Raw genomic sequence first — 56,147 nt, forward strand, 5'->3', positions numbered from 1 at the left:
CTCGGGGGCCTGTAGACGACAGCGGGCGATGAAAGTCTGGGCATGGTCGGCGCCGCTAACGCTGACCACGTCGTATTCCGGGCGCGGCAGGCCGCGGGCCTGGAGCCATTCCTGTAGCTGGGTCTTGGCGTCCTTCAGGCTGGCGGCACTGGGCAGATCACTCAGCCGATCGGCATAGAGCGACAGGATCACGTTCTTGGTGGCCTCAAAGCCGGCATCACAGTAGACCGCGCCCAGCACCGCCTCCACCGCGTCGGCGCCGATCGAGGCACGCCGCCGGCTACCGGTCTGTTGCTCGCCCGGGCCCATCACCAAAAGATCCGACAGATTCAGCTCTTCGGCGATCGCGGCCAGCGTCTTTTCGCGCACGAGCGCGGCCCGAAGACGCGACAGATCCCCCTCCGGGGCCTGCGGCTGGGCCTCGAACAAGGCCGCGGCGATCACGAAATTCAGGATGCCGTCGCCCAGAAATTCCAGGCGCTCGTTGTGATTGGCGGCCGCGCTGCGATGGGTGAGCGCTCGGGCCAGCAGGCTGCGATCGGTAAACTGATGATTGATACGATCTTCGAAAGCGGCACGAACCGCGGCACGTTGGGCAGGGTCGACGTCAGGCATCAATGCAACAGCGTGCCGATTCGCGAAAACCGGATATCGAAGTCTGAAACATTCACACTCAGCCAGATCATGAACGCCCGGCCGACCAGGTTGTCCTCCGGCACGAAACCCCAGACGCGTGAATCCGCGCTGTTGTCGCGGTTATCGCCCATGGCGAAGTACTTGCCTTCGGGCACGGTCACGCTGACCTCTGGCCCGGCGCGACCAACCACGTGCAGCATCTCGTGATCCGGGCCATCGGGTAGATGTTCGATAAACAGCCGCATGTCGTCATAGACATCGGCATCCGCGCCCGTATACAGCCCCTTGTCGTCACGCGGCACGGCGTTGCCGTTGATATACAGCTGCTCGCCGCGATAGGTGATCGTGTCGCCCGGCAGGCCCACAATGCGCTTGATATAGTCCACCGACGGATTCTTGGGGTATCGAAAGACCACGACATCACCGCGCTCGGGCTCGCCCGTGGGCACGATCTTCGTGTGGGTGACCGGCAGGCGCAGGCCATAGGAAAATTTGGAGACCAATACGAAATCGCCCACCAGCAGCGTGGGCACCATCGACTTCGAAGGGATCCGGAACGGCTCGAACACGAAGGCACGCAATACCAGCACCGCGATCAATACCGGAAAGAACGAGTGTGCGAACTCGATCGCCCAGTTGCCGTTCTCGTTCTTCTCGCGGCGTTTGGACCAGACGAGCTTGTCGCCGATCCAGACCGCGCCGGTCACGAAACAGGCCAGCGTCAACCAGGCTTCAAAATCCATGCGCTAGAAACCCCTTGCCAGACCGGCCCGAGCCACCGGTTTATTTGTCGTCATCGGTCGAGAGTACCGCCAAAAAGGCTTCCTGCGGAATCTCGACGCTGCCGAGCTGTTTCATCCGCTTCTTGCCCTCTTTCTGTTTCTCGAGCAGCTTGCGCTTGCGCGAGACGTCGCCGCCGTAACATTTGGCGGTCACGTTCTTGCGCATGGCCTTGACCGTCGAGCGCGCGATGATGCGCGTGCCGATGGTGGCCTGAATGGCCACGTCGAACATCTGGCGCGGCACGATATTCTTGAGTTTTTCGACGATGGCCTTGCCGCGGCCATAAGACATGTCGCGATGCACGATATGCGCCAGTGCGTCCACGCTCTCGCCGTTGATCAACACGTCCAGGCGTACAAGATCGGCCGCCTGGAAACGCTTGAAGTCGTACTCGAACGAGGCAAAGCCGCGCGAGACCGATTTCAGCTTGTCGAAGAAATCGAGCACGACCTCCGACAATGGCATCTCGAACTCCATCTGGACCGAGCCGCCCATGTAGGCCATGTTCTTCTGCACGCCGCGTTTTTCCATGCACAGCTGCATGACCGCGCCGATGAACTCCTGGGGCATCAGGATCGAGGCATGGATGATCGGCTCGCGGATCTCATCAATCTCGCCGACCGGCGGCAGCTGCTGCGGGTTGGAGATCGCCAGCTCTTCACCGGCATGGGTGGCCACCTGATAGACCACTGTGGGCGCAGTGGTGATCAGATCCAGACCGTACTCGCGCTCCAGGCGCTCCTGCACGATCTCCATGTGCAGCATGCCCAGAAAGCCGATACGAAACCCAAAACCCAGTGCCGCCGATGTCTCCGGCTCGTAGTTGAGCGACGAGTCGTTGAGACGCAGCTTGGCCAGCGCGTCACGAAAATCCTCGTAATCATCGGAGTTGATCGTGAACACGCCGGCAAAGACACGCGGCTGGACCTGTTTGAAACCCGGCACCCGCTCGGCGCAGGGCCGATAGGCATGGGTGAGCGTGTCGCCGACCGGCGCGCCGTCGATATCCTTGATACCGGCGATGACATAGCCGACTTCACCCACTTCCAGCGCATCGCGCGACTGTTTTTTCGGCGTGAAAATCCCGACATCGCCGACTTCATATTCGCGCTCGGTCGACATCACTTTCATGCGATCGCGCTTGGCCAGGCGGCCGTTACGAATACGCACCAACGACACCACGCCCAGATAGTTATCGAACCACGAGTCGATGATCAGGGCCTGGAGCGGGGCATCGGGATCACCGGTCGGTGCGGGCACGCGCCGGATGATCGCCTCGAGCACGTCGGTGATGCCCTGGCCCGATTTGGCCGACACCAGCAGGCGATCGGTGGCCTCCAGGCCAATCACATCCTCGATCTGCTGGGCCACGGCGTCCGGGTCCGCCTGGGGCAGATCGATCTTGTTGAGCACCGGCAGGACTTCGAGATTCTGCTCGATGGCCGTATAGGTATTGGCAACGCTCTGTGCCTCGACGCCCTGTGAGGCATCGACGACGAGCAGCGCGCCCTCACAGGCGAACAGCGAGCGCGAGACCTCGTAGGAGAAATCCACGTGGCCGGGCGTGTCGATGAAATTGAGCTTGTAGGTCTGGCCGTCGATCGCGGTGTAATCGAGTGTCACCGCCTGCGACTTGATGGTGATGCCACGCTCTCGCTCGAGATCCATTGAATCGAGCACCTGATCCGACATTTCTCGCTCGGTCAGGCCATGACACTCACGGATGAACCGATCGGCCAGCGTCGATTTGCCATGATCGATATGCGCGATGATCGAGAAATTACGGATATGTGACTGCATAGAGTCGGGCGACGCGTCCGGGGGATAGACAATCGCCCCGGACGTGCCGGGGCGATGCGATACAGGCGATGCAGTATACGCGCCTGGCCGGCTTTTTTTTAGCGCCTATCGCAGTCTTTCAGTTTCCGGCTCGCTCAGGGACAGCGCGATATAGCGCCGCACCCCGTCGCGCAACACCAGCAGGGCCACGCTGTCGTCGGCGTTGTGCAACGCCTTGAGCACTTCAGCCGGCCGGGCCACCGGGCGCGAGCCCACGCTCAGGATCACATCGCCCTGCTGCAGGCCGGCCGCGCTGGCCGGCCCGTCGGCCAGGCGCTGAATCCGTACGCCCTGTCGATCGATGCCGAGCGTTTGCTGTTCCTGCTTGTCGAGTGGCGCAAGCGTCAGACCGAAATTACCGCCGGCCTCGGACGGCGCCTGAGCCGCACCGGACGTGGCAAAGGTCGCCGGCAGGGCTTCGATCTTGAGCTGGATGTTTTTCTTATTGCCGTCGCGCAGCACGGTCAGCTCGGCGCGCTCGCCCGGCAGAACACGACCGACCAACGGCGGCAGATCAGCCGCCGAGTCGACGCCGTGGTTCTCGAAGGACAGGATGATGTCACCAACCTTCAGCGACGAGCCGGCCGCCGGACTGTCGGCCATGATCTGTGTCACCAGCGCACCCACCGGACGATTCAGATTGAACGACTGGGCCAGCTTGCGATCGACATCCTGAATCTGCACGCCGAGCCAGCCACGCACGACTTCGCCGTGGTCACGCAGCTGACGGGCCGCATTCATCGCGGCATCGATCGGGATCGCGAACGATACGCCCTGATAGCCGCCGGTGTCGGAATAGATCTGTGAATTGATGCCCACGACCTGGCCAGCAAGATTGAACAACGGCCCGCCCGAGTTGCCGGGGTTGATCGCCACATCGGTCTGTAAAAACGACACATAGCGATTATCGGCCAGGTTGCGATTCTTGGCCGATACGATGCCCGCCGTGACCGAGGTCTCGAAACCGAAAGGCGAGCCGATCGCCACGACCCAGGAGCCGACGTTCAGATCGTCGGGCTGGCCGACCTGAACGGTCGGCAGATCCTTGGCATCGACCTTGAGTACAGCAATATCGCTATCGGCATCGGAGCCGACGAGCTTGGCCACGAGCTGGCGACGATCATTGAGCTTGACCACGATCTGGCCCGCGCCGGCCGTCACATGTCGATTGGTCAGAATATAACCATCGGACGAGATGATGAAGCCCGAGCCCAAGGAGACATGATCTTCCGGGGCCGGCATCTGTGGCATGTTGCCGCCGGGCGGATGATCCTGAAAGAACCGCTTCAACCAATCGCCTAGCTCACCGGCATTCGGCCGGCCTTGGCTGCTGCCCGGTGACTGCCCGCCAGCCGCCGGCTTGGGTGGCATGGCACTGACGTTCACAACCGCCGGTGAAACCTGTTTCACCAACTCGGTAAAGTCGGGCAGGCCCTGCACGATAGGCTCGGCCGGCTCGTTGGATTTTGCCTGTACTTCGGCGTCGAACGGCTGCCCGCCGGGCTCGGCGCTGTCGCTGCCACAACCGGTCAGCCCCAGACAGACTGAGAGCGCGCCGATGGCGAGCGCACGGCCAACAATAGAAATATCCTGCATTGATTGCCCCGAGACGTCATTGGCTCATGACACGGCGGTGCCATGTATCCCTATGCCTTCATCTTGTCGTGCTCATGGCCACAGGACAAGCACGTATGCGGCTTGCTCAGCTACCCGGCGCCGCGGCCTCGCGTTTGGCCGAGGAGATCGCGTTCTTGGCACGTACCAGATTCTCGGCGATACGCTTGGCGGTCGCGGCCGGAACCTCACCCACCACCGTAATCTGTGAATTGCCCACGATATTGCCGTAGGCGTTGACCGCGCCCATCCGCGTCGCGCCGTTCAGCGGCGCCCGCAGACCGGCTGGCGCGATGAATGCCGACACGGTGGCCACACCGTCGGTGAACAACATCTGTCGTACCGAGGCATCCGGCGTGACCTGGCGCACGCCGTTTTCGGCAAGGCGAAACCCCGGCGGCAGATTACGAATATGCCAATCGTCATCGTCTTCGTCGCCGGCGCTATCGTCGGCCAGATGAACCGACTGATGACGCACTACTTTGAACCCGCGCACGTCGTAGCTTGATACGAATGCATCATCGGGCACGCTCTTGGGGAACGCGACGTCGGTGAACATCAGCTGTTCCAGCCGGTCACCGTCATAGCGTAACGACAGCTTGAGCGGCAGATCGGTCTGTTTGTCGACCCACATCCGATAGCCGTATCGGTAATCGTCGGTTGGTTTGATCGAAACGATACGACAGGTGCGCCCGGCAAACCGCGTCGTGCCCTCAACGGCCACGTTGTAATATGTCTTGAGCTGCTCCGGCGAGAAGTGCGCCACGCTGCCCAGCAGCGTCTTCGGTGCGTGCTCGGATATCAACACCAGTTGGCGTTCGGGCAGGATCGAGGTGACCTCGTCGCCCTTGCGGATCACCTCACGCGCCTCGCCGCTTTGCGACACCAGGCGCTCTTGCTCGGTGCCATCGTGCAGGCGGTGCACGACCCGCACCGTATCCACGTCGCCACTGCGCAAGTAGACGATCGTGCCGCGGTAGGTGACTTTGCGCACGGCCGCCGCCGCGTCGCTCAGCAATCGAATCGAGCTCGCCGTGGTGGACGGGCCATCCGTATCCGGGGCCGCCCACAGCGGCGGCGCGACTGCCACCGCGCATAACGAGACAGCGAACGCGACCAGCGTCCGGGTCACTGTGTTGCGCCCTGCCCGTACGTGGCGACACGCACATAAGCCGGCGTGGTGCTCGACATGCCATAGCCGCGCGCCATGCCGTTGTGATCCACGAGATACCCGTTGAGCTCTTCACGCACGGCCGGATCATTGACCGACCATCGATCAGAGGCGCTTGTCGATGCCTGGGCAGAAACATTGCGCACGCTGGCCGACGACGATGCATTCGCGGCTCGGACGGTGCCGAAATCCACGAGTTGATCGTTCCACTGTGCGCTGCCAAAGCCCGTGCGCGCGCCACGCGTGGCGGCGGCCGTGTCGGCGCTACTCGTGGCCACGTTTCTCGACGTGCGCGCCGAGCTGGGATTAGTGGTCGCCACGGTGCCGGCTGACGTGCTTCGACCGCTCTGCCCGAACGGGCTGGCCGATACGAAGACCACGCCGGCCACGGCTGCGGCCATGCCCATGCCAGCCATACCCTGCCAGGCGCGGCTTCCCAGTCGCCGGCGCGATCTTGTCGCCGTGGACGGTGCTGTGCTGGCCGACGTGACCATCGGCACGACCGTCTCTCGTTGATCCTCTGACTCGATGGCCTGCATGACACGGTTCGAAAAACCCAGATCCAAAGCGATCGGTTTCTCGGTTTCCGCGGCACGCAGCGTCGTTCGAATCCAGTTCTGACGGCTCCAGCTATCGCGCGCCGTTTCGTCGCGCAGCAACTGGGCCAGCACTGCCTCGATATCGTCACTGCTGGCTTCGCCATCCAGAAACGCAGACAACCGCTCGTTCATCACAACCTCACTTGTCCGACAGGGACAACAACTTCTCCTCGATCGCAGCCCGGGCCCGGAATATCCGGGACCGCACGGTGCCCACTGGGCAATCCATCGACTGCGCGATTTCTTCGTAGCTCATACCGTCGATCTCGCGCAGCATGATTGCCGTGCGCAGATCCTCCGGCAGCTCGCGAATTGAAGCGATCACCGCATCGCGAATCTCCTCGCTTTCGAGCAGCGCCTCGGGCGTGTCCTGCTCGGAAAACCGATCCATGTGGCCGAAGGCTTCGGCGTCGGCCACGTCGACATCCTGGCTTGCCGGGCGCCGTGCCCGAGCCACCAGATAATTCTTTGCAGTGTTGATCGAAATGCGATACAGCCAGGTGTAGAACGCGCTGTTGCCCTTGAAATTGGGCAATGCGCGATACGCCTTGATAAAGGCTTCCTGAGCCACATCGGGCGCATCGGCACTGCTGACATAACGCGCCACCAGCTTGATGACCTTGTGCTGGTACTTGCGTACCAGCAGCTCGAAAGCACGCGAATCGCCCGCCTGGGTGCGCGCCACGAGCTGTTCGTCGGATGCGTCTTCGCTCATTTAGCGACAACGCAACGCGCGACGAGGGCATGTCGGCTGGTAATAACGTGTCTCGACCTCGCTAATCGATTCCACCACGGCGGTGCTGTCGTGATAGACCACGGCCGAAGCGAAAAGTTCTATTTTTTTTAATCCGATATGCATTGCAGTCGCTGATTAGCCACGGGCCGGGCCGCGGGGTCGTTGGCAAGCGGCTATATTCTAGCGGCCTACCCGCGCCTCGTCACAGTCGCGCGTTCAGCGCGAACACAGCTTGCCGGCGCGTGCAGAGACCTCATCATTCAGCCAATCAGCGATATCAGCGAGCGCACACGGACTGTCACGTAACGGCAGATGCCCCCCACCTGCCACCGCCACGCCGTACAAGGCTGGGCTTTCGACGATAGCCGTCTCGATCAAATCGGGCGGCGTCACGATATCTTGTTTGCCATAGACCAGCCGCCCCGACACGGCATGAAAAGACGCCAGCACCGGCTTGTTCGCGACAGGCCAGTCCCGGCAAGCCTCGCTGCTGTCGGCCGGGCCGAGATAAGCCGTGATATCGAGTATCGGCGCCGATTTGGATCGCCCGGCCACCGTGCGCAAGCCGGCCAGGCTGCACCGCATGCTCCAATAGGCCGGTGCATGTGATGCGCTCGTCTTGCCAAGCGCGGCCACCGGCCTCAAAAGCGGCGCCAGCACCGCGGTATCGCCGAGCGCTTGGCGTAGCCGACCGGCAATCGCGGGTGCCGTATCCGGCGCATAACTGGCAAAGAGAAGCCCGGTGAGCAGCGTATCCGGGGCAACGCTCAGGCGCTGGCTCGGGTATGGGATCGTTGCCCACGCGGCTTCGATGGGGGCGCGGCCGAGAGTGGCGAGCCAGGCCGCCAGCGTCGTGCGTATCGAGGGTACGCCGAGGCGGCAGGCCAGCCGTGCGTTACAACGCGTGATCACGGCATCGACCGCACGCTGTGTCACGCGGGCGGAAAACGCGGCGCCGCCCTGCTCGTGCATCGCGGGCGATTCGAGTATCAGGCTTTCGATATCGCCGGGATACGCGGCGGCCAGCGCGCGCACCACGAACGCGCCGAAGGACTGGGCCCAGAACACCGCCGGGCCTTGACCAAGGGCCTCGACCAGCGCATGCAGATCACGAACCGCGGCCGATACCGACAGCGCTCGGGCCGTGGCCGCTCCGAGCCTGCGACGACATGGCGCCAGACGCTCGCCCTCGTTACAGGCAACCCGGGGCAGGCTCTGCCCGGTCGAGCGCGGGTCGAACAGCACGATATCGCGCGGCCAGCCTGCGTATTGCTGGAAACGCTGCCAGTCAGCCAGCCCTGCCGCGTCGAGTCCGGCCGGGGCACCCGGCCCGCCCGGCACGAATATGACCGGATGATCGCTGATACGATCCGGCCGGGCCTGAAGCCGTGCCACCGCCAGGCGCACCGGCTGGCCGGCGATGGCGTGTCCCGGCCGCAGCGTGGCACAGCGCAGCGTCGCGGCACTCACGGCCGGCTCGATTTCGGGACAGGCGCGCCACGTCAGCGCGGCGTCTGCCGCGGCCGGGCTGGCCGATCCCAGGGCCAGGAGCACGATCAGCCAAGCGATAGGTCGCTCGATCAAAGCGAATCGGCATCGGCCGCGACATGCTGCGGGGCCCGGATACGAGCGCGGACACGCAGGCGCCGATGTGTATCGGCCGCCACGGCATCGACCGGCACGACCAGAAAATACGGCAGGCGGCGCGTGTTATCGCGAATCGTCAGCTGCACCCAGGCCGGCCCCCAGCAGCGTGCGACGACACACTGGCCGTAGCCGATGTCGCCGTTCACGCGGATCCAGGCCACCCGGTTATCCAGCGTCCAGCGAAATCGTCGCCATGCCCGGGGGTGGCGGCCGGTCACACGCCGATGCTGATCAATCGCGTGCCACAGGCCGGGCAAGAGCGCGATCGTTATCCAGGGCAGTTTGACGGCACAGACGAGCAGCGCGGTGCCCGCCAATAAGTGACCGGCCAGATTGGCCCCGACCAGCACACGCGATGTCGAAAACGTGGCTTCGATCGATTGCAGGCCCTGCATCGCCGATGCTCAGGCCTCGTTCTGACGGATCTCGAATTCGCGCATTCGGGCGAGCAGTGCCGTCTGTGTCGGGTTATCAGCTTCCATGCGGCCCATCAGCAGGTACCACAGATCCGGGTCTTCTCGGTCCAGCAGGGCCAACAGCTCGGCGTGTTCTTCGTCGCTGAGGCCTTCGTATTCTGCGCTCACGAAGCGGGCCAGAAGCACATCGAGTTCTTTCATACCGCGCCGGCACAACCAGCGGACACGCTTCAATTCGCTCATGCTATATCTCTGTTAAACGCTAAAAGACCCCGCAACGAACAGGCCGCTACAGGGTCTTGCAAGAATCAACCGCGGGTTGATCAGCCGCGACGCTCGACCAACAGTTTCTTGGTCTCGGCGATCGCGCGTGCCGGATTCAGGCCCTTCGGGCAGGTGTTGGCACAGTTCATGATCGTGTGACACCGATAGAGCTTGAACGGATCTTCCAACTCGTCCAGACGCTCGCCGGTGGCTTCGTCGCGCGAGTCCACGATCCAGCGATAGGCCTGCAGCAGAACGGCTGGGCCCAGATAACGCTCCGGGTTCCACCAGTAGCTCGGGCACGCCGTGGAGCAACAAGCACACAGGATGCACTCGTAGTAGCCGTCGAGCTTGGCGCGGTCTTCCGGCGTCTGCAGACGCTCGCGGCTGGGCTTGGCGGTATCGGTCTTGATCCAGGGCTCGATGGATTCGAGCTGTGCATAGAAATGCGTCAGATCGGTGACGAGATCCTTGACGACCGGCATGTGCGGCAACGGATAGATCCGTACATCGCCGTCGATGTCTTCGGTGCGCATCGTGCAGGCCAGCGTGTTCTTGCCGTCGATGTTGAAGGCACACGAGCCACACACGCCTTCACGACAGGAACGACGAAACGTCAGCGTGGGATCCAGCTCGTTCTTGATCTTGATCATTGCATCGAGAACCATCGGCCCGGTGCGATCCAGATCGATCTCGTAGCTGTCGACGCGCGGGTTCTGCCCTGCCTCGGGCTCCCAGCGATAGACGCGGAAGGTTTTGACGCGCTTGGCATCCTTGGGCGCGGCGTAGTGCTTGCCCTTGGAGATGCGAGAGTTTTTCGGCAGTCGAAATTCAGCCATGGGTGGCCTCCATATCGGCGCTAGAGTCTCGGTGCGCCGTGGCACACCGAGCAGCGGCAAGCGTTGTTAGTAGACACGTTCCTTGGGCGGGATATGTTCCATCTCGTCGGTCATCGGCTGCAGATGCACCGGTCGATAGTCGATATCCACCTTGCCATCACCGCGATACCAGGTCAGCGTGTGCTTGATCCAGTTCTCATCGTCGCGCTCGGCGAAGTCCTCGTGCGCGTGCGCGCCCCGGCTCTCGGTTCGGTTGGCCGCCGCCGTCATGGTCACGATGGCACACTCCAGCAGGTTCTGTAGCTCCATCGTCTCGACCAGGTCGCTGTTCCAGGTCATCGAGCGATCGGTCACCTGCACGTCGGCGAATTTCGCAACCTCTTCCGTAATCACCTCGACACCCTTGTTGAGGCTGTCGGTATTGCGGAACACGGCGGCATAGCGCTGCATGGAGGCCTGGAGATCATCACGCAGCTTGGCCGTGGGCGTGCCGCCCTCGGCGAAACGCAGCTTGTCGAAGCGTGCCAGAGCGGCTTCTTCCGATTTCGTGGTGTCGGCATGCAGGCGCGAGCCGGGTTCCAGCAGTTCAGTGCAGCGTTTGGCGGCCGCACGGCCGAAGACCACGAGATCCAGCAATGCGTTCGAGCCCAGACGATTGGCGCCGTGAACCGATACACACGCGGTTTCGCCCACGGCCATCAGGCCCGGCACGATCGAGTCGGGATCGCCGTCCTTGAGCGTGACAACTTCGCCGAACGGATTGGTCGGGATACCGCCCATGCAGTAGTGCACGGTCGGCAGCACGGGGATCGGCTCTTTGGTGGCATCCACGCCCGAGAAGATCTTGGCGGTTTCGGTGATGCCGGGCAGGCGCTCGTGCAGCACTTCGGGGCCCAGATGCTCAAGATGGAGCATGATGTGGTCTTGCTTGTCGCCCACACCCCGGCCTTCGTTGATTTCGATGGTCATGGCGCGGCTGACCACGTCGCGCGATGCCAGATCCTTGGCGTTCGGCGCATAGCGCTCCATGAAGCGCTCGCCTTCGGAGTTGGTCAGATAACCGCCTTCGCCGCGCGCGCCCTCGGTGATCAGACAGCCCGCGCCGTAGATTCCGGTCGGGTGGAACTGCACGAACTCGGGATCCTGGATCGGCACGCCGGCACGCAGGGCCATGCCCATGCCGTCGCCGGTGCAGGTATGGGCCGAGGTGCAGGAGAAATAAGCACGCCCGTAACCGCCCGTGGCCAGAATGACCTGATGGGCACGGAATCGATGCAGCTGGCCGCCCTGGAGATCCCAGGCCAGCACGCCGCGGCACTCGCCGTCTTCGGTCATCAACAGATCGATGGCGAAATATTCGACGTAGAACTCGGCGCGTGCTTTCAGCGATTGCTGATACAGCGTATGCAGCAAGGCATGGCCGGTACGGTCGGCCGCGGCACAGGTACGCTCGGCCTGGCCCTTGCCATAATGCGTGGTCATGCCGCCGAAGGGCCGCTGATAGATCTTGCCGTCTTCAGTACGCGAAAACGGCACGCCGTCATGCTCGAGCTCAATGATCGAGGGAATGGCTTCCTTGGTCAGGTGCTCGATCGCGTCCTGATCACCCAGCCAGTCCGAGCCCTTGATGGTGTCGTAGGCATGAAAGCGCCAGTCGTCCTCACCCATGTTGCCCAGCGCCGAGGCGATACCGCCCTGGGCGGCGACCGTGTGGCTGCGCGTGGGGAACACCTTGGTGATACAGGCTGTTTTCAGGCCGGCATCGGCCAGACCGCGCGTGGCGCGCAGGCCGGCGCCGCCGGCACCGATAACGACAACATCATGCAGATGATCGATGATTTCGTAGCTTTCGTTCATTACGCAGCTCCGACAAGAATCATGAGAATCGATACGACGGCCGAAACCGCCAGAAGAATATTGAGCAGCTGCAGACCGATCATCGAGGCCATCTTGATGCCCTCGGCATGCACGTAGTCTTCGAGAATGGTCTGCAGACCGAGCTGCGCGTGGTAAAAGATCGCTGCCATGTAGATCGCCAGCAGCGAGGCCTGAATCGGCGAAGACAGCCACGCCGTCACGCTTTCGTAACTGGCGCCGAACTGAGATGCCAGACAGGCCACGAACCAGAGCGTGAGCGGCGCCAGCGCGATCGCGCTGACACGCTGTGCCCAGAAATGGCCGGTGCCGGTCTTGGCACTGCCCAGACCGCGGGCGCCGGCGAGAGAAGAGCGAATACTGCTCATAGGATCAGACTCCGAAAAGAAACGCGGGCCGTGATCAGGCGATGAACGCCCAGATCCAGACAAAAATCGTGAGGGCCGCAGCCACGCCGTAGGCAGACAGCGCTGTCAGACGGGCGGTTTCCGGATCGAGGCCGACGCCCACGTCCCAGACCAAGTGACGAATGCCGTTGCACAGATGATAGAACAGCGCGAACGACCACAGGAACATCACCAGCTGACCGAACCACGACGCTGCAATGCCGTTGACGGCAGCAAACGCCTCGGGACCGTTGGCCGCACCGATCAACCAGACCGCCAGAAATACCGCGCCAATGGCGTTCACGATCCCCGACGCGCGGTGCGAGATCGAGCTCAGCATCGTTGGCGTCCATCGATAGATCTGTAGATGCGGCGACAACGGTCGGTTGGACTGGTTCCTCATGGAATTCCCCGGCTATGAAAAATTAGGACCCGAAAGAGCTGATTCAGAAATCGATGCAGCGACCATTCTTTTCCCAGTCGCCGTAGCGCACGGGATCCGGCCCTTTACGGCCACCGTATTCCTTGGGTCGCTTGTCCGGATCAAACCGCTCGGCCGGCGTTTCGGGCGCCTGTGTGGGGCTACCGGTATCTTCGCTCGGGGTCGCGGTATTGGCGTCGCCGGGCTGTTCGGCTTGATCAGCCGCGGGCTCGGCGTCGTGATGCGCATCGTTTGGCATGGGCGTACTTTAAACCTCGCGCTCTGTGAGAGGCAATAACAACCGGCACGTGCGGTGATGCACGTGCCGTTTACTTACGTCATACAATACGACGATACCCGGCAACGGATGCATGTATGACCTCGCAAACAGACACCCGGCTGAGTGCGCTCGGCGTTGTTAGAATCGACGGCAGCGACGCAGAGCGGTTTCTGCGCAACCAACTCACCAACGATGTCTTTCGGCTCGGCCCGGATCGGCATTTCCTGGCGGCATGGTGTGATGCCAAGGGCCGCACGCAGATGATCGTGCAAGTCGTCGCCACCCCCGAATGCTGGTATCTGCTCTTGCCCCGCGAGATTCTCGACGGCGTGGTCAAGCGCTTGAAGATGTATGTCCTGCGTGACGATGTTCGGGTGACCGAGGAAAGCGATGCCCTGGCCCTGATCGGCCATATCGATGCCCCAACAGCTCCCGACGTCAACACGACGACAACCGAGGGCGACAGCCTGCATATCGGCCTGGCCAGCACGGTCGACGGCCGCCGCCGGTCAATCACGATTGTTGACAGCACGGCCGCGGATACCGATTTGGCAAGTGATACGACAAGCTGGGATCTGGCCACGATCGATGCCGGCGTGCCCCAGATCGCTGCTGCCACACAGGGCGCATTCGTGCCTCAGATGCTCAATCTGCACTGGCTCATGGCCATTGATTTCGACAAGGGCTGTTATCCGGGCCAAGAAGTCGTGGCTCGGCTGCATTATCGCGGCCGCCTGACCCGGCGCGTCTTCCGCCTCGGCTGCATCGGCGCGCCCCCGGCGCCCGGCAGTGACATTTTCGATACCGACGGTACGCGCTGTGGAACCGTACTCCAGGCAGCACGGGCCGGTGACGACACGAGCCGGCTGCTCGCCGTGGTCGCCGTCGATCGCGCCGAGCGTGTGGTCAAGCTGGACGACGATCGCGAGCTGTCGTTTCTCGATCTGGCCTACGCCACGCCGGCGTAAACGCCAAACGACCGGCGCGGCCATGACTCAGTTGCTTCGTGGGCGCAGCTGGGGAAACAACAGCACGTCCCGAATTGCCTGCGCGCCGGTCAACATCATGAGCAGACGGTCGATGCCGATACCGGCCCCGGCTGTCGGCGGCATGCCGTATTCGAGCGCATGCACATAGTCGGCGTCGTAGTACATGGCTTCATCGTCGCCGGCCTCCTTGGCACTGGCCTGTGCCTGAAAGCGCTCGGCCTGGTCCTCGGCGTCGTTGAGCTCAGAGAATCCGTTGGCGACTTCGCGGCCGGCGATGAACAACTCAAAGCGCTCGGTAACCTCAGGGTTGTCGTCGCGACGACGTGCCAGTGGCGAGACCTCGGCCGGGTAATCGGTGACGAACGTCGGGCGCAAAAGTTTGTCTTCGACGGTGGCCTCGAACAGCTCGGTCAGCCAGCGTCCTCGGCCCCAGCTCGTCTCGCCACGTACCCCGGCCGCCTCGGCCAGCAGCCGGATCGATTCGGCTGAGGCAAGCCCGTCAGGCGTGGCGTTATCGTTATAGGCCACCACGGCATCTTCCATCGTCAGACGATCGAACGCCTGATCCAGATCGACGGCATGCTCGTTACACGCGTCGGCATGATGTGAACGCACTTGGCGCGAGAGCTGACGCAGCAGGCCTTCGATCTCATCCATCAGGTCGTTGTGGTCGGCATAGGCCTGATAGAACTCGAGCATCGTGAATTCGGGGTTGTGTCGTGTGGACAGGCCCTCGTTACGAAAATTGCGGTTCAGCTCGAACACCCGCTCCAGCCCGCCGACGACCAGACGCTTGAGATACAACTCGGGCGCGACGCGCAGATAGAAATCGTGATCGAGGGCGTTGTAATGCGTGACGAAGGGGCGCGCGCTCGCGCCGCCGGGAATCGCCTGCAGCATCGGGGTTTCCACCTCGATGAAGCCACGCTCCTCGAAAAACCCGCGTACACCGCGCAGCATCGCACTGCGGGCCATGAACACCGCACGCGAGGCCGGGTTCATGATCAAGTCGACATAGCGTTGGCGATATCGCGCCTCGGTATCGGACAGCCCGTGCCATTTCTCCGGCAGCGGCCGCAACGATTTTGTCAGCAGCTCGATCGATTCTGCCTTGACCGAAAGCTCGCCTTTCTGGGTGCGCCCCAGATACCCGCGCACACCGACAATATCGCCGATATCCAGTTGTTTGAAGGTCTTGTAGGCCGCCTCGCCCAGCATGTCGCGCTGAACGAACAGCTGAATCCGGCCGCTGGCATCCTGCAGCGTGGCAAAACTGAGCTTGCCCATGACACGTTTGGCCAGCAGCCGGCCGGCTACGGTGACGTCATACCGCGTGGCCTCCAGTGCTTCGGCATCGTCGGCCTCATGCTGCTGCTGAAGATCGCCGGCTGCGGCATCGGGGCGGAAATCGTTGGGAAACGCGCGCCCTTGTTCACGCCAGCTCGCGAGCTTTTCCTTACGCTGGGCAACAAGGCGATTCGTGTTGTCTGGGGTTTGACTCTCGTCTGTCATGTTCAAAGGCCTTGTTTGAGACTCGCCTCGATGAATTGATCCAGCGCGCCGTCGAGCACGCTCTGCGTGTTGCCGACCTCGACGCCCGTGCGCAGGTCCTTGATACGCGACTGATCCAGAACATAAGAACGGATCTGGCTGCCCCACCCGATATCGGACTTGTCGGCCTCGGTGGCTTCGGCTTCTTCGCGGCGCTTGGCCATCTCGCGCTCGTACAGCTTGGACTGCAGCTGCTTCATCGCCGTGGCGCGGTTCTTGTGCTGTGAGCGATCGTTCTGGCACTGGACGACAATGCCGGTGGGCTCGTGGGTGATACGCACGGCCGATTCGGTTCGGTTGACGTGCTGACCACCGGCCCCACTGGCGCGATAGACATCGACACGCAGATCCGACGGATCGATCTCGATCTCGATGTTGTCATCGATCTCGGGGGCGACGAACAGCGCGGCGAACGATGTGTGCCGACGGGCACCGGAATCGAACGGCGATTTGCGCACCAGACGATGCACCCCGGTTTCGGTGCGCAGCCAACCGTAGGCATAGCTGCCGGTCACCGCGATCGTGGCGCTCTTGATGCCAGCGACATCGCCTGCCGACAGTTCAGTGACCTCGGTGGCAAACCCTTTGTGCTCGCACCAACGCAGATACATGCGCAGCAGCATCTCGGCCCAGTCCTGGGCTTCTGTACCGCCGGAGCCGGCCTGAATATCCACGAAAGCGTTATTGGCATCGGCTTCACCGGAGAACATCCGCTGAAACTCGAGCGCTTTCAGATGAGACTCGACGCCGCTCAATTCACCGTCGATTTCATCGACCACGCTGGCATCGTCTTCATCGGCTGCCATGGCCAGCAATTCTTCGCTATCATCCAGCGTGGTTGCTGATGCATCGATCGGGCGCACGATTTCTTCAAGACGCGCTTTCTCCTGGCCGAAGCGCTGTGCCTTGTCGGGATCCTCGACCCAAATCTCGCCGACGGCGAGTTCAGCGTCGATTTCACTCAGCCGATCCTTCTTTTCAGCGTAGTCAAAGATACCCCCGTAAATCACCTAAACGCTCTCGAAGCGCGGTCATTCGGTTTCGAACGGCATTTATGTCCATATTAGAAGCTGTACGGAGGCTGAATTTGGGGCGGATGATTGCAGGTTAATTTTTTTTTCACAACCGGCCAATTCCGTTGCCAAACTGACCGGAAAGTCGCATACTCTGCCTGCACGTCACCGGTTTGGGAACTTCTGTTTACCACCTGGTGAATGGGACCGCACAACAAACCTAAACCCGTTCAAGGGAGTTCGAGTTATGCAATTCAAGCAACCGCTTTATACATGCGTTGCCGGCGCGCTGGGGCTCGCCGTCTCTGCTGGCGCAATGGCGCAAGACAATGTCCCGCAGGACAAGCGATTCTACGTCGCACCGATGGTGTCCTACGGCTTTTTCGATAGCGACACGATCGGCGGCGGCAACGACAACTTCGGTAGTCTGAATGTCGACAACGACGATTCCGTGGGCGCATCGCTGGCCATCGGTAAGCCGATCACCAGCTGGTTGAACCTGGAGCTGTTCGGCTTCTACTTCAACCCGGATCAGGATCTCAACGGCCAGGGCGCAGGCGACGCTGATCTCTACGGCTTCGGTCTGGACGCGCTGTTCTTCCCGGCCCGTGACACGTTCCCGGTCTACGGTATCTTGGGCGCCGCCTGGGGTAAGAAAGACGTTGGCTTCTCCTCGATCAACGGCACGAACGTTGGTGACGACGCGGACGCCGACTTCTTGGACGCCGGTGTCGGTTACATGTACACCCTGAACGACTACGGTCTGAAGGTGCGTGCCGAGTATCGTTATCGTTACACCACCGTCGACTCTGCCGACGTGCTGGGTAGCGGTTACGAAGACGCCCGTTACGACGACCACATCGTGTCGGTCGGCCTGCAGGTCCCGATCGGTGCCCCGCCGCAGGCCCCGGCCCCGGCCCCGGCCCCGCAGCCGGTTGGCCCGCAGGATAGCGACGGCGACGGCGTCATCGATGCCAACGACCAGTGCCCGGGTACCCCGCGTGGCACGGAAGTCGACGCACGTGGCTGCCCGATCGAGAAGAAGGCCCCGATCGTCCTCAAGGGCGTCACCTTCGAATTCGATTCGTCCAAGCTGACCGCCCAGGCCACCAACCGTCTCGACAACGTTGTCGACGCGCTGGAAGCCAGCCCGGACGTCAACTTCCGCGTCGATGGCTACACCGACAGCATCGGTACGGATCGTTACAACCTGGATCTGTCCCAGCGTCGTGTGGACTCCGTGCGTAGCTACCTGATGAACCATGGCATCACCAGCAGCCGTATCACCGGCACGCAGGGTCATGGCGAGTCCAACCCGGTGGCCACGAACGAGACGGCCGCGGGTCGCGCCCAGAACCGTCGCGTTGAACTGAACGTGAGCAACCAGGGTGGCGGCATGTAAACCGCTTTGACGACCTAGTCGTCAACGGTTGAACCGCAAGGCCCGGCTTCTTCGGAAGCCGGGCTTTTTTTTGCCTGTCGTTCGTGAATACGATGAGCGCATGATCGTGACGGCCGTGGGCGGCAATATACGATAAGCCGGTTATCGCAGGCCGACGGCCTGTATCGGCTTTCATATCTCTAGCAGGAGTTTTCAATGGCCTTACCCGACGATGTGAAAGCGCTCGTCGAGGCGACTATGGCGCGCGTCGGCGATGATGGCCGCGTGCTGATCGTTCGACCCGAAGGCCACGCCGAACTCTCGATGCCAGGTCAGGCAGACATCGATACGCTAGAACTCACGGATCGCTTCGATCGTGCGACCAATCTGGTTTTCCAGCGTCGTTATCGTCTGGCCGTGGTCATTGATGCACCCGGTATCATTGGCGGTGTGGCCACGCGGCAGATGCTGGCCTATCTGCGCAATGTCGGCGCGCACGGCGTGCTCGCCGTTTTTCCACGATCACCGACAGCGACTCGCGAGCCGGATACCGAGTGGTCCGTATCGGATTTTCTCGGCCTGGGTTTCAGGCGCGCCGAGCAGGCCAAGACCCTGGCCAGCAATTATTGGGTGTATCGCTACAACATCTACGATTACAAGATCACGCCGGACTGGCTCAATTCCCGTTATTGGGCCAATCCGGAACAGTGGGATCGGGAGCGCTGGTAGGCATTCCGCCGACCGGATTTCGATTGATCGTCGGGTAAGTGGGAATACGGCTCACGTCCCAGTGTGCTGCAGCCTGCGCGACCATGGCAGAAACGCCGCCCGGTCCAGTATCGGATACTTCAGACTGTCCCAACAGCCCGAGACAGGCTTTAACGAGCGCGCGAGGATCTTGTCCGGTCAACGACAAAGCGCCTGACCGCTTGCCCAGCTTTTCGTTGTGGTCATCCACGACCACCGGGGTGTGTAGATAGGCCGTCATCGGCAGCTCCAGACAAGTCTGTAGATAGCGCTGGCGCGGCGAAGAAGACAGCAGGTCGGCTCCGCGCACGACTTCTGTCACGCCTTGCGCGGCATCGTCCACGACCGTGGCCAACTGATACGCCGTGATCCCATCGGCCCGGCGAATGACGAAATCCCCCACCTCGCCGGCCAAATGTTGGGCTACACGCCCCTGAATTCGATCATCCACAGCGATGGTCTCTTCGGGAACTCGCAGACGGATGGAACGAGCTGACCGTCCGCGTGGCAGGCCATGACGACAGGTACCGGGATAAATCGGGCCTTCCGGGCCGATCCGCCCCGCCTGCGCTTCTCGTCGTGTACAGCCACAGGGAAATGCATGACCGCGTGCAACCAACGCATCGATCGCGTCACGATAAGCGGCTGACCGCTCGGACTGATACATGATCGGCCCGTCCGGCACGAGCCCGAAAGCCATCAATTGATCGAGAATACGACGATCCGCGCCGGCGACGACCCGCGGCGTGTCCAGATCGTCGATTCGTAACAGCCAGCGCCCGTCGACGGCTTTGGCGTTGCAGTAACTGGCCAACGCCGCCACAAGAGACCCGAAATGCAGATCGCCTGTCGGCGATGGCGCGAAACGCCCAACGACCGCCGCGCCCGGTGTCTTCATCACAACGACGGTAGCTCTCCGGCCAGCGCGCGGCGCCGGGCTTGAACCATGTCGCGGACATCGGCGGGCACATCCAGCGCCAGCAGACGATCCCATAAAGCCAGCGCCTGCGTATCGTCACCGGCTTGGGCCGCACGCAGCCCGCAAAACCAAAGCGCTGCAATATTGTCCGAGTCCTGCGCCAGTGCCCGCTCGAACAGAGATCCGGCTCGGCCATTTATCGGCGCACCGGCTTTCAGGCGTGCCCGGGCCTCGGCGACCAGAAGATCGGGTACCGGCACCGTCGCCCGTGCATTGATATAAGCCAGCTGATCGGCTGCCTTGGAAAACGCCCCGCGTGATTCATAAACTCTTATCAGCATGAGACGTGCGCCGCGGTCATTCGGATGCGCCTCGACTTGCTGGGCCAGCTCGGCGACCAGTGCATCGATGTTCGGCCTGTCTGATCGCGCGATCGCGTCGTAATTGCCCAGCCAGTAATAGCCCAGGGTGCCTGATGCTGTTACAAGCACCAGCGCCAGTGCGCTGGCAAGCCACGGGCGCTGTGTTTTTAGCGACAGGTTGCCCACTGTCGATGTCGTGTCTACGTCGGCGACGAGTCGTGTCCCGAGTGCTTCTTTTTCGCGCCCGGCGTTCGAGGCGTCGAGTCGTCCGGCCGCGACGTCGGCATCGATTTCCCGAACGCGTTGACGATACGCATCGATATTGGTTTCGCGACGTCTTAAACCGCCCTGTTCGCCCCCAGCCCCCCGCCACAGCGGCACGACCGCCAGCCCGGCACACAGCGTGATCATGGCGACAGCGATGACAACGAAGCCGATCACCGGCCGCGCTCCTGCTCGCGCGCTCGATCCTCGGCGAGAATTCGCGCGAGCTTGTCCGTGTCAGCGCCTGTATCAGTTGATGACGTGGCTGGTGCGGCCGATATCGGTCGTCGGCGCATCGTCATCACCACGATTAATAATCCGATGGCCAAGAGCATAAACGGCCCGCCCCACAGCAACACGGTGGATGTCTGAATCGGCGGATCATAAAGAATCCAGTCGCCGTAGCGCACCACCAGATAATGCTTGATCTCGGCGTTCGTCTGCCCGGCCTGAATCCGGCGTCGCACGACGTCTCGCAGGTCGGCCGCCAGTGGGGCATCGGACTCGGCGATGCTGCGATTCTGGCAGACCACGCAACGCAGCTCGGCGATCAGGCTGTGGTAGCGCGTTTGCGTGGCCTGATCGACTGTATCCATATCGCCGGCCGTTGCCACGTGCGTGCTGCCGAATGCCAGCACGAGTGCAATGAGCAGAAAACGTACGGCGTTCACGAGGCCGCCTGGCCGCGCAGGCGACGAATCAACGGCATCAAGCGCTCGCGTCTGATCTCGGCGGTGACCGGGCCCACGATCTTGTCCTGAATCTGCCCGTCGGGGCCCACGACGAAGGTCTCGGGCACGCCGGAAATTCCCCAGTCGATTCCGGTCGTACCGTCCCCATCGAAGGCGATCAAGGCATAGGGATTACCAAACCGACGCAGCCAATTGGTCGCCTCGTCGCGCCTGTCCTTGTAGTCGATGCCGATCACCGGCACGCCGGTTTGCTGGGCCAGATGGGCAAGCTCGCTCACCTCACTACGACAAGCCACACACCAGCTGGCCCACACGTTGACCAGACCGACGCGCCCATCGAGCGCGGATAGGCGTACCTGACGCTCAGGTTCAACCAGGCTCGGCAGGTCAATCGCCGGTGCCGGGTGGCCCTGAAATGCAGATGGCAGCGTATGTGGGTCGCGCGTCAGTCCGTAGCCCAGCAGCCCGATCAGGGCAACAAGCACGACAATCGGCACGACGACACGCAGACGCACTATGCGCGTGCCTTATCGCGCGCGGGTTGCGGCCCGAGCGATGCCACGGCCGGGCTGGCGCGCTTGCCTCGGCGCCGCCAATAACGCTTGTCAGACAAGGCCAGCAACCCGCCGAGAGCGGCGAAAAATCCGCCGGCCCAGATCCAGCGCACGAACGGCCGGTTGTAGATTCGTACCGACCAGGCGCTGCCGTCCAGCCGCTCGCCGAGCGAGACATACAGATCGCCGAATAGCCCGGCATCGATCCCGGACTCTGTCATCTGCTGGCCGCTTTGATCATAGCGTCGCTTGGCCGGATGAATCGTGGCGATCCGTCGATCAGCATCGTAGATATCGAAGGTCGCCCGGCGCGCCTGATAGTTGGGCCCGGGCACAGCGTCGACGCCGCGAAAGACAAACACATGCCCGGCATATTGCACTGTCTCGTCGGGGGCCATGCGCGCATCGCGTTCTCCGCCGTAACCGCTGACCAGGCTCACCCCAATCACGAATATGCCCACGCCGATATGGGCCAGCGCCATGCCGATGATCTGGCGCGATAGCATCCAACGCGAACCACGGGTGCGGCGCCAGAGTTCTTCCAGCGCGGTAACGATCGCCCAGAGGCCAAGTACACAGCCGGCGACGGCCCCGAGGGCATGCACACCGACAGTCAGTCCGAGCAGCCCGACGCCAGCCACGATCGCAATGATCGCCGGCCCCCACAAACGAGAGATGAGTACCTCGGCACGCGTGCGCTTCCAGGCCATGGCGGCACCCACGCCGATCAAAACGACTAGTGGCAAGGTCAGCGGCACGAACACCTTGTTGAAATAAGGCGGCCCAACCGATAACCGGCCGAGCCCCAGCCCATCCGCAAGAATCGGATAGAGCGTGCCGATCAATACCGCGGCGGCGGCCACGACGAGAAACAGATTGTTCAGCAGCAACAAGCCTTCTCGCGATAACGGCGAGACCGGCTCGGCACCGGCCGTGAACTTTGGCGCGCGCACGGCATACAGCAGCAACGAGCCGCCCACCACAACAGCGAAAAAAGCCAGGATATAGATCCCGCGGCTCGGGTCGGTGGCAAACGCATGCACTGAAACCAGCACGCCCGAGCGCACTAGAAACGTACCCAGAAGCGACAGCGCGAAGGCCGTGATCGCCAGCAGCACCGTCCACGACTGAAAAATACCGCGTTTCTCGGTCACCGCCAGCGAATGGATCAGGGCAGTGCCGACAAGCCAGGGCATGAACGAGGCGTTTTCAACCGGATCCCAGAACCACCAGCCACCCCAGCCCAGCTCGTGGTAGGCCCACCAGCTGCCAAGCGTGATGCCCAGCGTAAGAAACACCCAGGCAGCCAGCGTCCAGGGCCGGGCCCAACGTGTCCAGGCCGTATCCACCCGGCCATGAATCAACGCAGTAATTGCAAAAGCAAAGGCGACACAGAAGCCGACATAGCCCATATAGAGCATCGGCGGATGAAAAACCAGGCCTGGATCCTGCAACAGCGGATTGAGATCACGGCCCTGGCCGGGGGCGGGAAACTGACGCGCAAACGGGTTGGAGGTCGCCAGCGTGAACAACAAGAACCCCGCGCTCACCAGCCCCATGACGGCCAGCACGCTCGCAGCCACATCGCGCGGCAATGTACGGCTGGCACACACCACCGCGACCGACCAGAGCGCCAGTTCCACCATCCACAGCAGCAACGAGCCCTCATGGGCGCCCCATACCGCACCGAGCCGATAGAACCAGGGCAGGTTCGTGTTCGAGTTGTCAGCGACATACGTCACCGAAAAATCGTTGACATAGAACGACCACGCCAACGCGGCAAATGCGAGAGCAAGCATGAAACACTGCCCGAGCGCTGCGGGCCCGGCGACCTGTCGATAAGCCGGGCGGTTGGCGGCAATGCCGTAGATCGGCCACAGCGATTGGATCAGCGCCATCGCCAGCGCCAAGATCAGCGCCAGACGTCCCAGCTCGGGGATCATCGAGATGCCTGCATGTTCGCCGGCATGCAGGCATCGGACGTGCCGGCGTTCAAGGCCCGTGCCGTATCCGGCGACATATAGGTCGAATCGTGCTTGGCAAGGATCCGATCGGCCACGAACGCGCCGCGCCCATCGAGTTTGCCGTAGGCGATCACGCCCTGGCCTTCCCGAAACAGATCCGGCAGCGTACCGCGATAGCGCACGGGCACGGTGGCGTGGCAGTCAGAGATCGCGAAATGCACGGACAAGCCGTTGCCCGGTCGTTCGACCGAGCCGGTTGCAACCAGCCCGCCGACGCGAAAGCGTGTATTGATCGGCACGTTGCCGGCCGCGATCGCACTGGGCTCGTGGAAATAGAGCATGTCCTGCTTGAACGCCGTGAGCATCAAGGCACAGGCCCCGCTCAGGCCCACCAAAAGACACGTCACGAGTAACAGGCGACGCCGACGGGTTCTAGTCATCAATGAATGCCCCACGTCGTATACGCCGCTTCAGCCCGCGGTGATACCAGACCGGCAGCACGACGTTGAGTGTGATCACTGCAGCCGCAATACCGTAGGCGCTCCAGACATAGCTGGCATAACCGCCCATGGCCCAGAACGAAGCCCAATCAGCCATGTGCGATTCTTTTCATCACCCATCGGCTACGCCGCTCGCGCCAGAGCAGTTGCACGCGCATCCCCCAAAGCGTGAGCCAGCCGAATAGACAAGTGAAACCCAACGCCCCGGCCAGCAGAGGCCAGAGCATATCGGCATCCATATTCGAGCCACCGGTCAAACCGAGCGTCGCGCCCTGGTGCAGTGTGGTCCACCAGACAACCGAATAATGAATGATCGGCACATTGATGACCCCGACGATCGAAAGCAGCGCGCAGGCACGCCCCGCAGCGCGCGGCGAAGCGATCGACCGATGCAGCGCGATGACCCCGAGATACAGAAACAGCAGGATAAGTTCGGATGTCAGACGCGCATCCCATACCCAATAAGTGCCCCAGGTCGGCTCGCCCCAGATCGCGCCCGTCACCAATGCCAGAAAAGTGAACGATGCCCCCACGGGCGCGGCGGCCGCGATGAATATCTCGGCCAGCTTAAGCCGCCATACCAGGGCAACGACGCCAGCCACAGCCATCGCGGTATAGCCGAAAAGCGACAGCCAGGCACTGGGCACATGGATATAGAGAATACGAAACACATCCCCCTGCTGATAATCCGGCGGCACGTATACCAGCCCGGCAATCACGGCATAAGCAATACAGATGACAGCAGGCACGGCCAGCCAGATCGCCCAGCGTGCGCTGGCATCGTAGAAATACGGCGACGAGCCGAGACGGTGGAACCGCTGTTTGACGCCCTTGTCCATCGTTAACGAAACCACCGTCTTTTCATCATGGCCCAGCCGTACGTGCATGTGGATATCACAACCGGATAACGCCAATCACGCGTGCCCGATCGCGTCGCCAGGCCACATGATTCGGAGCGCAACCTGCCCACTCGGGCTGGCTTATGGATGGATCGGCTGCATGGCGTTGACCCCACAAGCATTGAACAAATCATGCATCGAAGCCGATACGCAAGGCCGCGGCGATCGCCCAGGGGCCAAGCGTGATCGCCAGCACACAAAGCGCTGCCATGACGTACACCGCTCCCGCATAGGGCAACCCGACGATCGCGCCGCGGATCACGCCGGAGCCGAAGATCAGCACCGGCACGTACAACGGAAACACCAGCAGACCGAGCAGGAGCCCGGCCCGCGGCAACCTCAGCGTCAATGCTGCAGCGATTGCGCCGATAAAGACAAGCGTTGGCGTGCCCAATCCCAGCGTGAGCATCATCACGGGCAACACATCAAGCGGCACCCCCAGCATCAACATGAGTACCGGGCCAGCCACAACAAATAGCGCACCGCTGGCCAGCCAGTGGGCGATCATCTTGGCCAGCGCGATCACGGCCAATGGTTCACTCGACAATAGATATTGCGCGAGCGTGCCGTCCTCGTGATCGGTTTGAAACAACCCGTTCAACGACAGGAGTACAGAAAGCAGCACGCCCATCCAGAGTACGGCAGGCGCGACCGCGAGTAGAACCGCCTGATCGGTATTGGTGCCCAGCGGAAAGAGCGCCACGACCAGCACGAAGAACAACAGCTGATGCACTAGCACGCCCCGCTGGCGCCCCGCGATCGCCAGATCACGTCTGAAAACGGCCCAGAACACACGCCCCATCAGTCGAGCGCCACGCACCGGGTATCGCAAAGTGCCATACCCTCGTGGGTCGTGTAGATAATCACCGCACCGGCACCCGCGAGCTGCGCGATTCGCTCTGCCGTATGTGTACGGGCGCTCTTATCGAGCGCGGCCACCGGCTCATCCAGCAGCCAGACTTTCGGAGCGGCGAGCCACAGCCTGGCCAGCGTGACGCGACGTTTCTGGCCCGCTGACAAGGTGTGCGTCGGTTGATGTGCCAGTCGATCCAGTCCAAGCCTCTCCAGCGTGTCCACGATCTTGGCTTCATCGACCCGGCCCGCCTGGCGCGACAGGCGTAATAAAAGCGCCAAGTTCTCGACCGGACTCAGCACCTGCGACAACGCGTTTTCGTGCGCGATCAGCGCAAGTGGTGGCGCGGGCTCGTTCTCGTCCACGCGCCAGTTGATCGTGCCGGACAGGGGCGATAACAAGCCTGCCAGCGTTCGCAGCAACGTGGATTTCCCCGCGCCGTTGTCACCCACGATGCGCACGATATCACCGTCATCGGCAACGAAATCGACCGGAGGAAAGAGCGCCCGCTCATCCCGCCCGCAACGAAGTCCGGAAACAGCCAACCGATACGTCATGGACGGCTCGCTTTCGAGTCAGACAGCAACCGGACTCCCGACTTGCTGATGATTCTGCATGGCGACGTCAGCAACGCTTGCCTGCATCATATCCAGCGATGCCGAGGCTTCAAGGCTTAGCCATGTCCAAGGCCGCCATTGCCAAAGGGCGATGTGCACGACAATCGCGAAGATCACGAAAACAAGAAAACTGATCACGAATATTCGTCGAGCGGAATGCGCTTCAGCCTCGCTGAGGCTGGAAAGCGAGCGCTTTTTTTTTGTATCCATCGCGATCTCCGTCACCAAGAACCGCAGCCTTCACCGCCTGATGTGGCACAAGCACGCTATCCATAAGCGACTAAGAAACCGTGTATCTCCGCCCAGAATCGCCGGCGCGTCAGACTACTCGGTTGTCAGCATCCGCGGCCTTGTGCCGCCACTTCGTATCGAAGGCCGGTAACCCGGTTGGATGGCCTCATAATGCCTCATGAGCCGCCACAATCGCCGGCCAAACCGCTCGATGCTGACAAGCGGCGCCGGAAAATCAGCATGGGCCAGGCCCGGGTCAGGCATGGAGCCCACGGCGATCGATGCACAGCACTTCATGCCGATCATGTCACCACTTCAGACATGCTCTCTATGACAAAACCTGCTCGGCGTGACGTCATACGCACGGGAGTCGCCGAGACGGGCAGTATTGGGAACATAGTCCCGATGGATCATGAAAGCATCGACGGCATGGGGCTGTACTAGGGCGCTGTTAAAGCGCAGAGCCCGGTCGATATCGGCCAGCCTACGAATTGGGCTGCATTTTTATTATGCAGGCCTTGCTAGACCGTGGAGGATATTGGTCGGGGTTACAGGATTTGAACCTGTGACCTTCTGCACCCCATGCCGAGGGTTATTTGGCAGTTAAATATCTGAATATACTGCAATATTAGCATATTAAAGGGCGTATATATCGCTTCATTCAAGGCCAATATATTCAACGACTTAGGATTAGGTTTTGCGCCGCTCGAACGAGCGGTTGCGTGCGATCGCGCACTGAGTTTCGTACAGTGAAGTCGCCGTATCTAGCAGCATAAAGTCGCTATGAATATCCGAGACGCCCTGGCCGCGGGCACTATCGCTCTGACACTTTCGGGATGCGCTACGTGGGTGAACCCGCAGTACCAGACCGACGCTAACGCCGCCCGGCATTTCAAAATCGACAAGGGGCGGTGCAAGATGGCCGCGGCCGGGTCACGGCCGTTTCCGATTCAATCCACCCCTCCCTCGTCGCAGACAACCACGTATCAGGGCCAGACCTACGACTGGACGGGCAACAACACCGGCAGCTACTCAGGCACGTCTCGCACTGCGAATAGCAATGCATTCGGTAATGGGGTGGCCAGCGGGTTCAACACGTCCAGCTCTATCATGGCCGCTGGCGCACAGCGTGATATCTACGAGGGCTGCTTGATGAATCTCGGATGGCACAAGAAGTGAGCCGTTTCTTGTACGCGCCGCTCTCGCTCTGGCGTTCGCGTCACGGGAAATCCCTGACGCTCGTGGGCTGCTCGCTCGCATGTCTTTTTACAGGGCATGTGCTGCTGTTCGAGCTGCTGCTTGTGATCGCCCTATACGCTTATGGGCTTGAGCTTTGAGGCGTGAGCACCACGTCGTGATATCGGCGATTGAATCGCTCATATAGCGATTCGCGAATGTCGTCGATTTTCTGCAGCCGTTGGCTTTTGGCTTTATCGGATAACTGCGACTTGTCGATATCCGTCGCCTGAGGGCCTACACGTCGAGCAACAGAAAACCGGCACTCGCCTAGCCATATCGATCGATGAGGAACTGCGCGCGGGAATCGATGCGACAAAGGACGGCCGCGACTGCCCGTTCATCATTCATCGCATGCCGCGCCGCGTAAAGTCGCGCGACGAATGGCACGCCGATCGCCAGCACGTTATGCAAGTATTCGTCGACCAGCTCAGTCGTAACTTCCGCAAGGCGCGCGAGAAATCGGGCTTCTACACGAACTCGAACAACCCGCCGTCGCTCTACGAGATCAAGAGCCTGGGCGGTGCGCGCTATCGCTCGATGGGTTAGGAACGCGAACAGATCAAACAGCTATACGGCCATGAAGACATGGACATAACCGAGCTGTATCTGGGCGACCATGGGGCACCTTGGGCCCCGGTAAGTGCCGGGTAGTTTTGCGAAACTATTGCGAAGTCTTGCTCCGGTGTATCGTGCAAGCATCGCTAAGTCATTGAAAACAATGGTCGGGGTTACAGGATTTGAACCTGTGACCTTCTGCACCCCATGCAGACGCGCTACCAAGCTGCGCCAAACCCCGACGAGATGCGTAGTCTACCAAAAGACGGGCGGCGCCACACGCTCATTCTTCGAGTTTTTGCAGTATTGATTCCAGCTCGGTGCGAATATCGGCAAGTGGCGATGTCGAGGCCACGATAGCCGTCGGTGTCGCCCCCTCGGTCAGCTGTGCCCGAGCGCCGGCTATGGTGAAACCCATATCGTAGAGCAAGTGCCGGATACGGCGCGCCGTATGAATATCGTGCGTTCGGTAATAGCGCCGGTTACCGCGGCGTTTGACCGGCGAGAGCGCGGCGAACTCCTGCTCCCAGTAGCGCAGGACATGCGGTTTTACACCACAAAGCGCGCTGGCTTCACCGATCGGGAAGTACCGCTTGTCGGGTACTGCAGGAAGCGCATCGGTCTCAGTCGCTGACGACAACCCGGGACTCGACTCGCGTGCGCATCTTCTGACCCGGTTTGAAGCTGACCACTCGGCGCGCAGAGATCGGGATCTCCTCCCCGGTCTTGGGGTTACGCCCGGGCCGCTGACCCTTGTCACGCAGTTCAAAGTTGCCGAAACCGGAGAGTTTGACGTAGTCCCCGGCTTCCAGCGTCTGTCGCATTTCCTCGAAGAACTGATCGACGAATTCCTTGGACTCACGCTTATTGAATCCGAGCTCTTCGGCAAGGCCTTCGGTCAAATCGGCTTTGGTCAGCGCCACGTCACATCCCCCTGAGTTGCGCTCCTGTCTCGTTGCGCAGTGCATCGATGATCGCGGTCGTTATCCCCTCGACCGCGTCGTCATCCAATGTGCTCGTGTCGCTCTGGAAAATCAAGCTCAGGGCGATACTTTTTTCTCCTTGATCAAGGCCTTGGCCGCGAAACACATCGAACACGTCGACCGAACGCAAAAGCGGCGATTCCAAGCCGCGGATGACCTGGATCAACCGGCCAACGGGAATATCTTCGGCCACGACCAACGCCAGATCACGGCGCACGCCAGGCTGATCGGAGGGTTGGACAAAACGCGTCGCCGTTTCGTTCATCAACGCACCGGCCTCGATTTCGAAAAGATAAGCCAGTTCCAAACCCTTGTAACGCCGCGCGAATGTCGGTGCGAGTTGGCCGATCCAGCCCACAGCACGCGCGCCGATATAGATCCGGGCCGAGCGGCCAGGGTGAAGCCCCGGATGCGGTTCTGCCACAAAGCCAAGCTGGCCAGAACGAGCGCCAAGCAGGGCTTCGACGTCACCGCGCACGTCGAAGAAATCGACCCGGCGCGACGGTGTATCCCAATGGGTGGGCACCGCGCTACCGGCCGCCAGGCCCGCGATCATGGGGGTCTGTCGATAGCCGTTATCGGCGTTTTTGTCCGGCACGAACGACAGCCCGTGCTCGTAGAGACGAATCCGTGACTGCTGGCGGCGTGCGTTATACGCCCAGGCCTCGACAAGCCCGGCCCACAGCGTGCGCCGCATGACCGTCATTTGATCCGATATCGGGTTGTCGAGCACGCCGACAGCCGCATTGCCTGTCAGGGCATCGTGCAGGTCCGGAGCAACGAAGCTGTATGTAATAGCTTCGTTATAGCCACGCTGTCGCAGAACGTCCGTGATATCGGCTTCACGCGTAGCGGTGTCTGCCGAGGATACGGCCGGTAGCGACACGCCCTGCTGCTCGGCTTCAAGCCGGTCGTAGCCGTAGACGCGCGCGATTTCCTCGATCAAGTCGGCCTCGATCGCGAGGTCATAGCGCCAGCTTGGCGGTGCGACCTGCCATTGCCCGGCACCGGCATGGACGAACTCACAGCCCACGCCGGCCAAAACGCGCTCGATGGTGGCATCGTCCATCGTCTGGCCGATCAGGCGCGCGACGCGTGTCGCGGCCAACTTGATACGACGCGCGTCGATACCGATCGGCTCGCCGAGCGCCGTGGCGATCGGGCCACAAACTGCGCCGCTGATACGCTCGAGCAGACCGCTGGCCCGCTGCAGCGCGGCTTCATGCAGCGCGGGATCCACACCACGCTCGAAACGATGCAGTGAGTCGGTATGAATCTTGTAGCGCCGGCCACGCCCGGCCACGGCCGAGGGCCGGAAACAGGCCGACTCGAAGACCACGCGCGTGGTCTGCCCGGACACCGCCGTGCGCTGCCCGCCGATCATGCCCGCAATCGCCGCCGGCCCTTCGTCGTCGGCAATCACCAGCGTATCGCCGTCCAGCGTGACCGTTTCACCGTCGAGCGTGACGATCTGCTCGCCGGACTGCGACAACCGTACCTGCAAAGCGCCCACCAGCCGGTCGGCATCGAAGGCGTGCATCGGCTGGCCCAGCTCCAGCATCACGTAATTGCCGATATCCACGGGCAGGTTGATCGCCCGGATGCCGGCACGGCGCAACCGCTCGCTCATCCAGAGCGGCGTCGCGGCCTGCGGGGCAACCGACTCGACAAGACGCGCGGAATAGGCCGCACAGTGCGCCGGCGCCTGGATCGTGACCGTCGGCGCGGCTTCCAGCGCGTCAGCGACAGGTGTGATGACCGGCGCTACGAGCGCACAGTCCAGGCCCAGGGCCACTTCACGCGCCACGCCGCGCATCGACAGACAATCGCCGCGATTGGGCGTGAGATCAACGTCCAGCACCTGATCCGGCAAACCCAGCCAATCGGCAAGTGACGCGCCGATCGGCGCATCGTCCGGCAATAACCAGAGACCATCGGTGTCCTGAGCCGCGCCGAGCTCGCCTGCACTGCAAAGCATGCCGTTGGAGGCCACGCCACGCAGCTTGGCGGCTTTGATCTTCATGCCACTGGGCATGACCGTACCGACCGTGGCCACGGGCACGCGCACACCGGCGGCCACATTGGGCGCGCCGCAGACGATCTGGGCGGGCTCGTCGCTCGTGCTCACCTGACAGACCTTGAGCTTGTCGGCATCGGGGTGCGGCTCACAGGCCATGACTTCGCCAATGACAACACCGGTGACCGCCCCGCCGACCGGCTCAATCGTATCGACCTCGAGGCCCAGCATCGTGATCCGCTCGGCGATGGTGTTGATATCGACGGTCGTCTCGACCCATTCGCGCAGCCAGTGTTCGCTGATCTTCACGCGGCCTCCTCAGGCAAACTGCGCAAGCATGCGCAGATCGTTGTTGTAGAACTGGCGCAAGTCGGTCACGCCGTAGCGCAGCATGGCCAGGCGCTCGATACCCATGCCCAGGGCATAGCCGGAATAGCGTTGACTGTCGACGCCGGCGGCTTCCAGCACGTTGGGATGAACCATGCCGCAGCCCATGACCTCCATCCAGCCAGAGCCCGTACCCAGCGATTTGCCGTCGATATCGATCTCGGCCGAGGGCTCGGTGAACGGAAAATAAGACGGCCGGAACCGCAGTTTCAGCTCGGTTTCGAAAAACGCCTCGAGAAAGGCGCGCAGATCAGCCCGCAGCTCGGCGAACGTGACCCGCTCGGCCACGTAGAGCGCTTCAACCTGATGAAACATCGGGCTGTGCGTGCGATCGGAATCACAGCGATACACGCGCCCCGGCGCGATCACGCGGATCGGCGGTTGGCGCGACTCCATCGTACGGATCTGAACCGGCGAGGTATGGGTACGCAGCAACAGGCGCCCGGCGTCGAGATAAAACGTATCCTGCATGGCCCGCGCCGGATGATCCGGCGGCACGTTGAGCGCTTCGAAGTTGTGGTAGTCGTCCTCGATCTCGGGGCCGGTGACGACCTCGAAGCCACGGGCGGCGAACAGGGCCTCGATCCGGCGGCGTGTCCGCGTGATCGGATGGATGGCCCCCGGCGTTTCGCCGCGACCGGGCAAGGTGACGTCCACGGTCTCCTCGGCAATCCGGGCGTCGAAGGCCGCCTGCTCGAGTGCCACGCGGCGCGTCTCAACGGCCTGGGCGATCTCCTGCTTGATGCGGTTGATCGCCCCGCCGGCCGCCTTGCGCTGATCGGCCGGCAACTCGCCCAGGCTTTTCAGCCGGCTCGTGATCTCCCCTTTCTTGCCGAGCAGACCAACACGCTGTTCATCCAGCGCTCGCAGATCCTGCGCGGCCGTAATGTCGGCCAGCGCTCTATCCCGAAGCGATTCAAGATCCGTGCTCATGCCATCTCTTCCTGCCGGTTCGTGGGCACACGATACCGATATACAAAAAAAGGGAAAGGCGACTGCCTTTCCCTTCATCTCTGCTATTCAACTAACGTTAGGGGATCGAACCGGCACAGCGCTCGGCCCACCCCATATCCGCTAGCTAAGAGCCGCCTTGGCCTGGGCAACGATGCTGGCGAAGGCTGCCTTGTCGCGTACCGCCAGATCGGCAAGGATCTTGCGGTCCAGCTCGATGCCGGACTTTTTCAGCCCGTTCATCATGGCGCTGTAGGACATGCCCTGCGCCTTGGCGCCCGCGCTGATACGCGTGATCCACAGCGAACGGAACTCGCGCTTGCGGTTACGACGGTCGCGATAGGCGTACTGGCCGGCCTTGAATACCGCCTGGTTAGCGACGCGGAAGGTACGGCTGCGTGCGCCGTAATAGCCTTTCGCTTTCTTGAGAATCTTCTTGTGACGGGCCTTGGCCGTCACGCCACGACTGACTCGTGCCATGTCTGTTCACCCTGTTTGCTTTGTTTGTATGACACGCCGTATCGGCGTGTTTAAGGGGCCGCTGGAACGCCAGGTTGCGCACCCGCAGGCCTGTCTTCGCGCCGTACTACTTGTACGGAATCAACCGATCCATGGCCGGCTGATCCGCCTTGTCCACGATCGCGCTGGTGGCCAGACGGTTCTTACGATCCGGCGCTTTCTTGGTCAGGATATGGTTCTTGAACGCGCGGGCACGCTTGAGCTTGCCGCTCCCCGTGCGTTTCAGGCGCTTGGCGGCGCCGCGGTTGGTCTTGATCTTCGGCATAACGTTCTCGACTTGGTTGACCGCTTACGTGTCGCTACTTCTTGCTGTGCTTCGACACGCCCTTCACTGGCGACATCACCATGGTCATCAGACGACCCTGCATTTCCGGGCGCTGTTCGACCTGTGCCCACTCCTCGAGGTCCGTCTGCACGTATTCCATGAGCTCCATGCCGAGCTCCTGGTGTGCCATTTCACGGCCTCGAAAGCGCAAGGTGATCTTGATCTTGTCGCCTTCTTCCAGAAATTCCTTCAGCTTGCGCAGCTTGATGTTGTAGTCGCCTTTATCCGTGCCGGGGCGGAACTTCACCTCTTTGAGCTGCGTCTGCTTTTGTTTCGATTTGCCGGCCTGCTGGGTCTTCTTCTTTTCGAAGACATGCTTGCCATAATCCATGATCCGAGTAACGGGCGGATTGGCGTTTGGCGAGACCTCGACCAGATCCAAGCCGTATTCGGCCGCTTTGGCCAGTGCGTCGTTGATCGGCATGATGCCGACCTGCTCACCTTCGGGATCGATGACTCGGACTTCCCGGGCCGTGATCGCTTCGTTTCGGCGATCCTTTTGTGCAGCGATTTCGGTATCCTCCTTGCTCAACCGGCGTGCTGACGGGCATAACTTGCGCAAGCCGCCAGCGAAGCGCGCGATTATATATCAAGCGCACGCCTCATACCACCAACCGCATCAATTTCGGCTGGCGACCCGGCTTTTGGCCTGCTCGATGAAATCATCCATTGCCAGGCTGCCCAGATCCTCGCCTTCGCGGGTTCGAACAGCCACGGCACCGGCCTCCATTTCTCGATCGCCGACGACCAGTAGATAAGGCACGCGCAACATTGTGTGCTCTCTAATCTTGTAGCCGATCTTTTCGTTTCTCAAGTCCGTATCCACGCGCAGGCCGGCATCGCGCAGACGTGCGACGACATCGTGCGCGTAATCGGCCTGGGCGTCGGTGATATTGAGCACCACGGCCTGTTGCGGCGCCAGCCACAGCGGCATGGACCCGGCGTAATGCTCGATCAGGATACCGATGAACCGTTCAAGCGAGCCCAGGATGGCCCGGTGCAGCATGACCGGCACCTGGCGGTCACCGTTTTCGTCAATGTATGTGGCTTCCAGGCGCTCTGGCATCGAAAAATCGAGCTGGATCGTGCCCAGCTGCCAGACACGGTTCAGACAATCGCGCAGCGAGAACTCGATCTTCGGCCCGTAGAACGCGCCTTCGCCGGGCTGCAGATCGAAATCCAGGTTTTTGTCTTCCAGACATTTCTGGAGCGCGGCTTCTGATTTGTCCCAGATCTCGTCCGAGCCGACCCGTTGCTCGGGCCGGGTCGAGAGTTTGATCAGAACGTCGGTAAAACCGAAATCGGCGTACACCGCATACAGCAGATCGGTGAACTTCGAGACCTCTTCGCCGATCTGGGCCTCGGTGCAGAAGATATGCGCATCATCCTGCGTGAAACCACGCACGCGCATCAGGCCATGCAAGGTACCCGAGGCCTCGTTGCGATGACAGGAGCCGAACTCGGCCAGGCGCAGCGGCAAATCGCGATAGCTCTTCAGGCCGCGATTATAGATCTGGACATGGGCCGGGCAGTTCATGGGCTTGACCGCGAACTGACGATCTTCCGAGCCGGTGAGGAACATATCGTCGGAGAACTTGGCCGCGTGGCCGGATTTCTCCCAGAGCGATAGATCGATCAGCGACGGCGTGTGGACTTCCTTGTAGCCCTCACGATCCAGGCGGGCCCGAATATAGTCGGTGATCTGCAAATAGATCTGCCAGCCACGGTCGTGCCAGAAAATCATGCCTGGCGATTCTTCCTGAATATGGAAGAGATCCTGCTTACGGGCGATCAGGCGATGATCGCGTTTCTTGGCCTCTTCCAGAAATGCCAGATGGGCCTTGAGTTGCTTGTCATTGGCCCAGGCCGTGCCGTAGATGCGGGTGAGCATCTCGTTATCGGAATCCCCGCGCCAGTAAGCGCCGGCCAGGCTCATCAGTTTGAAGGCACGCAGATGCCGCGAGCTTGGCACGTGCGGGCCGACACACATATCCGTGTAATCTTCGTGATGATAGAGCGCAATGGTCTCGCCCTCGGCAATGCCGCGCACGATCTCGGCCTTGTAGGGCTCGTCGCGGGCCTCGAAGGTCGCAAGCGCCTTCTCGCGGGACACCACTTCACGGATAACGTCGTGATCGCGCTTGGCCAGCTCCAGCATCCGTTTCTCGATCGTCTCGAGATCCTCCGGCGTAAGCTGGCGGCCGAGGTTCACGTCGTAATAGAAGCCGTCTTCAATGACCGGGCCGATCGCCATCTGAACATCGGGATACAGCGTCTTGAGCGCCTGACCGAGCAGATGCGCACAGGAATGGCGGATGATATCCAGCCCGGCATCATCCTTGGCCGTGATCAGGGCAACCTCGGCATCGTGCTCGATCGGCACACAGGCATCGGCCAGGCGGCCATCGATACGAGCGGCCAGCGTGGCCTTGGCCAACCCTGCGCCGATCGATTCGGCGACCTGCATGCCGGTCACCGGGTTATCGAAAGATTTGACGGTACCGTCGGGGAGCGTAATCGCGGGCATCGTGCAATCCTTTTTCAGTGGCGGCCGATACGAAGAGCCGCGTGTGTCGTCGCCCGCCGATGAAACCACAGGGCAGACGCCAGATAAAAGAAAAGCCGCTCGGTAGAACCGCAGCGGCTTTCGCAGTGCGTGCCGCACTTTGGGGCGACACACAATGTCTAGCAGACTTTGGTAGGCGCGAGTGGATTCGACCGCTCTGCAAAGCAGAGCGACGCGACCGTTAGGGAGTCCGAAGGATCAGCTTCGCCAGAAGCCGACAACCCCGACCCAGCGGGTCGGTGGTGAGAATCCCGAACGTGTCGCAAAACACGAACCACGGCACCTGCCGCAAATCTCGAAAAGGTGGTAGGCGCGAGTGGATTCGAACCACCGACCTCTACCATGTCAAGGTAGCGCTCTAACCAACTGAGCTACGCGCCTTCCGAGGTGCGAAACAATACCCGCGGGCCGCCGCCAACGCAAGCCTCGGCGGCGATTTTTTTGCTACCCGGCCTTGGCCGGCAGCTCCAGGGCGTGCTCGCGGATCTTGTTGATCTGGTCGCGCACCTTGCCGGCTTCCTCGAACTCGAGATTCTCGGCGTGCTTGAACATCTGCTTCTCGAGCTTCTCGATTTCCTTGGCGAGCTGGGTGGCCGACATCTTGGCGTAGTCGGCCCCGACCTCGGCGACCTTTTTCTTCTCCTTGACCGAGCTGTAGTCCTCATAGCCGTGGCGCATGACATCAGCCACGGCTTTCTGGATCGTCTTCGGCGTGATGCCGTGCTCTTCGTTATGGGCGATCTGCTTGGCGCGACGCCGCTCGGTTTCGTCGATGGCCTTGCGCATCGAGCCGGTAATCGAGTTGGCGTAGAGAATCGCCCGACCCTCGACGTTACGTGCGGCACGCCCGATGGTCTGGATGAGCGAGCGCTCGCCGCGCAAAAAGCCTTCCTTGTCGGCGTCCAGAATGCCCACAAGCGCCACCTCGGGAATATCCAAGCCCTCGCGCAACAGGTTGATACCAACCAGCACGTCGAACTCGCCGAGTCGCAGATCACGGATGATCTCGCTGCGCTCGACCGTGTCGATATCCGAGTGCAGATAACGCACCGCCACCCCGCCCTCGTGCAGGTATTCGGTCAGATCCTCGGCCATGCGCTTGGTCAACGTCGTGACCAGCACGCGTTGCTCTTTGGCAATCACGCCCTGGATTTCGGACAACAGATCATCGACCTGGGTATCCGCAGACCGCACCTCGATCTCAGGATCAACCAGACCCGTCGGGCGTACGACCTGCTCGACCACGTTGTCGGAATGTTCGTTCTCGTAGTTACCCGGCGTAGCGGATACATAGATCCGCTGCGGCGCAATGTTCTCGAACTCCTCGAACTTCAGCGGGCGGTTATCCAGTGCCGACGGCAGCCGGAAGCCGTACTCCACCAGCGTTTCCTTACGCGCCCGGTCGCCCTTGTACATGCCGCCAATCTGCGGAACCGTGACGTGCGACTCGTCCAGCACCATCACGGCATCGTCGGGCAGATAATCCAGCAGACACGGCGGCGGCGCGCCGGGCTCGCGACCCGACAGATAGCGTGAATAGTTCTCGATACCCGAGCAGAAACCGATTTCGTTGATCATCTCCAGATCGAACAGCGTGCGCTGCTCGATGCGCTGGGCCTCGATCAGCTTGTTCTGAGACTCGAAATACTTGACCCGCTCACGCATCTCTTCCTTGATATGGTCCATCGCGTCGACGATGCGGTTACGCGGCGTCACATAGTGTGTCTTGGGATAGATCGTCAGACGCGGCACCTTCTGGCTGAATGTGCCGGTCAACGGATCGAAGTACGACAGCTTCTCGACCTCGTCGTCGAACAACTCGATGCGTACGGCCTCTTCATCGGATTCGGCCGGGAATACATCGATCACCTCACCGCGCACACGATAGGTGCCACGCTCCAGCGTCATATCGTTGCGGGTGTATTGCAGCTCGGTGAGCCGTTTGACGATATCCCGCTGGCCAATCTGCTCGCCCTGATCCAGATGCAGCATCATCGCGAAATACGCGCTCGGGTCACCCAGGCCATAGATCGCCGATACCGAGGCGACCACGATCGTGTCACGTCGCTCGATCAGCGCCTTGGTCGCCGACAGGCGCATCTGCTCGATATGCTCGTTCATCGACGAATCCTTCTCGATGAAGGTGTCCGACGACGGCACATAAGCCTCGGGCTGATAATAATCGTAGTAAGAGACGAAATATTCCACCGCGTTGTCGGGGAAGAACTCTTTCATCTCGCCGTAAAGCTGGGCGGCCAGCGTCTTGTTCGGCGCCATGATGAGCATGGGACGCCCGGCCTTCATCGCCACGTTGGCCATCGTGAACGTCTTGCCCGAGCCGGTCACACCCAGCAGCGTCTGATGTGCCAGACCATCATCCAGCCCCTCGACCAAGCCCGCGATCGCGGTCGGTTGATCGCCGGCAGGCGCCCAGTCAGCCTTGAGTTGTAATCCTTTCGTCATGCCTTATAACCTTGGCGCGCTGATGCGAAAAACAAGCCGTTCACGAGCACACCAGCGTACGCGGAACACCTGTCGCCTGGTTGCGCAAGCCAGCGCCTTTAGTTGGTTTGTCCTGAAAAATCAAGGGTTGCGCTCATCCGGAAGCTGGCCTAACATGCGCAGCCTTCGTTGAGTGATCAACGAAATCAAGCAATTCCCCGGTAGCTCAGTTGGTAGAGCGGGTGACTGTTAATCACTAGGTCGGCGGTTCGAGCCCGTCCCGGGGAGCCAGATAGATCAAAGGGCTGCGAGCTTTGCTTGCAGCCCTTTTTAGTGCCTTGCCGCTTTATAACAACCTTGCAATTGCGGCTTCGGCGCAACTTGCGTAAGTTCGAACTGTCTTATTGAAGCAAGGTACTTTACGTAGATAAATGGGGGTTGTATGCAGCTTCGATGCTACGCGGAAGGCCAATCCGGCGATTGGCAAGCCATCTGTCTTGACCTGGATATCGCCGTTCAAGGCGAAACCTTCGATCAAGTTAATAGCGAACTACGAGAAGCCATCACGCTGTTTCTTGAAGAGGTTAAGGAATGCTCCCAGGCTGACCAAAAGCGGTTGCTGAGGCGACGAGCACCGTTGCGAATGCGACTGAAATACGCGTGGCTTCTGCTTAAAAACAATAGTGACGACAATGACAAATCAGAGCGTCATGAGTTTTCATATCCTGCCGCACTGGCTTAATGCAGTTCCGAGAAGTTTTTGAAATTCTTAATGAAAATGGTTTCGAGCAAACTCGCCAAAAAGGAAGTCACTGTCAGTTTGCCGGGATGATAGGCGGCAGGAAGCGCCTCGTGACGGTTGCTTGCCACAAGCTTAGCGATGATGTGAAAAAAGGAACGCTGGCGTCTATACGACGGCAATCGGGCCTTCCGAAGAAGGCTTTTAGAAAGTAGCGACGCAGCAAGTCGACGGCTCGATCCGCCCGCGCAAGTCAGACAAAAAGCCGCGAGTTAGCTCGCGGCTTTTTTTGTCTTGGCGACGGTGGTTCAGCTGCCGCGATTACCGAGCATCACGTCAACGACGCGTGCATTGTCGAGCTCGATCAGACGGCGCAGCCGGTTGCCCCCGAAATCATACGTCCAGCGCTCGCGATACACGAAGCGGCCGCCATTGCGCGTCAGCGGATAGCTGAAACCGGGCTCATACACGCGTTTGGCGGTAATGAAATAGCCGACCTGTGTCAGCGGTGGCCCGCAGGCCTGTAGCAGTTGATATTTGGACAGTCCCGGTGTGATCAATCCCGGATCACAGTCGCCGCTAGCGGGCAAAGCGTTTTCTCTAAACCCATACCCGGCGGTATCCACTTGTATGACACGATCGCCGCGAAACACCACGGTCTGTATCAGTCGCCGAGGGCCGGGGTTGTAGGTCCATTCGCTCATCGGCAAGCCGAAGCCCAGGCCCGAGTTGGCGATCCAACGGTCTCTGAAGTTCGGCTCTCCACAGGCCGCGATCACGTCGGCCATGGTGTCGTCGTCACGAACAAGCTGGCCGTTGCAGCGCAGCGATTGAGCCTCGGCCGCGGCACTGCAGCTCAGCGCCAAAACCACAGTCAAGCAATATATCGACGAGCGCATATCAACCCGGACCTGCCACGCGATAACGCTGGCCTTGATAGCGCAGGACGGCGCCACTGGGTTCAATCTGCTCTACCGCCGGCCCGGCGGCAAGTCGCTCGCCTTCGTGATAGCGCCGTCCGTCGACCAGAATGAAACTGCGCCCGGGCACCGTGCTGTAAAGCTGGCCGTTGATCGTAATCGCGGGCGCGCTCGTTTCGTTTTGTGACATCAAGGCCGACTCGTCGGCCTGTGAGGTCGGCCCGTTGATCGCCGCGGGCTGTGTTTCACCCCGGGCATCTCTGGCCCGCGTCGTGGTCTCAGGGGCCGGTGTACTCGACGCCTCCGTCAGCGGCACATCTGAGTAGCTCACCTGCCCACCGGCATCGGGCGCAGCACTCGCCGCCGGCCGGGCTACGGTCTGGCGCGTGATCGTTGGCGGGCTGCCGGTGCCCGGCGTGTCGGGTTTCTGTTCTTGTTTGGCCGGGCCAGGCTCAGCGCCCGTCTCGTTACCCGTGTTGCTCGTGACCTGTGGTGCTGGCGTTGTCGCTTTGACTGACGGCGCAGCGGGTTCGGGGGCTGTCGGCGCGATCGCCTGCGGCCGCCAGATATAAACCACAAGTGCGACGTTGATAGCGATAAGCCCGGCGAGCAGCCACCGACCGTAGCCAGCACCGCGTCGCCGAGCGGGATCCATGGCCGCGGCGTGATGCAGGCTGCTGGCATCCCCGGCGCGACGTTCGCGCTCTGCTTTTTTTAGTGCATCAACCAGATACGACATAGATCAGCCGTTCTTGACCGTGCCCAGCGACGGCGTGCCCGGCGAGGCCACCGCGCCGTTGAGCATCATCTGGGTTCGCGGGCCGGCGAGGCCATCGTCTTCAAGGCCTTGTCGGGCCTGAAAGGCGCGTAATCGCTGGCCAAGCGCCGCGTCGTAAACCGGTGAGGCTTTGCCGGCCCGAGACTCCGGATTCTTGCCGTCGATACGATCCAGGCGATCCCGTAACCAGACAACAGCGCTGCCGACCGAGCCGGGCCGAATCAAGCGCACGCCGGCATCGGCGCGCCAGACGATACGCACGCGGCCGCCCCAGTGCTGTTCCAGCGCCTGGCGCGTGATGTCCCGAGTGCCATCGCTGCCGACGATCGTTGCCTTTTCGTCACTTAGAGCCGTCAACAACACTGTCTGGCGTTCGCCATCGATGTCCAGGGCGATCAATGCCGGGCGGTTGTAGCGGGCGACGATCGCCAGGCTCGGATCATCATCCAGGCATCGCAGATCACCGATCCGTAGTTTTTCACACTGGCTCTGTACATCGGCGCCGAACACGCCCCACAGCCTAAGCAGCTGGCTCATCTTGGCGTTGCCTTCAGGCAGTGTTTCCTTGTCGCCCTGCTCGTCCGCGCCGGGCGCGCCGATCTTGCTGTCCTTGTCCGGCTGTGATGCAGCACTCGTGTTTTTTTCGGGTCGGCTGTCATCCGCGTTCTCATCGTCGCTGGAGGCGGCTTGCGACGTCGTCTTGCCAGACGCTGGCTCACTAGCGTCTTGTGCGTCCGTGATTTTTTCTGGCGTGTCATCTCCCGATGTATCTGGCGCGTTTTTATCCGACGGGGTACCCGTGGCGGCTTTCTCGTTGCCCTGGGTCACTGGCGGTGCATCGACTGTTTTTTCGGCCGCGTTGGTCAAGGGAATATCCGGCAGCCACGCCAGCAGAACGACCGCGATACCGGCCGCCAGCAGGCCGGTAGGCAGCGCCAGACGCCAGCCGCCACGAAACAGCCGCAGGTAGCGTGGTGGCAGGCATTCATAGGCCGCGCGCAACACGGTGGCAGCGCCGATCTGTGATTGGCTGTGGGCATAAGCGCCCATGAGCGCACGTTCGCAGACCATGTTGATCAGGCGCGGCACGCCACCGGTTACTGTGCGCAGTGCAATAGTCGCCGTGCTCGTGAACAGATGCTGTGGCCCGTTCGCGCAAGCCAGCCGGTGCTGGACATAGGAGCGGGTTTCGGCCGTATTCAGCGGCTTGAGAACAAAACGCGCGGTGATGCGCTGGGATAGTTGGCGCAGATCGTGGCGGGCCAGCAAATCGCCCAGCTCGGGCTGGCCGACGAGAATGATGCGCAACAGCTTATGACGGTGTGTTTCCAGATTCGTCAGCAGCCGCAGCTGCTCGAGCACGTCGCGCGAGAGATTCTGTGCCTCATCCACGATGAGCACCGTGCGCCGGTTGGCGGCATGTGCCTTGAGCAGGTGAGCGTTGAGACGATCAGTCAACGATTTGAGGCTGGCCATCGGGTCACGGCCGTTGATTACGCCGAGCTCATCGCAGATGCTGGCCACGAACTCACGCACTTCGAGTTGTGGATTCCAGCAGAGTGCGATATCCAGATCCGCCAGTTCGCTATCAACCACGGCCCGGATGAGGGTGGTCTTGCCGGTACCGACCTCGCCGATAAGCGAGACGAAACCGCCGTGCTCGCCCGCGCCATACAGCAGATGCGCCAACGCTTCGCGATGGCTTTCACTGAGATACAGAAACGCCGGGTCAGGCGTCACTGCAAACGGGTAGTCTTCGAATCCGAAATAACGCAGATACATCGGTTTAGGTGGCGCCGATATTCAGCGCTAGTCTACGCGCCCCGGCTCAGGCGGCAAACACGACTATCGCCCAAGAGTAAAAGCCTCGGTCGCACGGGCACGTCTGGGACTTTTGGATACATCGCATTGCCTTATTAGAACTGTAGACTCGGGAGTATGGCCTTGGAACTTTCATCGGACGCGCAGCGTTGGCTGTCGCGGCTACCCGAATTCGTCAATATCGTGCTGGTCGCCGCGCTGGGGCTGGCGCTGGCTCAGCTGTTCTGGCTGGTCTGGCCCGAGCCCGCACCCGAGGTGATCGCGCCTTCGCAGGCGGGCGGCGCGGCCGGGGCCAAGCCGGCCGAACGGATCGATGTCTCGGCGATCGCTGGCGCGCATCTGTTCGGAGAGCAGACCGTGGCAAGCGCCGAGCTCGAGCGGCAGAAAGAGCTCAACGCCCCAGAAACCCAGCTCAATCTGGAGCTGACCGGCATCATCGCCGATCGTGATGGCAGTCGCTCGCGTGCGCTGATCAAGGATCAGAAAGGCAAGCAGGACGGCTATCGCGTCGACGAGCAGATCGTTTCCGGCGTGAAACTCCGGGCGATCTATGCGGATCGCGTCATACTCGATCGCAGCGGGCGTCTGGAAACGTTAACTCTGGAAAGTGTAAAAAAGGCACAATCGATGACCGGGCTCACACGGCGCCCGGCCGAGCGCGCCGGCACACAGACTGCGGCCGCCGCGACATCCAGCCGCGGCGCTGCCACGGCCGATGCCGAGCCAGCCGAGGCCCAGGGTGTGTCATCAGAGCTTGAGGCCAAGCTGTCCGATGTTCGCCGCGAGATCATGGCCAACCCGGCCAACGCACAGCGTTACATCCGGTTGCGGCCGGCTCGCCAAGACGGCAGTCTCGTCGGCTATCGTATTTTTCCGGGTCAAGACAACACACTGTTCAAACAGGCAGGGCTACAAAGTGGGGAACTTGTGACTGCGATCAACGGGCAACCGCTCAATAATCCGGCGGCATCGTTGAAGATGCTCGGCAATCTTGCCAAGGCCGGCAGCGCCACAATCACCGTCGAAAACGACGGTGCCTCTCGTACGGTCGAAGTGAACTTCCAATGAGCGCACGCACCGTATCCCGTTATGTAACCGCGCCCTTGCGCCCTGCTGCGATCGGCCTGTCGCTCACGCTGGCGGCTTCGTTCGTCGCTCCCCCGATCGTGCTTGCCCAGGGCACCACGCCGGCCGGTGTCGAAGCCGTCGACAACGACACGTTCACCCTGAATCTCAAAGAAGCAGACATCACCACGCTGATCGCGACCGTGAGTGAGGTGACCGGGCGTAACTTCGTGGTTGACCCGCGCGTCAAGGGCGATGTGACGGTGCTGTCGAACCAGTCGATGACGCCGACCGAGCTGTATCAGACGTTTCTTTCGGTACTCGACGTACACGGTTTCTCGGCGATCCCCTCGGGCGAGGTGACCAAGATCATCCCGCAGATCAACGCCAAGCAGGACGGCGGCTTCGGCGGCTCCGGCGTTGTCACCAACGAAAACGTGGTGACCAAGGTTCTGCACGTCGACAACGTCCCGGCCGATCAACTGGTGCCGATTCTGCGCCCGCTGGTGCCGCAATACGGCCATCTGGCGGCCTATTCAGCTTCGAACTCGCTCGTGATCTCCGACCGGGAGGCCAACGTCGAGCGCCTGACACAGATCGTGCGTCGAATCGATTCCAACGGCGTGTCCAGCGTCGATCAAGTGCAGTTGACTAACGCCAACGCCAGTGATGTCGCCGAGGCGATCGGCAAATTACGGGGCGGTGACAAAAACGCCGCGACCAACGTGGTCGCCCTGGATCGAACCAACAGCCTCTTGATCAGCGGCAGCTCGCGTGAGCGGTCCAAGCTGCGCGATGTGATCCAGCGCATGGACACCAAATCACAGGATGCCGGCGATACCGCCGTGATCTATCTCAACTATGCCGATGCAGAAACGCTGGCGCCGGTGCTTCAGGCTTATGCCACCGGCCAGAGCTACTCCTCGGGCAACTCGCGCAATCGCGGCTTGAGCAACACCGGCAGCAGCTTTGGTGGCAACAACGGCGGCGGCGGTTTCGGCGGCGGCGGACGTAACAGCAGCGGCTTTGGCAACAGCGGCGGCGGCATCAATCGAGGCTCAGGCAACAGCGGCGGCAATATTCAGGGCATCTCAGGGGGCGAGGATAGCGATGTCGCCGTCATCGCCGAATCGGGGGCCAACGCGCTGATCATTCATGCCCCCGCCGACAAGATGGGCAAGATCAAGCACATCATCGAAAAGCTTGATATCCGCCGCGGCCAGGTACTGGTCGAAGGCATCATTGCCGAGATCGGTATCCAGCAGACCAAGAACCTGGGCATCAATATCGCGGCGCTGAAGAACAGCGGTCCGGCCGCGGCCAGCATTCTCAACGCCGACACCTTGACCGCGGTGGGCCAGGCTGCGGCCAGCGGCACGCCGCTGAACCTGATCCAGCAGGGTCTGAACGTGGCACTCGGCAGCACCGACGGCGCAGTCAACTTCGCGCTGTTGGTCAACGCCCTGTCCAACACGGTCGATACGAACGTGCTCTCCACGCCGTCGCTGATCACCCGCGACAACGAAGAGGCCCAGATCCGTGTCGGCCAGCGCGTGCCCTTTGTTACCGGTAGTTTCACCACCGGCGTGAGCGGTGGCGGTGGCAACAGCGTCAACCCGTTCCAGACGGTTGATCGTGAAGATGTCGGCCTGCAGCTGGCCTTCATCCCGCAGATCAGCGCGGGCGACACGATCCAGCTGACCATCGACGAAGAGATATCGAGCATCGCGCCCAGCGCCCAGCAATCCAACCAGGATGCCGGCCTGATCACGAACAGCCGTACACTGCAGACCGCGGTTGAGGTGAAGAACGGCCAGATCCTGGTGCTTGGCGGCCTGATCGACAACAATCTGAACGTCACGCGGAACAAGGTGCCGGTGCTGGGCGATATCCCGCTGCTGGGCGCGTTGTTCCGTTACAACGCGGTCAATCGCAACAAGCGCAACCTGCTGAATTTCATCCGTCCGACCATTCTGCGCGGCGACGGCGAATCGAAGGCCTACAGCGCCGAGAAATATCGCTATCTGCGCTCGTTGCAGCTCGACCAGACCCAGAAGCGCCTGCCGCTCATGGGCAACGAGGAACGACGCCCGCAGCTTCCTCAGATGGAAGACTTCAAGGGCGGCACCAACGCCTCGGCCCGGTTCAACAACGCGGGTGACAACGATCTGGGCCGCCCGCAATCCCGGCTGCCTGATGACCGAGCGCGTGAGAACACCCCGGCCACCGACAAACGCCGAGGGGATTCGTTCTGATGACCAGGAGCGATCAGCCATGAGTGACAACGCCGAAGAGCTGACCCTGACGCCGCTGGCCGCCGAGCACGGCGCCATCGACAACGATGCGGCCATCGGCGAGCCGGCTGAGGCGCCGGCCCGCCTGGAACGGCTGTCGTTCGCGTTCGCGCGCCGCCACGGCGTCATGCTCGGCGACTGGGACGAGGCCAGCGTCAACGTCATTGCCCGTGATCCGGTCAACGCCACGGCCCTGCTCGAGGTGCGTCGGCACACCAAGCGTCGCCTGAAAGTTGAGCGCGTATCCGCGGCGGCGTTCGAAGCGATGCTCCAGAACGATTATGAAAACCGCGACAACGAATCCAGCCAGATCGTCGAGGGCATGGACGACGACATGGATCTCTCGGATGCCGCGCGGGCGCTGTCCGAGCCGGCCGATCTGCTGGAATCCTCGGACGATGCGCCGATCATCCGACTGATCAACGCCCTGCTGACCGAGGCGATCAAGGAAAACACCTCGGATATCCATATCGAGCCGTTCGAGTCACGCCTGACAGTGCGGTTTCGTGTCGACGGCGTGCTGCGCGAAGTGTTGAACCCGCCGCGCCAGCTGGCCCCACGGCTGATCTCGCGCGTCAAGGTCATGGCCAAGCTGGATATCGCCGAAAAACGCATTCCCCAGGACGGGCGTATTTCGGTACGTATCGCCGGGCGGCCGGTCGATGTGCGTGTATCCACGATTCCGTCCGGCACCGGTGAGCGCGTGGTCATGCGGCTGCTCGACAAACAGGCCGGCCGGCTGGATCTGCCGCATCTGGGCATGCCGCGTGAAACGCTCGATGCCATGGACGAGCTGGTCCACAAGCCCCACGGCATCATTCTGGTCACCGGGCCGACCGGCTCGGGCAAGACCACCACGCTCTATGCCGGCATCACGCGGATCAACGACCGGACCCGTAACATCATGACGGTCGAGGACCCCATCGAGTATTACCTCGACGGCATCGGTCAGACCCAGGTCAACACCAAGGTCGACATGAGCTTTGCCCGTGGTCTGCGCGCGATCCTGCGCCAGGACCCGGACGTGGTGATGATCGGTGAGATTCGTGACCTGGAGACCGCTGAAATCGCGGTGCAGGCCTCGCTGACCGGTCATCTGGTGCTCTCGACGCTGCATACCAACACCGCGGTGGGCGCGATCGCCCGGCTACGCGACATGGGCGTGGAGCCGTTTCTGTTGTCATCCTCGATCATCGGCATCATGGCGCAGCGGCTCGTGCGCACGCTCTGCCACGAGTGCAAGACGCCCTACACCGCGGATCGGCGCGAATGCGAGTTGCTCAAGGCCGATCCGGAAACCCCGCCCACCCTGCACCGCCCCGGCGGCTGCGAGGCCTGTGGCCACAGCGGTTTCAAAGGCCGGACCGGTATCTATGAGCTGGTCGTGATCGATGACGAACTGCGCAACATGATCCACGAACAGGCCGCCGAGCATGCCCTCGAAGCTCAGGCACGTAAATCCACGCCGAGTATTCGTGCTGACGGGCGCGCCAACGTGCTGGCGGGCAACACCACGCTGGAAGAAGTCCTGCGGGTCACGCGTGAAGGTTGAGGCCGATCACCTGACCGACCAGCCGTGCATCGGCCATGTTCGCCGCGCTGGCGGCCGGCTGTGCTACGCGTATGGCGTGAGCCGTGCATCGCGCGCGGCCCGACACGGGCACTAGACTCTTATGGCGGCATTCGAATACACGGCCCTGGATACCCGGGGGCGCCAGAAGAAAGGCGTGCTCGAAGGCGATGCGGCGCGAGCGATCCGCGCCCAGCTGCGCGACAAGGGCCTGACGCCGATTGAGGTCAAGGAAGTCTCGGATCGGCGCACACCCGGCGCAGCCAAGCCGCTGTTCTCGTTCCAGCGCGGAATGAAGGTCGTGGAGCTGGCCTTGTTTACACGCCAACTGGCCACGCTGGCGCATGCCGGCATGCCGATGGAGGAATCGCTCAAGGCGGTTGCCGAGCAGACCGAAAACGATCGCGTGCGTCGTATCATCGTGGGGGTGCGCTCGGAGGTGGTCGAGGGCAATACGTTCGCTGATGCACTGGCGGGCTTTCCCAACTCGTTTGATCAGCTGTACCGGGCCACGGCGGCCGCCGGCGAGCAGACCGGGCATCTGGATGAAGTGCTCAACGGCCTGGCCGACTATGTCGAGGAACAACAGGCCATGCGCCAGAAGATACTGGCGGCGTTGATCTACCCGGCGTTTCTGATCGTGGTCTCGATCGGCATCGTGATCGCCCTGTTGTCGACCGTGGTGCCCAAGCTGGTTCATGTGTTCAACAGCGTGCATGCCGATCTACCCACGCTGACCGTGGTGCTCATCTCGATGAGCGATTTTCTGCGTGATTGGGGGCTGTTACTGGCGATTCTGATCGGCGGGGCCGTCACCGGCTTTATCTACGGGCTACGACAGCCGGCCTTCAAGCGCCGGTTCCATAGCTTTGTCTTGAAAGTGCCCCTGATCGGGCGTTTCGTGCGCGGCGTCAATACCGCGCGTTTTACCCGAACACTGGCTATTCTGACCAAAAGCGGCGTACCTGCCCTGGATGCCATGGGCATCGGCGCCGAAGTGGTTACGAACGTGCCCATGCGTGAGGCAATTTCTCGAGCGGCCACGCGCGTGCGTGAAGGCGATGCCATTCACCGGGCGCTGGGCCAGGAAAGCCTGTTTCCGGCCATCACGTTGCACATGATCGCCAACGGTGAAATGTCCGGTGAGCTGGATATGATGCTGGGACGCGCGGCGGACCATCAGGATCGCGAGGTCGAAACGCTGCGCGAAGGCGTCATGGGCGTGCTCGGCCCGGCGGTGATTCTGGGCATGGGCGGCGTGGTGCTGTTGATCGTGCTCGCGATCCTGTTGCCGGTGTTCAATCTCAACCAGCTGGTCCAGTGATCGGATCGGTCGTGGTTCCCTTCTTCATTCAGGAGTGATCGTCATGAAACACACCCATCTTGGCCGGGCCCGGTCGGCAGCCGGCATGCGCGAACAGGGCTTCACCCTGATCGAAATCATGGTCGTCGTCGTGATTCTCGGCATCCTGGCTGCGATCGTGGTGCCCAATATCATCGACCGACCGGACGCTGCCCGCGAGGCCAAGGCGCGCCAGGACATCAAGGCCGTGGATTCGGCCCTGAAGCTCTATCGCCTGGATAACTATCGCTACCCCAGCACCGAGCAGGGCCTGGCCGCTCTGGTAGAAAAACCCAACAGCCAGCCCGAGCCACGCAACTGGAAATCCGGGGGCTATCTGGATCGGGTGCCGACCGATCCGTGGGGCAATGTGTATCACTATCGCAACCCCGGCCAGCATGGCCCGATCGATATCTATACGCTGGGCCGTGATAACCAGGAAGGTGGCGAAGGCGCCGATGCCGATATCGGCAACTGGAAACTGGATAACGCCTGATCATTGCCGTGAGCCGAGCTGCGTGCCCGTCAACGAGATCCGCCCGGCCGAGCGTCTCGATCGCGCGTGGTTTCACGCTCATCGAGATTCTCGTAGTGCTGGTCATCGTGGGCATCACGCTGGCTTTCGCCACGCTCTCGGTCAATCCGAGCGGGCCCTCGGACCGGCTCAACACCGAGGCCCAGCGCCTGCTGGCCCTGTCACAGGACGCCGCAGACGAAGCGATCCTCTCGGGGCATACCATCGGTCTGGAGATCGCCAGCGACGGATATCGCTTCGTCAAACTCGATCTTGACGGGTGGGCCGTCATCGACAGCCCCGACAACGCCCTGCGGCCGAGAAAGCTCGATGACGATCTGCATATCGACCGGCTGGCCACCGACGGGGCGGCCAACGATCGCCAGGCCATGATGCAGACCGGCACGCTCACGTTGCCACCCTCGCCGGTGCCGCTCACGCCCGGCCAGCTCAAGGAAGCCGCCGAACGCCGGGACGCCGCCCAGGACGCAGACGCCGAGGTGCCGATTCCCGCCGCCTTGTTTCTGGCAAGCGGTGAGCTGCTGCCCTTCGTGCTTCAACTCTCGGCTGACGATATCGACCAGGTGTTTGTTATCGCCGGCGCGCCGAACGGCGATATCGTCCTGGAGCAGCGCAGCCGATGAACACGACTGAGCGCGGCTTCACCCTGGTCGAAGTGCTGATTGCCCTGGCCGTGCTGGCGATCGCCCTGACCGCTTTCGTATCGGCCGGGGCCCAGAACGCCGATTACGCCACCTATATCCGTGAGCGCACGATCGCGCAGTGGGTCGCCCGTAACCAGCTGGTCGCCTTTCAATTAGCCACCGACTGGCCCAACGTCGGCACACAGGAGGACGATGTACAGATGGCCGGCAGCACCTGGCACTGGCAGGCCGATATACAGACCTCGCCGGATCCGGCTGTCCGGCGCGTGGATATGCGTGTCTTCGCCGTCGATCCCGACGACGACACGCCGAGCGAGGATGCGTTGTTGCTGATCAGCGGTTTTCTGACCCAGCACCCCGAGGCCGCTGACGGGCCCGGCGATAACAACGAAGGCGACAACAACACGGACACGACTGCCAACGACATCAACCAGGGCGGCGCCTCATGAGTCGGCGGCGAGACACCCCCGACGCCGAGCGCGGGTTCACGCTGGTCGAGCTGCTGATCGCGATCGCGGTGTTCGCGGTCATGGCAGCAATCGCCTACGGCGGGTTGTCGTCGGTGATCTCCAGCCGTGAATCCATCGATGTGGCCCTGGAGCGCTCGAAAACGCTGCAAATGGCGCTCTGGCGTATCCAGCAGGATATCGAGCAGACGGTTGATCGCCCCGTGCGCGACAGTTTTGGCGATATGCAGCCAGCCATCTATGGCAGCGCCGGCATCGGCCTGTACGTCACACGGGCCGGCTGGAACAACCCGTTGGGGGCACGCCGTTCAACCCTGCAGCGCGTGCACTATGATCTGGACGGCGACGGCCATCTGGTGCGCAGCTATTTTCGCGTGCTCGACCAGGCCCAGGACAGTGAGCCGGTCAACCAGACGCTGCTGTCCGAGGTCATACAGATGGAATGGCGTTTTCTCGACGCCAATGGCCAGTGGCAGGACCGCTGGCCGCCGGATGCCAATGCCCAGGCCTTTGCGGCGCCCACGATCAACAACAACACCAACGGCTCGAACAACGGCCTTGGCGCCCAGACACCGCCCCAGGCGATCGAGTTGACGCTGGACACCCATAGCTGGGGCCAGATGCGTCTGCTCTACATGATTCCGGGGGCCCGGCTGTGACCGCCCCACTCGCGCGTCAACGCGGTGTCGCCCTGCTCACGGCCATGCTCATCATGGCGCTGACCGCCATCATCACTACGGGGATGATCGCCAGCATGAATCTGGCGCTCCAGCGCTCGGGCAATATCTGGAATGCCCAGCAGAACTGGTGGTATGGCATCGGTATCGAAAACTGGCTCGGTGCCCAGCTGCGAAAAGAGGCCGAGGCCACCGAGATCGACTCGCTCGACGAATACTGGGCCCAGCCGGTCGATTATCTGCCCATCGATGGCGGCTCGATCAGCGGTCGGATCATCGATCTACAGGGTCGTTTCAACCTGAACAATCTGGTGCTTGGCGACAGCGAGGCGGAAATGGCGTATTTCGCCCGCCTGATCACGGTCGTTGCTGATACCGATCCGGTCACCGCCCAGAGCATCGCCCAGGCGACCAAGGACTGGATCGACGGCGATCAGGAGCCCACGCGGCCCTACGGCGCCGAGGACAACTATTATCTCGGCCAGACGCCGGCCTATCGCACGGGCAACACGCTGATGGTCAGCCCGAGCGAAATAGAGGCCGTACGAGACATGACGCCGGCGATCTATCGGGCGTTGCTACCCAATATCTCGGCCCTGCCCGAGGCCACCGCCATCAACGTGAACACCGCGCCTGCCCCGGTGCTGCAGGCACTCTCGGAGAACATGCCGGCCAGCGCCGGCGAGCAACTGGCCGAAGAACGTCTGGACTCGCCCTGGGAAGAAGCGTCCGAGTTTCTCCAGGCCGGGCCGATGGCCGGTCAGGGCGAGGCCCTGGCCGGTATCTCGCTCGACGTGAAGACCCGGTATTTTCTGGTCGCCGGGCGGATCACCGTGGCCGACAGCCAGACCCAGTTCTATACCGTGCTCGAGCGCGCCGACAACGGCGCCGTGCACGTCGTGCGACACGCCACCGACGCGTATTGAGCCAGACCACGAGACCACAACAACTTGCGTTAGACTGCCAACCAGCGCCCGAGCTTGTGCATAGCGGCGCGTGACAAGGGGGAGACGGCGTGGCCCAGAGGCGGACACTCTATTACGACGGCACCACAACACTCTGGCGCGATCCGGTGCAGGGCATCATGCGCGCAACGCTGGCCGAGGCCGGCCAGGCGCTTGTCGATGACGAAATCGTCGCACTGGTGCCCGCCGAGGACATCCTGCTCACCGAGGTGGCGCTACCGCCGATTCGCCAGGCCAAACGCCGCCTGGCCGCGGCACGCTTTGCCTTGGAGGACCGCCTGGCCGGGCGTATCGAGCAACTGCATTTCGCGCTCGGCACGGCCACGAGCGGCGGTGAAACCCCGGTCGCCGTGGTCGATGAACTCCAGATGCAGGCCTGGTGCGATGCCTTCGACGCCGCCGGTCTGGATGTCGTGCGGATCCTGCCGGACTGTCTCGCCCTGCCCGTTCCCGATGCCCACACCTGGCAAATGGCACGGATCGACGAGCGCATAATGGTTCGAACGGCCCCCGGCCACGGTTTTGCCTGTAGCGACGATCTCTGGCCCGTGCTGGCCGGTGCCTTCGATACGCCCGATATCATCGAGCTGCACGGGACATCGAGCGATACGATTCAAGCGCTGGACGCCGACGACGCATTCGAGCCCACGCCCGAGATCAAACCTCATTCACATGCCGGCATCGATGCACTGATCGGGGTTCTGCTCGACCACGCCGACACGCACAAGAACGCAATCAACCTCCGCCAGGGCGAATTCGCGCGCCAAAATCAACTGGAATCCCGCTGGCGCCCGTTCATTCTTACCGGTGGGCTTGCCGCCGCGTGGCTAATCGTGACGATCGCCGCCCACGGCATCGAGACCTGGCGGCTCAACCAGCAGATCGATGCGCTTGAAGCCCAGACCCAAACCGCCTTTCGCGACGCGTTTCCGGATGTCAGCACGATCAACGATCTACGGGTACAAGCCGAACAGGGCATCGCCAGCCTGCGCGGTGGCTCGGGCAGCGCCGGGCTATTCCCGGTGCTCGAGGCCACGGCTGATGTGACCGGGCGCGACGACAGCCTGGTCGTCCAGGGCATGCAGTACCGAAACGGCACGTTGGACCTATCGATCCGTGGCAAGAACGTGCAATCCGTGGAAACGCTACGCGCCGGGTTCGCCAACCGGGCCGGCTTGAGTTTGTCGGTCCAAAGCGCGGATGCCAATGCCGATGGGGTGCAGATACGGGCGTCAATCACCCAGGGGCAGCCATCATGAACCAGCTTCGAGAATGGTATGAGGGCCTGGCGCCGCGCGAGCGCGTGATGGTCACGGCCGCCGCCGTGGTCGTTGGCATCGCCCTGTTCTATTACATGCTCTGGTCACCGCTGAATAGCGCATTGGCCGATGCCAGAGCCCAGGTCACCGCCCAGGCCAACGAAGCACGCTGGATGCTTGGCGTACGCAACGAGGCCCAGGCCCTGCGCGCGGCCGGCGCGGCCCGCCAGCCCACCGGCCAGAACGAATCGCTGTTGTCGATCGTGGATACCACCAGCCGGGCCAATCAGCTGGGCGGTGCCGTAACGCAGATTCAGCCACAGAACGAGGACAAGGCCACCGTGAGTCTGGAAAACGCCGGTTTCGACCAGATGATGTACTGGCTGGATACCCTGCAATCCAAGTACGGCATTACCGTCAGCGAGGCAACGGTCTCGCGGGATAACGAAACCGCCGGTGAGGTCGATGCCCGGCTTACGCTCCTGCGCGGGGCTGCATGATGGGCGCGCCACTACGGTATGGACTGATCGGCGGCCTGTTTTTTATTGTCGGGCTGATCGTCTATCTGCCGGCATCGCTGGTCACCGGCTGGGTTGCCGGCGCCACCGATCTGCGCTTCGACGGCGTAACCGGCACGGCACTTGATGGCAAAGCGGCGTATGTATCTTTGCCCGACGGCGGCATCAACAACGTCGACTGGGCCATTCGTCCCGCGTCGTTGCTACTGGCCCGCCTGTCGGCCGATGTGTCAGCCGATACCGATCTCTCCGGAATAAAAGCCGAGCTCACACACACCCTGCTCGGTAACAATTATATCCGCGATCTGGACGGCGATGCCTCGATCGGCTGGCTGGCCCGGATGGCCGGCTATACCTTTGTTCCGGCGGCCGGTCGTATCGCGTTGTCGATCGACACGCTCGATCTGGACGACGAGGGCCAGGTGCTGGGGCTCGTCGGGCGGGTCAATGTGACCAACACCCGCTACGAGCTACTCCAGCCGCCGATCGATCTGGGCCAGTTCCAGGCTGATCTGAGCCGCACCGACAACGACACGCTGCGCGCCTCACTGGTCGACAGCCAGGGCCCGCTCGCGCTGACCGGCGCGGTCGATCTGGTCAAGCAATCGCGCTACAAACTCGATGTCCGGCTGCGAGCACGCGCCGGCGCCGACGAACGCCTGGCCCGTATCCTGACCCAGCTGGGCCAGACCGACGACGCGGGCTGGTATCACATCACTGAACGAGGCCGTCTGTGAGCTGGACGACGATCGCCCTGCTGGGCCTGCCCTGGGTGATTCTGGCGGGCTACGGCATCGCCGTGCTGTTATCCACGCCGCGCCGCGCCGGGCCGACCGGTTTCTTCGGCGGCCGCTCTCGCGCGGGCGATATGCCCGGCATCATTCTGCTGGGCGCATCGGCGGCGATCTCCTGGGTGATGGCCAAGAGCGTGAACAACGCCATGAATCTGGCCGCGGATTTCGGCTGGATCGGCGGCGTGGCCTACGGGGCCTATTGGCTGGCCTTCATCGTCGTCGGCATCACGGTCTATTTCATGCGCACCCGTGGCGGCTTTACATCGCTGAGCGCGTTTTTGAAGACCAAATACGGGGCCCGAGCGGCTCGCCTGTTTTTGCTGGTCATTGCGATCCGGCTGATCAACGAGGTCTGGTCGAACACCAAGATCGCAGCCCTGTATTTCGGCGTGGAAGGCAGCAGCGGTTATTGGATCGCGGCCGTCGTACTCACCGGGCTGACACTGTATTACAGCCTCAAGGGGGGGCTCCGCAGCTCGATCCTGACCGACGGCCTGCAGATGGTGCTGCTGCTATTCCTGCTCGTGGTCACGCTGGGCGTACTGGCGCCGGACGTGTTGCAGATCGGTATTCCCAGCGCAGCCAACGGCGCGGTTACACCCGCCATGCAAGCGGGCGGTCTGACGTTTCTGGTTCTCGCGCTCGTTCAGACCCTGTCGTACGGCTTCCACGATCCGGTGATGACAGACCGGGCATTCGTGAACGCGCCGGCCAAGATGGTCGCCAGTTTCGT

Annotated in this window: 61 protein-coding genes and 3 tRNA genes (2 of these 64 cut by a window edge); 22 read left to right on the plus strand and 42 right to left on the minus strand. The window is 61.9% G+C overall.

The window, feature by feature from the left end; translation table 11 throughout:
* The 15 genes from rnc to SAJA_RS15280 form a co-directional block, all read right to left on the minus strand.
* Positions 1–615 carry the 5' portion of a ribonuclease III gene (gene rnc / locus SAJA_RS00535; RefSeq protein ID WP_123656701.1) on the minus strand. Its footprint begins 93 nt before the window's first position, so the window shows 615 of its 708 coding nt (coding positions 1–615); its start codon is at positions 613–615; the stop codon falls past the left edge of the window.
* Positions 615–1,379, minus strand: a complete 765-nt coding sequence (gene lepB / locus SAJA_RS00540; RefSeq protein WP_123656702.1) for a signal peptidase I — start codon at positions 1,377–1,379, stop codon at positions 615–617. Before lepB ends, rnc begins: the two co-directional genes overlap by 1 nt.
* A 40-nt stretch (positions 1,380–1,419) precedes the next feature.
* Positions 1,420–3,219: a translation elongation factor 4 gene (gene lepA / locus SAJA_RS00545; protein WP_123656703.1), complete on the minus strand. Its 1,800-nt coding sequence runs from the start codon at positions 3,217–3,219 to the stop codon at positions 1,420–1,422.
* Between the two features lie 105 nt (positions 3,220–3,324).
* Positions 3,325–4,854, minus strand: coding sequence for a Do family serine endopeptidase (locus tag SAJA_RS00550; protein ID WP_123656704.1), 1,530 nt, complete (start codon positions 4,852–4,854; stop codon positions 3,325–3,327).
* A gap of 106 nt (positions 4,855–4,960) precedes the next feature.
* Complete coding sequence (locus tag SAJA_RS00555) at positions 4,961–6,004, minus strand: MucB/RseB C-terminal domain-containing protein (RefSeq protein ID WP_123656705.1); 1,044 nt, start codon at positions 6,002–6,004, stop codon at positions 4,961–4,963.
* A complete protein-coding gene (locus SAJA_RS00560) occupies positions 6,001–6,774 on the minus strand; it encodes a sigma-E factor negative regulatory protein (protein ID WP_123656706.1) in 774 nt (257 codons plus the stop codon). The genes SAJA_RS00555 and SAJA_RS00560 overlap by 4 nt, the downstream gene beginning before the upstream one ends.
* 7 nt (positions 6,775–6,781) lie before the next feature.
* Positions 6,782–7,357: an RNA polymerase sigma factor RpoE gene (gene rpoE, locus SAJA_RS00565; RefSeq protein WP_123656707.1), complete on the minus strand. Its 576-nt coding sequence runs from the start codon at positions 7,355–7,357 to the stop codon at positions 6,782–6,784.
* Positions 7,358–7,594: 237 nt separating this feature from the next.
* A complete protein-coding gene (locus tag SAJA_RS00570) occupies positions 7,595–8,962 on the minus strand; it encodes an alpha/beta fold hydrolase (protein WP_123656708.1) in 1,368 nt (455 codons plus the stop codon).
* Entirely contained in the window at positions 8,959–9,420 is a 462-nt protein-coding gene (locus SAJA_RS00575) for a hypothetical protein (RefSeq protein ID WP_123656709.1), read from the minus strand. Before SAJA_RS00575 ends, SAJA_RS00570 begins: the two co-directional genes overlap by 4 nt.
* Before the next feature lie 9 nt (positions 9,421–9,429).
* Positions 9,430–9,684, minus strand: a complete 255-nt coding sequence (locus SAJA_RS00580) for an FAD assembly factor SdhE (RefSeq protein ID WP_123656710.1) — start codon at positions 9,682–9,684, stop codon at positions 9,430–9,432.
* Between the two features lie 80 nt (positions 9,685–9,764).
* Positions 9,765–10,544, minus strand: a complete 780-nt coding sequence (locus SAJA_RS00585; RefSeq protein WP_123656711.1) for a succinate dehydrogenase iron-sulfur subunit — start codon at positions 10,542–10,544, stop codon at positions 9,765–9,767.
* Positions 10,545–10,610: 66 nt separating this feature from the next.
* Complete coding sequence (gene sdhA, locus SAJA_RS00590) at positions 10,611–12,401, minus strand: succinate dehydrogenase flavoprotein subunit (protein WP_123656712.1); 1,791 nt, start codon at positions 12,399–12,401, stop codon at positions 10,611–10,613.
* The gene (sdhD, locus tag SAJA_RS00595) at positions 12,401–12,787 is read right to left on the minus strand and encodes a succinate dehydrogenase, hydrophobic membrane anchor protein (protein ID WP_123656713.1); all 387 of its coding nucleotides are present in this window, start codon (positions 12,785–12,787) and stop codon (positions 12,401–12,403) included. Before sdhD ends, sdhA begins: the two co-directional genes overlap by 1 nt.
* Positions 12,788–12,821: 34 nt before the next feature.
* Positions 12,822–13,208 (minus strand): succinate dehydrogenase, cytochrome b556 subunit, encoded by a 387-nt coding sequence (gene sdhC, locus SAJA_RS00600; RefSeq protein WP_123656714.1) that lies wholly within the window; start codon positions 13,206–13,208, stop codon positions 12,822–12,824.
* 43 nt (positions 13,209–13,251) lie between these two features.
* Complete coding sequence (locus SAJA_RS15280) at positions 13,252–13,485, minus strand: DUF1674 domain-containing protein (protein ID WP_245963183.1); 234 nt, start codon at positions 13,483–13,485, stop codon at positions 13,252–13,254.
* Between the two features lie 116 nt (positions 13,486–13,601).
* Between SAJA_RS15280 and ygfZ the strand changes: the two genes are divergently transcribed.
* Positions 13,602–14,474, plus strand: a complete 873-nt coding sequence (gene ygfZ / locus SAJA_RS00610; protein ID WP_123656715.1) for a CAF17-like 4Fe-4S cluster assembly/insertion protein YgfZ — start codon at positions 13,602–13,604, stop codon at positions 14,472–14,474.
* Between the two features lie 27 nt (positions 14,475–14,501).
* Here ygfZ and lysS read toward each other — a convergent pair whose 3' ends face one another.
* Both lysS and prfB read right to left on the minus strand, forming a co-directional pair.
* Positions 14,502–16,007 (minus strand): lysine--tRNA ligase, encoded by a 1,506-nt coding sequence (gene lysS / locus SAJA_RS00615; RefSeq protein WP_123656716.1) that lies wholly within the window; start codon positions 16,005–16,007, stop codon positions 14,502–14,504.
* Positions 16,008–16,009: 2 nt separating this feature from the next.
* Positions 16,010–17,108, minus strand: a protein-coding gene (gene prfB, locus SAJA_RS00620) for a peptide chain release factor 2 (protein ID WP_123656717.1) whose coding sequence is annotated in 2 segments (ribosomal slippage) — positions 16,010–17,035 and positions 17,037–17,108 — 1,098 coding nt in all. Because the reading frame shifts where the segments join, the coding sequence is not laid out codon by codon here.
* Between the two features lie 198 nt (positions 17,109–17,306).
* Here prfB and SAJA_RS00625 point away from each other — a divergent pair.
* Positions 17,307–18,461: an OmpA family protein gene (locus SAJA_RS00625; RefSeq protein WP_123656718.1), complete on the plus strand. Its 1,155-nt coding sequence runs from the start codon at positions 17,307–17,309 to the stop codon at positions 18,459–18,461.
* A gap of 195 nt (positions 18,462–18,656) precedes the next feature.
* Entirely contained in the window at positions 18,657–19,169 is a 513-nt protein-coding gene (locus tag SAJA_RS00630) for a DUF6231 family protein (protein ID WP_123656719.1), read from the plus strand.
* Here SAJA_RS00630 and gluQRS read toward each other — a convergent pair.
* From gluQRS to SAJA_RS00685, 11 genes are all read right to left on the minus strand, one after another.
* Positions 19,117–20,085 (minus strand): tRNA glutamyl-Q(34) synthetase GluQRS, encoded by a 969-nt coding sequence (gene gluQRS, locus SAJA_RS00635; RefSeq protein WP_123656720.1) that lies wholly within the window; start codon positions 20,083–20,085, stop codon positions 19,117–19,119. The genes SAJA_RS00630 and gluQRS overlap by 53 nt on opposite strands.
* The gene (ccmI, locus tag SAJA_RS00640) at positions 20,085–20,909 is read right to left on the minus strand and encodes a c-type cytochrome biogenesis protein CcmI (protein ID WP_123656721.1); all 825 of its coding nucleotides are present in this window, start codon (positions 20,907–20,909) and stop codon (positions 20,085–20,087) included. The genes gluQRS and ccmI overlap by 1 nt, the downstream gene beginning before the upstream one ends.
* Positions 20,906–21,403: a cytochrome c-type biogenesis protein gene (locus SAJA_RS00645; RefSeq protein WP_245963184.1), complete on the minus strand. Its 498-nt coding sequence runs from the start codon at positions 21,401–21,403 to the stop codon at positions 20,906–20,908. Before SAJA_RS00645 ends, ccmI begins: the two co-directional genes overlap by 4 nt.
* The gene (locus tag SAJA_RS00650; protein ID WP_245963185.1) at positions 21,400–21,939 is read right to left on the minus strand and encodes a DsbE family thiol:disulfide interchange protein; all 540 of its coding nucleotides are present in this window, start codon (positions 21,937–21,939) and stop codon (positions 21,400–21,402) included. The genes SAJA_RS00645 and SAJA_RS00650 overlap by 4 nt, the downstream gene beginning before the upstream one ends.
* The gene (locus SAJA_RS00655; RefSeq protein WP_123656722.1) at positions 21,939–23,921 is read right to left on the minus strand and encodes a heme lyase CcmF/NrfE family subunit; all 1,983 of its coding nucleotides are present in this window, start codon (positions 23,919–23,921) and stop codon (positions 21,939–21,941) included. The genes SAJA_RS00650 and SAJA_RS00655 overlap by 1 nt, the downstream gene beginning before the upstream one ends.
* Complete coding sequence (ccmE, locus tag SAJA_RS00660; RefSeq protein ID WP_123656723.1) at positions 23,918–24,382, minus strand: cytochrome c maturation protein CcmE; 465 nt, start codon at positions 24,380–24,382, stop codon at positions 23,918–23,920. The genes SAJA_RS00655 and ccmE overlap by 4 nt, the downstream gene beginning before the upstream one ends.
* Positions 24,375–24,539, minus strand: a complete 165-nt coding sequence (ccmD, locus tag SAJA_RS00665) for a heme exporter protein CcmD (RefSeq protein ID WP_123656724.1) — start codon at positions 24,537–24,539, stop codon at positions 24,375–24,377. Before ccmD ends, ccmE begins: the two co-directional genes overlap by 8 nt.
* Positions 24,532–25,281, minus strand: a complete 750-nt coding sequence (locus tag SAJA_RS00670) for a heme ABC transporter permease CcmC (RefSeq protein WP_123656843.1) — start codon at positions 25,279–25,281, stop codon at positions 24,532–24,534. The genes ccmD and SAJA_RS00670 overlap by 8 nt, the downstream gene beginning before the upstream one ends.
* 190 nt (positions 25,282–25,471) lie before the next feature.
* Positions 25,472–26,143 carry a heme exporter protein CcmB gene (ccmB, locus tag SAJA_RS00675; RefSeq protein WP_123656844.1) on the minus strand — a complete coding sequence of 224 codons (672 nt, stop codon included), beginning with the start codon at positions 26,141–26,143 and terminating at the stop codon, positions 25,472–25,474.
* Positions 26,143–26,751, minus strand: coding sequence for a heme ABC exporter ATP-binding protein CcmA (gene ccmA, locus SAJA_RS00680; RefSeq protein ID WP_123656725.1), 609 nt, complete (start codon positions 26,749–26,751; stop codon positions 26,143–26,145). The genes ccmB and ccmA overlap by 1 nt, the downstream gene beginning before the upstream one ends.
* Positions 26,752–26,769: 18 nt before the next feature.
* Positions 26,770–27,021, minus strand: a complete 252-nt coding sequence (locus tag SAJA_RS00685; protein ID WP_123656845.1) for a light-harvesting protein — start codon at positions 27,019–27,021, stop codon at positions 26,770–26,772.
* A gap of 804 nt (positions 27,022–27,825) precedes the next feature.
* Between SAJA_RS00685 and SAJA_RS00690 the strand changes: the two genes are divergently transcribed.
* From SAJA_RS00690 to SAJA_RS15080, 3 genes are all read left to right on the plus strand, one after another.
* Positions 27,826–28,221 (plus strand): hypothetical protein, encoded by a 396-nt coding sequence (locus SAJA_RS00690; protein WP_123656726.1) that lies wholly within the window; start codon positions 27,826–27,828, stop codon positions 28,219–28,221.
* A complete protein-coding gene (locus SAJA_RS15075) occupies positions 28,206–28,379 on the plus strand; it encodes a hypothetical protein (RefSeq protein WP_184999682.1) in 174 nt (57 codons plus the stop codon). The genes SAJA_RS00690 and SAJA_RS15075 overlap by 16 nt, the downstream gene beginning before the upstream one ends.
* A 307-nt stretch (positions 28,380–28,686) precedes the next feature.
* A complete protein-coding gene (locus SAJA_RS15080; protein WP_184999683.1) occupies positions 28,687–28,827 on the plus strand; it encodes a hypothetical protein in 141 nt (46 codons plus the stop codon).
* Between the two features lie 173 nt (positions 28,828–29,000).
* Here SAJA_RS15080 and SAJA_RS00695 read toward each other — a convergent pair.
* From SAJA_RS00695 to uvrB, 11 genes are all read right to left on the minus strand, one after another.
* Positions 29,001–29,077: transfer RNA gene (locus SAJA_RS00695), tRNA-Pro, on the minus strand.
* A gap of 42 nt (positions 29,078–29,119) precedes the next feature.
* Entirely contained in the window at positions 29,120–29,476 is a 357-nt protein-coding gene (locus tag SAJA_RS00700; RefSeq protein ID WP_123656727.1) for a MerR family transcriptional regulator, read from the minus strand.
* Entirely contained in the window at positions 29,460–29,804 is a 345-nt protein-coding gene (locus SAJA_RS00705) for an integration host factor subunit alpha (protein WP_123656728.1), read from the minus strand. The genes SAJA_RS00700 and SAJA_RS00705 overlap by 17 nt, the downstream gene beginning before the upstream one ends.
* Positions 29,761–32,145 (minus strand): phenylalanine--tRNA ligase subunit beta, encoded by a 2,385-nt coding sequence (gene pheT, locus SAJA_RS00710; RefSeq protein WP_123656729.1) that lies wholly within the window; start codon positions 32,143–32,145, stop codon positions 29,761–29,763. Before pheT ends, SAJA_RS00705 begins: the two co-directional genes overlap by 44 nt.
* Before the next feature lie 9 nt (positions 32,146–32,154).
* Positions 32,155–33,156, minus strand: a complete 1,002-nt coding sequence (pheS, locus tag SAJA_RS00715; protein WP_123656730.1) for a phenylalanine--tRNA ligase subunit alpha — start codon at positions 33,154–33,156, stop codon at positions 32,155–32,157.
* 141 nt (positions 33,157–33,297) lie between these two features.
* Positions 33,298–33,654: a 50S ribosomal protein L20 gene (gene rplT / locus SAJA_RS00720; RefSeq protein ID WP_123656731.1), complete on the minus strand. Its 357-nt coding sequence runs from the start codon at positions 33,652–33,654 to the stop codon at positions 33,298–33,300.
* Between the two features lie 106 nt (positions 33,655–33,760).
* Positions 33,761–33,958: a 50S ribosomal protein L35 gene (gene rpmI / locus SAJA_RS00725; protein WP_123656732.1), complete on the minus strand. Its 198-nt coding sequence runs from the start codon at positions 33,956–33,958 to the stop codon at positions 33,761–33,763.
* Between the two features lie 34 nt (positions 33,959–33,992).
* Positions 33,993–34,550, minus strand: coding sequence for a translation initiation factor IF-3 (infC, locus tag SAJA_RS00730; protein WP_123656733.1), 558 nt, complete (start codon positions 34,548–34,550; stop codon positions 33,993–33,995).
* 87 nt (positions 34,551–34,637) lie between these two features.
* Complete coding sequence (thrS, locus tag SAJA_RS00735) at positions 34,638–36,545, minus strand: threonine--tRNA ligase (RefSeq protein WP_123656734.1); 1,908 nt, start codon at positions 36,543–36,545, stop codon at positions 34,638–34,640.
* A gap of 343 nt (positions 36,546–36,888) precedes the next feature.
* Positions 36,889–36,965, minus strand: a tRNA-Val gene (locus SAJA_RS00740).
* A 63-nt stretch (positions 36,966–37,028) separates the two neighbouring features.
* Positions 37,029–39,047: an excinuclease ABC subunit UvrB gene (gene uvrB, locus SAJA_RS00745; RefSeq protein ID WP_123656735.1), complete on the minus strand. Its 2,019-nt coding sequence runs from the start codon at positions 39,045–39,047 to the stop codon at positions 37,029–37,031.
* A gap of 194 nt (positions 39,048–39,241) precedes the next feature.
* Here uvrB and SAJA_RS00750 point away from each other — a divergent pair.
* From SAJA_RS00750 to SAJA_RS15500, 3 genes are all read left to right on the plus strand, one after another.
* A tRNA-Asn gene (locus SAJA_RS00750) sits at positions 39,242–39,317 on the plus strand.
* Positions 39,318–39,468: 151 nt separating this feature from the next.
* Positions 39,469–39,768 carry a type II toxin-antitoxin system HicB family antitoxin gene (locus SAJA_RS00755; protein WP_123656736.1) on the plus strand — a complete coding sequence of 100 codons (300 nt, stop codon included), beginning with the start codon at positions 39,469–39,471 and terminating at the stop codon, positions 39,766–39,768.
* The gene (locus SAJA_RS15500) at positions 39,768–39,980 is read left to right on the plus strand and encodes a type II toxin-antitoxin system HicA family toxin (RefSeq protein WP_123656737.1); all 213 of its coding nucleotides are present in this window, start codon (positions 39,768–39,770) and stop codon (positions 39,978–39,980) included. The genes SAJA_RS00755 and SAJA_RS15500 overlap by 1 nt, the downstream gene beginning before the upstream one ends.
* A gap of 93 nt (positions 39,981–40,073) precedes the next feature.
* On the opposite strand, the gene SAJA_RS00765 is transcribed toward SAJA_RS15500, so the two are convergent.
* From SAJA_RS00765 to SAJA_RS00775, 3 genes are read right to left on the minus strand one after another with little or no spacing between them, the layout of a single operon-like run.
* Entirely contained in the window at positions 40,074–40,637 is a 564-nt protein-coding gene (locus tag SAJA_RS00765) for a DUF2845 domain-containing protein (protein ID WP_245963197.1), read from the minus strand.
* 28 nt (positions 40,638–40,665) lie between these two features.
* Positions 40,666–41,424 (minus strand): general secretion pathway protein GspB, encoded by a 759-nt coding sequence (locus SAJA_RS00770; RefSeq protein ID WP_123656739.1) that lies wholly within the window; start codon positions 41,422–41,424, stop codon positions 40,666–40,668.
* Between the two features lie 3 nt (positions 41,425–41,427).
* Positions 41,428–43,245: an ExeA family protein gene (locus SAJA_RS00775; protein WP_123656740.1), complete on the minus strand. Its 1,818-nt coding sequence runs from the start codon at positions 43,243–43,245 to the stop codon at positions 41,428–41,430.
* 156 nt (positions 43,246–43,401) lie between these two features.
* Here SAJA_RS00775 and gspC point away from each other — a divergent pair, with 156 nt between their 5' ends.
* The 13 genes from gspC to SAJA_RS00840 form a co-directional block, all read left to right on the plus strand.
* Positions 43,402–44,352 carry a type II secretion system protein GspC gene (gene gspC / locus SAJA_RS00780; protein WP_123656741.1) on the plus strand — a complete coding sequence of 317 codons (951 nt, stop codon included), beginning with the start codon at positions 43,402–43,404 and terminating at the stop codon, positions 44,350–44,352.
* Complete coding sequence (gene gspD, locus SAJA_RS00785; protein ID WP_123656742.1) at positions 44,349–46,604, plus strand: type II secretion system secretin GspD; 2,256 nt, start codon at positions 44,349–44,351, stop codon at positions 46,602–46,604. The genes gspC and gspD overlap by 4 nt, the downstream gene beginning before the upstream one ends.
* A 19-nt stretch (positions 46,605–46,623) precedes the next feature.
* Positions 46,624–48,195, plus strand: coding sequence for a type II secretion system ATPase GspE (gspE, locus tag SAJA_RS00790; RefSeq protein ID WP_123656743.1), 1,572 nt, complete (start codon positions 46,624–46,626; stop codon positions 48,193–48,195).
* 121 nt (positions 48,196–48,316) lie between these two features.
* Positions 48,317–49,537, plus strand: coding sequence for a type II secretion system inner membrane protein GspF (gspF, locus tag SAJA_RS00795; protein ID WP_123656744.1), 1,221 nt, complete (start codon positions 48,317–48,319; stop codon positions 49,535–49,537).
* A gap of 43 nt (positions 49,538–49,580) precedes the next feature.
* Positions 49,581–50,051: a type II secretion system major pseudopilin GspG gene (gene gspG / locus SAJA_RS00800; RefSeq protein WP_221180063.1), complete on the plus strand. Its 471-nt coding sequence runs from the start codon at positions 49,581–49,583 to the stop codon at positions 50,049–50,051.
* An 8-nt stretch (positions 50,052–50,059) separates the two neighbouring features.
* Positions 50,060–50,713 carry a type II secretion system minor pseudopilin GspH gene (gene gspH, locus SAJA_RS00805; protein ID WP_245963188.1) on the plus strand — a complete coding sequence of 218 codons (654 nt, stop codon included), beginning with the start codon at positions 50,060–50,062 and terminating at the stop codon, positions 50,711–50,713.
* Positions 50,710–51,183, plus strand: a complete 474-nt coding sequence (gspI, locus tag SAJA_RS00810; RefSeq protein WP_123656745.1) for a type II secretion system minor pseudopilin GspI — start codon at positions 50,710–50,712, stop codon at positions 51,181–51,183. The genes gspH and gspI overlap by 4 nt, the downstream gene beginning before the upstream one ends.
* On the plus strand, positions 51,180–51,860 hold the full coding sequence (gene gspJ, locus SAJA_RS00815; RefSeq protein ID WP_123656746.1) for a type II secretion system minor pseudopilin GspJ: 681 nt from the start codon (positions 51,180–51,182) through the stop codon (positions 51,858–51,860). Before gspI ends, gspJ begins: the two co-directional genes overlap by 4 nt.
* On the plus strand, positions 51,857–52,804 hold the full coding sequence (gspK, locus tag SAJA_RS00820; RefSeq protein ID WP_245963189.1) for a type II secretion system minor pseudopilin GspK: 948 nt from the start codon (positions 51,857–51,859) through the stop codon (positions 52,802–52,804). The genes gspJ and gspK overlap by 4 nt, the downstream gene beginning before the upstream one ends.
* 89 nt (positions 52,805–52,893) lie before the next feature.
* Positions 52,894–54,102 carry a type II secretion system protein GspL gene (gene gspL / locus SAJA_RS00825; RefSeq protein ID WP_123656747.1) on the plus strand — a complete coding sequence of 403 codons (1,209 nt, stop codon included), beginning with the start codon at positions 52,894–52,896 and terminating at the stop codon, positions 54,100–54,102.
* Positions 54,099–54,602, plus strand: coding sequence for a type II secretion system protein GspM (gene gspM, locus SAJA_RS00830; protein ID WP_123656748.1), 504 nt, complete (start codon positions 54,099–54,101; stop codon positions 54,600–54,602). Before gspL ends, gspM begins: the two co-directional genes overlap by 4 nt.
* Positions 54,602–55,357 (plus strand): type II secretion system protein N, encoded by a 756-nt coding sequence (locus tag SAJA_RS00835; RefSeq protein ID WP_184999685.1) that lies wholly within the window; start codon positions 54,602–54,604, stop codon positions 55,355–55,357. The genes gspM and SAJA_RS00835 overlap by 1 nt, the downstream gene beginning before the upstream one ends.
* On the plus strand, positions 55,354–56,147 hold the 5' portion of the coding sequence (locus tag SAJA_RS00840) for an SLC5/6 family protein (protein WP_221180064.1). It continues 646 nt past the right edge of the window; the window shows 794 of its 1,440 coding nt (coding positions 1–794); it begins with the start codon at positions 55,354–55,356; its stop codon lies off the right edge, out of view. The genes SAJA_RS00835 and SAJA_RS00840 overlap by 4 nt, the downstream gene beginning before the upstream one ends.

Source organism: Salinisphaera japonica YTM-1 (assembly GCF_003788585.1).
GTDB lineage: Bacteria > Pseudomonadota > Gammaproteobacteria > Nevskiales > Salinisphaeraceae > Salinisphaera > Salinisphaera japonica.

What these genes read in the sequence shown, in the direction of transcription:
- lepB (WP_123656702.1), bottom strand. Translation starts at nt 1,379, where the DNA reads ATGGATTTTGAAGCCTGGTTGACGCTGGCCTGTTTCGTGACCGGCGCG.
- lepA (WP_123656703.1), bottom strand. Translation starts at nt 3,219, where the DNA reads ATGCAGTCACATATCCGTAATTTCTCGATCATCGCGCATATCGATCAT.
- SAJA_RS00550 (WP_123656704.1), bottom strand. Translation starts at nt 4,854, where the DNA reads ATGCAGGATATTTCTATTGTTGGCCGTGCGCTCGCCATCGGCGCGCTC.
- SAJA_RS00560 (WP_123656706.1), bottom strand. Translation starts at nt 6,774, where the DNA reads ATGAACGAGCGGTTGTCTGCGTTTCTGGATGGCGAAGCCAGCAGTGAC.
- rpoE (WP_123656707.1), bottom strand. Translation starts at nt 7,357, where the DNA reads ATGAGCGAAGACGCATCCGACGAACAGCTCGTGGCGCGCACCCAGGCG.
- SAJA_RS00575 (WP_123656709.1), bottom strand. Translation starts at nt 9,420, where the DNA reads ATGCAGGGCCTGCAATCGATCGAAGCCACGTTTTCGACATCGCGTGTG.
- SAJA_RS00580 (WP_123656710.1), bottom strand. Translation starts at nt 9,684, where the DNA reads ATGAGCGAATTGAAGCGTGTCCGCTGGTTGTGCCGGCGCGGTATGAAA.
- SAJA_RS00585 (WP_123656711.1), bottom strand. Translation starts at nt 10,544, where the DNA reads ATGGCTGAATTTCGACTGCCGAAAAACTCTCGCATCTCCAAGGGCAAG.
- sdhA (WP_123656712.1), bottom strand. Translation starts at nt 12,401, where the DNA reads ATGAACGAAAGCTACGAAATCATCGATCATCTGCATGATGTTGTCGTT.
- sdhD (WP_123656713.1), bottom strand. Translation starts at nt 12,787, where the DNA reads ATGAGCAGTATTCGCTCTTCTCTCGCCGGCGCCCGCGGTCTGGGCAGT.
- sdhC (WP_123656714.1), bottom strand. Translation starts at nt 13,208, where the DNA reads ATGAGGAACCAGTCCAACCGACCGTTGTCGCCGCATCTACAGATCTAT.
- SAJA_RS15280 (WP_245963183.1), bottom strand. Translation starts at nt 13,485, where the DNA reads ATGCCAAACGATGCGCATCACGACGCCGAGCCCGCGGCTGATCAAGCC.
- ygfZ (WP_123656715.1), top strand. Translation starts at nt 13,602, where the DNA reads ATGACCTCGCAAACAGACACCCGGCTGAGTGCGCTCGGCGTTGTTAGA.
- lysS (WP_123656716.1), bottom strand. Translation starts at nt 16,007, where the DNA reads ATGACAGACGAGAGTCAAACCCCAGACAACACGAATCGCCTTGTTGCC.
- SAJA_RS00625 (WP_123656718.1), top strand. Translation starts at nt 17,307, where the DNA reads ATGCAATTCAAGCAACCGCTTTATACATGCGTTGCCGGCGCGCTGGGG.
- SAJA_RS00630 (WP_123656719.1), top strand. Translation starts at nt 18,657, where the DNA reads ATGGCCTTACCCGACGATGTGAAAGCGCTCGTCGAGGCGACTATGGCG.
- gluQRS (WP_123656720.1), bottom strand. Translation starts at nt 20,085, where the DNA reads ATGAAGACACCGGGCGCGGCGGTCGTTGGGCGTTTCGCGCCATCGCCG.
- SAJA_RS00655 (WP_123656722.1), bottom strand. Translation starts at nt 23,921, where the DNA reads ATGATCCCCGAGCTGGGACGTCTGGCGCTGATCTTGGCGCTGGCGATG.
- ccmE (WP_123656723.1), bottom strand. Translation starts at nt 24,382, where the DNA reads ATGACTAGAACCCGTCGGCGTCGCCTGTTACTCGTGACGTGTCTTTTG.
- ccmD (WP_123656724.1), bottom strand. Translation starts at nt 24,539, where the DNA reads ATGGCTGATTGGGCTTCGTTCTGGGCCATGGGCGGTTATGCCAGCTAT.
- SAJA_RS00670 (WP_123656843.1), bottom strand. Translation starts at nt 25,281, where the DNA reads ATGGACAAGGGCGTCAAACAGCGGTTCCACCGTCTCGGCTCGTCGCCG.
- ccmB (WP_123656844.1), bottom strand. Translation starts at nt 26,143, where the DNA reads ATGGGGCGTGTGTTCTGGGCCGTTTTCAGACGTGATCTGGCGATCGCG.
- ccmA (WP_123656725.1), bottom strand. Translation starts at nt 26,751, where the DNA reads ATGACGTATCGGTTGGCTGTTTCCGGACTTCGTTGCGGGCGGGATGAG.
- SAJA_RS00685 (WP_123656845.1), bottom strand. Translation starts at nt 27,021, where the DNA reads ATGGATACAAAAAAAAAGCGCTCGCTTTCCAGCCTCAGCGAGGCTGAA.
- SAJA_RS00690 (WP_123656726.1), top strand. Translation starts at nt 27,826, where the DNA reads ATGAATATCCGAGACGCCCTGGCCGCGGGCACTATCGCTCTGACACTT.
- SAJA_RS15075 (WP_184999682.1), top strand. Translation starts at nt 28,206, where the DNA reads ATGGCACAAGAAGTGAGCCGTTTCTTGTACGCGCCGCTCTCGCTCTGG.
- SAJA_RS15080 (WP_184999683.1), top strand. Translation starts at nt 28,687, where the DNA reads ATGCAAGTATTCGTCGACCAGCTCAGTCGTAACTTCCGCAAGGCGCGC.
- SAJA_RS00705 (WP_123656728.1), bottom strand. Translation starts at nt 29,804, where the DNA reads ATGCACTGCGCAACGAGACAGGAGCGCAACTCAGGGGGATGTGACGTG.
- pheS (WP_123656730.1), bottom strand. Translation starts at nt 33,156, where the DNA reads ATGAGCACGGATCTTGAATCGCTTCGGGATAGAGCGCTGGCCGACATT.
- rplT (WP_123656731.1), bottom strand. Translation starts at nt 33,654, where the DNA reads ATGGCACGAGTCAGTCGTGGCGTGACGGCCAAGGCCCGTCACAAGAAG.
- rpmI (WP_123656732.1), bottom strand. Translation starts at nt 33,958, where the DNA reads ATGCCGAAGATCAAGACCAACCGCGGCGCCGCCAAGCGCCTGAAACGC.
- thrS (WP_123656734.1), bottom strand. Translation starts at nt 36,545, where the DNA reads ATGCCCGCGATTACGCTCCCCGACGGTACCGTCAAATCTTTCGATAAC.
- uvrB (WP_123656735.1), bottom strand. Translation starts at nt 39,047, where the DNA reads ATGACGAAAGGATTACAACTCAAGGCTGACTGGGCGCCTGCCGGCGAT.
- SAJA_RS00755 (WP_123656736.1), top strand. Translation starts at nt 39,469, where the DNA reads ATGCAGCTTCGATGCTACGCGGAAGGCCAATCCGGCGATTGGCAAGCC.
- SAJA_RS15500 (WP_123656737.1), top strand. Translation starts at nt 39,768, where the DNA reads ATGCAGTTCCGAGAAGTTTTTGAAATTCTTAATGAAAATGGTTTCGAG.
- SAJA_RS00770 (WP_123656739.1), bottom strand. Translation starts at nt 41,424, where the DNA reads ATGTCGTATCTGGTTGATGCACTAAAAAAAGCAGAGCGCGAACGTCGC.
- SAJA_RS00775 (WP_123656740.1), bottom strand. Translation starts at nt 43,245, where the DNA reads ATGTATCTGCGTTATTTCGGATTCGAAGACTACCCGTTTGCAGTGACG.
- gspC (WP_123656741.1), top strand. Translation starts at nt 43,402, where the DNA reads ATGGCCTTGGAACTTTCATCGGACGCGCAGCGTTGGCTGTCGCGGCTA.
- gspD (WP_123656742.1), top strand. Translation starts at nt 44,349, where the DNA reads ATGAGCGCACGCACCGTATCCCGTTATGTAACCGCGCCCTTGCGCCCT.
- gspE (WP_123656743.1), top strand. Translation starts at nt 46,624, where the DNA reads ATGAGTGACAACGCCGAAGAGCTGACCCTGACGCCGCTGGCCGCCGAG.
- gspF (WP_123656744.1), top strand. Translation starts at nt 48,317, where the DNA reads ATGGCGGCATTCGAATACACGGCCCTGGATACCCGGGGGCGCCAGAAG.
- gspG (WP_221180063.1), top strand. Translation starts at nt 49,581, where the DNA reads ATGAAACACACCCATCTTGGCCGGGCCCGGTCGGCAGCCGGCATGCGC.
- gspI (WP_123656745.1), top strand. Translation starts at nt 50,710, where the DNA reads ATGAACACGACTGAGCGCGGCTTCACCCTGGTCGAAGTGCTGATTGCC.
- gspJ (WP_123656746.1), top strand. Translation starts at nt 51,180, where the DNA reads ATGAGTCGGCGGCGAGACACCCCCGACGCCGAGCGCGGGTTCACGCTG.
- gspM (WP_123656748.1), top strand. Translation starts at nt 54,099, where the DNA reads ATGAACCAGCTTCGAGAATGGTATGAGGGCCTGGCGCCGCGCGAGCGC.
- SAJA_RS00835 (WP_184999685.1), top strand. Translation starts at nt 54,602, where the DNA reads ATGGGCGCGCCACTACGGTATGGACTGATCGGCGGCCTGTTTTTTATT.